General features: G+C 45.4%; 46 protein-coding genes and 1 pseudogene (1 of these 47 running past the window's edge). 14 read left to right on the top strand and 33 right to left on the bottom strand.

The features are described from left to right. The 4 genes from ABIC84_RS08825 to ABIC84_RS08810 form a co-directional block, all read right to left on the bottom strand. Positions 1-7, bottom strand: the beginning of a protein-coding gene (locus ABIC84_RS08825) for a DinB family protein (protein ID WP_429263364.1). Its footprint begins 446 nt before the window's first position; only the first 7 of its 453 coding nucleotides appear in the window; its start codon is at positions 5-7; its stop codon lies off the left edge, out of view. A gap of 855 nt (positions 8-862) precedes the next feature. Beyond that, positions 863-4,309: an RHS repeat domain-containing protein gene (locus ABIC84_RS08820; RefSeq protein WP_429263363.1), complete on the bottom strand. Its 3,447-nt coding sequence runs from the start codon at positions 4,307-4,309 to the stop codon at positions 863-865. A gap of 136 nt (positions 4,310-4,445) precedes the next feature. Beyond that, positions 4,446-8,030, bottom strand: a complete 3,585-nt coding sequence (locus tag ABIC84_RS08815) for a hypothetical protein (RefSeq protein WP_429263362.1) — start codon at positions 8,028-8,030, stop codon at positions 4,446-4,448. 240 nt (positions 8,031-8,270) lie between these two features. Beyond that, the gene (locus ABIC84_RS08810) at positions 8,271-9,248 is read right to left on the bottom strand and encodes a hypothetical protein (RefSeq protein ID WP_429263361.1); all 978 of its coding nucleotides are present in this window, start codon (positions 9,246-9,248) and stop codon (positions 8,271-8,273) included. A gap of 1,031 nt (positions 9,249-10,279) precedes the next feature. On the opposite strand from ABIC84_RS08810, the gene ABIC84_RS08805 reads away from it, so the two are divergent. Next, positions 10,280-10,432, top strand: a complete 153-nt coding sequence (locus ABIC84_RS08805; protein ID WP_429263557.1) for a GNAT family N-acetyltransferase — start codon at positions 10,280-10,282, stop codon at positions 10,430-10,432. Between the two features lie 24 nt (positions 10,433-10,456). Here the strand turns inward: ABIC84_RS08805 and ABIC84_RS08800 are convergent, their stop codons facing one another. The 9 genes from ABIC84_RS08800 to ABIC84_RS08760 form a co-directional block, all read right to left on the bottom strand. Next, positions 10,457-11,485 carry a hypothetical protein gene (locus ABIC84_RS08800; RefSeq protein WP_429263360.1) on the bottom strand — a complete coding sequence of 343 codons (1,029 nt, stop codon included), beginning with the start codon at positions 11,483-11,485 and terminating at the stop codon, positions 10,457-10,459. A gap of 4 nt (positions 11,486-11,489) precedes the next feature. Beyond that, on the bottom strand, positions 11,490-12,557 hold the full coding sequence (locus ABIC84_RS08795; RefSeq protein WP_429263359.1) for a hypothetical protein: 1,068 nt from the start codon (positions 12,555-12,557) through the stop codon (positions 11,490-11,492). A 1,160-nt stretch (positions 12,558-13,717) separates the two neighbouring features. After that, positions 13,718-14,245, bottom strand: coding sequence for a hypothetical protein (locus tag ABIC84_RS08790; protein ID WP_429263358.1), 528 nt, complete (start codon positions 14,243-14,245; stop codon positions 13,718-13,720). A gap of 1 nt (position 14,246) precedes the next feature. Further along, positions 14,247-15,461, bottom strand: a complete 1,215-nt coding sequence (locus ABIC84_RS08785) for a hypothetical protein (protein WP_429263357.1) — start codon at positions 15,459-15,461, stop codon at positions 14,247-14,249. Between the two features lie 4 nt (positions 15,462-15,465). Continuing rightward, complete coding sequence (locus ABIC84_RS08780; protein ID WP_429263356.1) at positions 15,466-17,331, bottom strand: type II secretion system protein GspD; 1,866 nt, start codon at positions 17,329-17,331, stop codon at positions 15,466-15,468. Positions 17,332-17,591: 260 nt separating this feature from the next. Continuing rightward, complete coding sequence (locus ABIC84_RS08775; protein ID WP_429263355.1) at positions 17,592-18,677, bottom strand: hypothetical protein; 1,086 nt, start codon at positions 18,675-18,677, stop codon at positions 17,592-17,594. 4 nt (positions 18,678-18,681) lie between these two features. Next, positions 18,682-20,112 (bottom strand): GspE/PulE family protein, encoded by a 1,431-nt coding sequence (locus tag ABIC84_RS08770; RefSeq protein ID WP_429263354.1) that lies wholly within the window; start codon positions 20,110-20,112, stop codon positions 18,682-18,684. Further along, the gene (locus ABIC84_RS08765; RefSeq protein ID WP_429263353.1) at positions 20,112-20,621 is read right to left on the bottom strand and encodes a hypothetical protein; all 510 of its coding nucleotides are present in this window, start codon (positions 20,619-20,621) and stop codon (positions 20,112-20,114) included. Before ABIC84_RS08765 ends, ABIC84_RS08770 begins: the two co-directional genes overlap by 1 nt. A 19-nt stretch (positions 20,622-20,640) precedes the next feature. Continuing rightward, positions 20,641-21,066 (bottom strand): type IV pilin protein, encoded by a 426-nt coding sequence (locus ABIC84_RS08760; RefSeq protein WP_429263352.1) that lies wholly within the window; start codon positions 21,064-21,066, stop codon positions 20,641-20,643. A gap of 242 nt (positions 21,067-21,308) precedes the next feature. Here ABIC84_RS08760 and ABIC84_RS08755 point away from each other — a divergent pair, with 242 nt between their 5' ends. From ABIC84_RS08755 to ABIC84_RS08725, 7 genes are read left to right on the top strand one after another with little or no spacing between them, the layout of a single operon-like run. Next, positions 21,309-22,268: a hypothetical protein gene (locus tag ABIC84_RS08755; RefSeq protein WP_429263351.1), complete on the top strand. Its 960-nt coding sequence runs from the start codon at positions 21,309-21,311 to the stop codon at positions 22,266-22,268. Positions 22,269-22,276: 8 nt separating this feature from the next. Beyond that, a complete protein-coding gene (locus ABIC84_RS08750) occupies positions 22,277-22,780 on the top strand; it encodes a hypothetical protein (protein ID WP_429263350.1) in 504 nt (167 codons plus the stop codon). Next, entirely contained in the window at positions 22,777-23,376 is a 600-nt protein-coding gene (locus ABIC84_RS08745) for a toxin-antitoxin system YwqK family antitoxin (protein WP_429263349.1), read from the top strand. The genes ABIC84_RS08750 and ABIC84_RS08745 overlap by 4 nt, the downstream gene beginning before the upstream one ends. A gap of 1 nt (position 23,377) precedes the next feature. Beyond that, positions 23,378-24,646 carry a hypothetical protein gene (locus ABIC84_RS08740; RefSeq protein ID WP_429263348.1) on the top strand — a complete coding sequence of 423 codons (1,269 nt, stop codon included), beginning with the start codon at positions 23,378-23,380 and terminating at the stop codon, positions 24,644-24,646. After that, positions 24,628-24,996, top strand: a complete 369-nt coding sequence (locus ABIC84_RS08735) for a hypothetical protein (RefSeq protein WP_429263347.1) — start codon at positions 24,628-24,630, stop codon at positions 24,994-24,996. The genes ABIC84_RS08740 and ABIC84_RS08735 overlap by 19 nt, the downstream gene beginning before the upstream one ends. Beyond that, positions 24,986-25,483, top strand: coding sequence for a PulJ/GspJ family protein (locus ABIC84_RS08730; protein WP_429263346.1), 498 nt, complete (start codon positions 24,986-24,988; stop codon positions 25,481-25,483). The genes ABIC84_RS08735 and ABIC84_RS08730 overlap by 11 nt, the downstream gene beginning before the upstream one ends. Next, positions 25,483-26,631 (top strand): type II secretion system F family protein, encoded by a 1,149-nt coding sequence (locus tag ABIC84_RS08725; protein ID WP_429263345.1) that lies wholly within the window; start codon positions 25,483-25,485, stop codon positions 26,629-26,631. Before ABIC84_RS08730 ends, ABIC84_RS08725 begins: the two co-directional genes overlap by 1 nt. A 336-nt stretch (positions 26,632-26,967) precedes the next feature. Here ABIC84_RS08725 and ABIC84_RS08720 read toward each other — a convergent pair. From ABIC84_RS08720 to ABIC84_RS08655, 14 genes and pseudogenes are all read right to left on the bottom strand, one after another. Then, positions 26,968-27,300: pseudogene (locus ABIC84_RS08720) on the bottom strand (IS982 family transposase); the annotation flags it as partial. 340 nt (positions 27,301-27,640) lie between these two features. Further along, the gene (locus tag ABIC84_RS08715) at positions 27,641-28,138 is read right to left on the bottom strand and encodes a hypothetical protein (RefSeq protein ID WP_429263344.1); all 498 of its coding nucleotides are present in this window, start codon (positions 28,136-28,138) and stop codon (positions 27,641-27,643) included. 200 nt (positions 28,139-28,338) lie between these two features. Further along, the gene (locus ABIC84_RS08710; RefSeq protein ID WP_429263343.1) at positions 28,339-28,821 is read right to left on the bottom strand and encodes a hypothetical protein; all 483 of its coding nucleotides are present in this window, start codon (positions 28,819-28,821) and stop codon (positions 28,339-28,341) included. Between the two features lie 11 nt (positions 28,822-28,832). Beyond that, positions 28,833-28,985, bottom strand: coding sequence for a hypothetical protein (locus tag ABIC84_RS08705; protein ID WP_429263342.1), 153 nt, complete (start codon positions 28,983-28,985; stop codon positions 28,833-28,835). Between the two features lie 23 nt (positions 28,986-29,008). Further along, positions 29,009-29,371, bottom strand: coding sequence for a hypothetical protein (locus ABIC84_RS08700; protein ID WP_429263341.1), 363 nt, complete (start codon positions 29,369-29,371; stop codon positions 29,009-29,011). Between the two features lie 2 nt (positions 29,372-29,373). Continuing rightward, entirely contained in the window at positions 29,374-29,940 is a 567-nt protein-coding gene (locus ABIC84_RS08695) for an RHS repeat-associated core domain-containing protein (protein ID WP_429263340.1), read from the bottom strand. Positions 29,941-30,074: 134 nt separating this feature from the next. Further along, complete coding sequence (locus ABIC84_RS08690; RefSeq protein WP_429263339.1) at positions 30,075-30,407, bottom strand: hypothetical protein; 333 nt, start codon at positions 30,405-30,407, stop codon at positions 30,075-30,077. Further along, the gene (locus tag ABIC84_RS08685; protein WP_429263338.1) at positions 30,404-34,297 is read right to left on the bottom strand and encodes a DUF6443 domain-containing protein; all 3,894 of its coding nucleotides are present in this window, start codon (positions 34,295-34,297) and stop codon (positions 30,404-30,406) included. Before ABIC84_RS08685 ends, ABIC84_RS08690 begins: the two co-directional genes overlap by 4 nt. Continuing rightward, a complete protein-coding gene (locus ABIC84_RS08680; RefSeq protein WP_429263337.1) occupies positions 34,297-35,730 on the bottom strand; it encodes a PKD domain-containing protein in 1,434 nt (477 codons plus the stop codon). The genes ABIC84_RS08685 and ABIC84_RS08680 overlap by 1 nt, the downstream gene beginning before the upstream one ends. An 8-nt stretch (positions 35,731-35,738) precedes the next feature. Next, positions 35,739-38,210 (bottom strand): hypothetical protein, encoded by a 2,472-nt coding sequence (locus ABIC84_RS08675; RefSeq protein ID WP_429263336.1) that lies wholly within the window; start codon positions 38,208-38,210, stop codon positions 35,739-35,741. A gap of 144 nt (positions 38,211-38,354) precedes the next feature. Further along, positions 38,355-39,131 carry a hypothetical protein gene (locus ABIC84_RS08670; protein WP_429263335.1) on the bottom strand — a complete coding sequence of 259 codons (777 nt, stop codon included), beginning with the start codon at positions 39,129-39,131 and terminating at the stop codon, positions 38,355-38,357. Further along, the gene (locus tag ABIC84_RS08665; RefSeq protein WP_429263334.1) at positions 39,128-40,030 is read right to left on the bottom strand and encodes a hypothetical protein; all 903 of its coding nucleotides are present in this window, start codon (positions 40,028-40,030) and stop codon (positions 39,128-39,130) included. Before ABIC84_RS08665 ends, ABIC84_RS08670 begins: the two co-directional genes overlap by 4 nt. Before the next feature lie 4 nt (positions 40,031-40,034). Beyond that, entirely contained in the window at positions 40,035-40,823 is a 789-nt protein-coding gene (locus ABIC84_RS08660) for a hypothetical protein (protein ID WP_429263333.1), read from the bottom strand. A gap of 1,814 nt (positions 40,824-42,637) precedes the next feature. Further along, positions 42,638-42,898: a helix-turn-helix domain-containing protein gene (locus ABIC84_RS08655; protein WP_373614513.1), complete on the bottom strand. Its 261-nt coding sequence runs from the start codon at positions 42,896-42,898 to the stop codon at positions 42,638-42,640. A gap of 104 nt (positions 42,899-43,002) precedes the next feature. Here ABIC84_RS08655 and ABIC84_RS08650 point away from each other — a divergent pair, with 104 nt between their 5' ends. After that, positions 43,003-43,242 (top strand): hypothetical protein, encoded by a 240-nt coding sequence (locus ABIC84_RS08650; protein ID WP_429263332.1) that lies wholly within the window; start codon positions 43,003-43,005, stop codon positions 43,240-43,242. Here ABIC84_RS08650 and ABIC84_RS08645 read toward each other — a convergent pair. Further along, positions 43,184-44,350, bottom strand: a complete 1,167-nt coding sequence (locus tag ABIC84_RS08645) for a hypothetical protein (protein WP_429263331.1) — start codon at positions 44,348-44,350, stop codon at positions 43,184-43,186. The two genes, ABIC84_RS08650 and ABIC84_RS08645, sit on opposite strands and share 59 nt — an antisense overlap. Before the next feature lie 292 nt (positions 44,351-44,642). Here ABIC84_RS08645 and ABIC84_RS08640 point away from each other — a divergent pair, with 292 nt between their 5' ends. After that, on the top strand, positions 44,643-45,644 hold the full coding sequence (locus ABIC84_RS08640; protein WP_429263330.1) for a sensor histidine kinase: 1,002 nt from the start codon (positions 44,643-44,645) through the stop codon (positions 45,642-45,644). Beyond that, the gene (locus ABIC84_RS08635) at positions 45,641-46,366 is read left to right on the top strand and encodes a LytR/AlgR family response regulator transcription factor (RefSeq protein ID WP_429263329.1); all 726 of its coding nucleotides are present in this window, start codon (positions 45,641-45,643) and stop codon (positions 46,364-46,366) included. Before ABIC84_RS08640 ends, ABIC84_RS08635 begins: the two co-directional genes overlap by 4 nt. Before the next feature lie 2 nt (positions 46,367-46,368). Here ABIC84_RS08635 and ABIC84_RS08630 read toward each other — a convergent pair whose 3' ends face one another. Further along, positions 46,369-49,392 (bottom strand): lantibiotic dehydratase, encoded by a 3,024-nt coding sequence (locus ABIC84_RS08630; RefSeq protein WP_429263328.1) that lies wholly within the window; start codon positions 49,390-49,392, stop codon positions 46,369-46,371. Between the two features lie 89 nt (positions 49,393-49,481). On the opposite strand from ABIC84_RS08630, the gene ABIC84_RS08625 reads away from it, so the two are divergent. Then, a complete protein-coding gene (locus ABIC84_RS08625; protein ID WP_429263327.1) occupies positions 49,482-49,913 on the top strand; it encodes a MauE/DoxX family redox-associated membrane protein in 432 nt (143 codons plus the stop codon). Between the two features lie 111 nt (positions 49,914-50,024). Further along, on the top strand, positions 50,025-50,264 hold the full coding sequence (locus tag ABIC84_RS08620; protein WP_429263326.1) for a hypothetical protein: 240 nt from the start codon (positions 50,025-50,027) through the stop codon (positions 50,262-50,264). 51 nt (positions 50,265-50,315) lie between these two features. Here the strand turns inward: ABIC84_RS08620 and ABIC84_RS08615 are convergent, their stop codons facing one another. The 4 genes from ABIC84_RS08615 to ABIC84_RS08600 form a co-directional block, all read right to left on the bottom strand. Next, on the bottom strand, positions 50,316-51,692 hold the full coding sequence (locus tag ABIC84_RS08615) for a RagB/SusD family nutrient uptake outer membrane protein (protein WP_429263325.1): 1,377 nt from the start codon (positions 51,690-51,692) through the stop codon (positions 50,316-50,318). 34 nt (positions 51,693-51,726) lie between these two features. Further along, positions 51,727-54,942: a SusC/RagA family TonB-linked outer membrane protein gene (locus ABIC84_RS08610; RefSeq protein ID WP_429263324.1), complete on the bottom strand. Its 3,216-nt coding sequence runs from the start codon at positions 54,940-54,942 to the stop codon at positions 51,727-51,729. 27 nt (positions 54,943-54,969) lie between these two features. Further along, entirely contained in the window at positions 54,970-56,295 is a 1,326-nt protein-coding gene (locus ABIC84_RS08605; protein ID WP_429263323.1) for a TlpA family protein disulfide reductase, read from the bottom strand. A 114-nt stretch (positions 56,296-56,409) separates the two neighbouring features. Then, on the bottom strand, positions 56,410-56,778 hold the full coding sequence (locus ABIC84_RS08600) for a hypothetical protein (RefSeq protein ID WP_429263322.1): 369 nt from the start codon (positions 56,776-56,778) through the stop codon (positions 56,410-56,412). A gap of 337 nt (positions 56,779-57,115) precedes the next feature. On the opposite strand from ABIC84_RS08600, the gene ABIC84_RS08595 reads away from it, so the two are divergent. Beyond that, a complete protein-coding gene (locus ABIC84_RS08595) occupies positions 57,116-57,499 on the top strand; it encodes a helix-turn-helix domain-containing protein (protein WP_373614527.1) in 384 nt (127 codons plus the stop codon). The last annotated feature ends 172 nt before the right edge of the window (positions 57,500-57,671 follow it).

The following is a 57,671-nucleotide window of genomic DNA, read 5'->3' as shown; positions in this document are numbered from 1 at the left end:
TAAGCATATTTTTGTTTTTTTTACAAGGTAGCGATAGCAACCGGTATCAACAAGCGGGATTGCAGTTATCGGGTTCTCTGGCGTATTAATGTGGTGATCGAGGGATGCGATGCATTGTCTGTTATTCTATCGCTCCATATAGTGATTATCTCAAGAGGTAGCGTCGGTTATCCACAATTACTCAAACCATAAAAAAAGTTGTTACAGTCACAAGACACAACAACGGCTACCCGCGGAACACCAACGAAGGCGGTAAGCCGAAGCATCCGAACGACCTCAATTATATCAGGAATTTTAGCATGACCTTCGGACATTTACCGGCTAAAACTTTCCGACCAAATAACAAAAATTTAATGATCAACCAATGGAAAATTCTTGATATGCTTTTCAAGATCAAACGGGTTGATTGCGGGCTCATTTAGTTTGATAACGTAATTGCTGTCAATGTCAAATTGAATAACCTTATTATCATTAGTGCTACCCGTGCCGAGGTGTTTTTTTAGTTGGGTAAAATAGCTACTATCTATTCGCTTTTGGTAGACAATTTCGGATCCATCATAACAAAGGAACACGTTCGATCTGTATAGGAAAAAACTTGAAGGGTATTCTCCTAATTCATCTTTATTTAAAAGTTTGTATATCGATATCCTAACCCAGCGATCTCGTCTTGATACAATTACCTTAAACAGGTTATTAGAACTTTTCTCTAAGTCATAAGAGGTATTGAGGCTTTTTTTGATTATCGGACTCGAAAAAATCAATTTAGATAGATGTTCGTTATTTGATGATTTCATTTCACAAGCGATATTACACGCTGATAAAACAATAATAACTCCTGATATTAATTTCAACTTAATTTTTGTCATTTTGATAGTAATTTAATGTTAGGAATAATAAGGAGCTTGCCTTTTAATAAGTTCATAGTGGAGCCTATTTCGTTATAGGTATTATTCTTAGCATCTGTAGGAGATACTCCATAAACGGTTTCTGGTCCAATTACTAACCCAGGAATCTTAAGTTTTCTGTACAAACTCATATCCGTACCACTCGGTTGCTCGTCGTTTAATTGCGCACGTGTACCTGGGTGGAGATGTATATCGGCTATTGGATGCAAGGTTATCCCCTCGAAATCAACTGTTAATGATGATCCTTCCCCTGTACGTTTATATACATCAGTGGCACCCGACGCATTGTCGTTTTGAAATTTTTCTCCATTCCATTTTTTTCCACTGGTTGGTAAAACCGCTACACCTTCTTTAGCTATCCATGCAAACGACTCCATTTCTTCTTTCCAATGTTGCCCAACATTACCGTTGTTCCACATAAATTGATACGCTTTAGTTTCATTTTTAAACAAGACTGCGCCATTTTTATAATAAGTAGCGTCCTTGGTTTTAAATTCCGTTCCAACGTATTTTCCTCCCGGCGAAACTTTATTCACATTATTTTGATTTTTAACCGATGCGTCATACTTCATGTTGCCAAACTTATCTTTATACCAATCAAAAGGCCCCATCCCATCCGGATCAACAAACCGTATCGGATTATCGAACCCATAATTATAAGGAGACCACCGTCGCATCTTTTCTGCTAATGGATCCACGCTCGTCCACCTCGCGATCACCGGGTCATAAAACCGTGCGCCATAATCGTATTGTTTGTTGAGCACTTGCTGCTCTTCTTTACCATTGTAAAGGTATCTATTTTCATTACCAATAACCGATACCGCGGCACGTAAGCCAAAAGCGTAGTAAGCATCCTGCTGAATAATCCTTGAGAATCCCTGGTATTCATCGATAGATCCCCATACGTTGCCCTGTTCATCAGCCAGGTCGTAAATATATTTATATTGCCCCCCGTTTGGTACGGCGCGGCCTTTAGGGGTTTGAACAAAGCTGATGCTTCCATTAACATAAACAATTCCGTCTATATATTCATAAACAACGTTCCCGCTTGGGTTATAAATCGTATTTCTTAGTTTCTGAGCGTCAGCGGTGTAAACATAATCTGATTTTAGTGTAGAACCGGCTTTTACAGTGCTCGGTAAATCCAGCCGGTTATACTCCAGAGACAGGCCGCTCCCGTCGGTGGTGGCATTTCCGTTTTGATCGTAATCGTAGGCCCTGCTGAAGTTTGTTCCGGTGATAGAAGCTATCTGGTTACTTAATCCGCTATTCTTATAGGTATAGGTAAGCGTCCCATAATCCACACCCGTTCTTGCAAGCGTGAGAATGTTACCATTTTTATCATAAGTAAGTGTTTCATTGCGCGCATTTTGATAGCTTATGGCACTGGTTAACCGGTTCAGCTTATCGTACACAAACGATTTACTGTCATATGCTGAACCCAACGACACATTTTTAGAATTCAGGTTGCCATTGTATTGAGGTCCATATTCAGTACCATAACCAATATTGTGTTGTGACGAGTAGGTAAACTTTGGAAGATTTCGCGCTGTATAATAACTGTTGATGGTTTCAATAAATGATCCGCCGTTATTTACCGAATGCAATTTGTCGAAATTTAAATGCCAGAGATCCGAATACTTCAACTGGGATAACAAGGTACGTGTGCCCCCGTTGATGGTTTCCCAGGTGTTGATCAATTTACCGGTATGTCCGTATTCAAACTCTACCAAAGAGGAGAATGCCTGTACATTGTTTACTTTATGCACGCGCAACGTGGTTAAAACCGCTCCCGTGAAATCATAGGTGTTTGTATAATCATCGTAATTCCCCGTATTCGGCGTACCGCCGCCTTTATAATGCTGTTTGAAGTTGCGGATTACGTTGCCTTTTTTGTCGTAATAAGTTACGTGCCACAACATATTTGTTGTACCAAAAATAGCTGTTTTAGTGCCTGTTAGCAGTCCCCTGGTCATTCCAATATCACCACTGATCGGATATGGATTGCCTCCCGGAAACTGATAGCTATCATAATAATTTATGGTTAAATTAGTAATACCGGAAGTGGGATAGGTAGCAGAGGTATATCCGGTTCCTGTTGCCGCAGAATATATCCTGTCTTCGAACTGAGCGGCCACGGCATTGGCGGCCAATTGAATATTGGCTCTCGTATCGTTAAGGAAGCAGGTGCCCGTAAGTATCACCCTTCCCTGTCCGTCGTATTTGGTCACTGACCATTGCTTATCGGGGATCATTGCCCTTTGCCGTCCGTCTTGGGTCAAAATAACCTGGTCCAAATCATTAAATACAAAATATTCCCGGTCCTTACCCGGAAGCTTCTTTTCTATCAACCGATGGCGTCCATCGTACATATACTGGTAGCAAAGGTTATCAAGCACAGTTTGTGAAATGGCCGTGGTATTGTCGGGTTCTGCTTTGGGTGGTAAAACAAAAATCAGATCACCAAAATCGTCATATACGTAATAAGTTGAGTATTTTTCGACGTTGGTTCCATTGCTCATGTATTGCCTGCGCAAAATAAGACGGCCATCTTTGTCATGGTACTCCCTGGTTATTCCGGATTCTCCGTCTGCGGGAGTCCAGTTTTCATCCTTGATAGTCGTTTCTACAATTTGCAGGCTTCCGTAAACAGCATTATTGTTAACGCGGTTTAAAGTGCGGGCACCGGTTGCCAGGTCGATATTGGCTGTATAAAGCGCCACATCTGCCCCCGAGTTATAGCTAGTTTTTATGGTATGACCGCTGTTATAGTAGTCACCCGTCAACTGCCCTTCAGGCCCGTAAGCGAAACCTTGTTCAACTACCCGGGCATCTTCCGAATCTTCTATCCTGGTTTTAGCAAAAGGATATGTGTTTGATTGTATACCAAAGTCGGGCTGAGATACCTTTTGATGAAAATAATAGGTTTCGGCTACTGCATTGTCACGAAAAACGCCATGATTATCTGTACTGAAAAGGGTAGTATAGGGTATAAACTTGACAGGTTGCTGGCCTGCATAATTATAGAGATAGGTCTGAACAATATCATTATACTTTGGTGTTGCTTTTAAGGCTACCGTTTGTTCCGGCCGCCCCATCGCGTCCAGATATTCGATCGTAGTACTCAATTCAGATGCGTCATAATTTGTCGAAAAGTTCGAAACACCTTCTTTGCGGGCATTGTAGGTTTGAATATAGTTATGATTGGCACTCGGACTTTGCACGGTCGTTGAAAATATCACGGCCTCGAAACTAACGCCGGCAGGAACCGAAAATCCATCTTTCAGGGTAATACTAACCGGATCGACATACTTACCGGAATAACCGGAGCCAGCCAGTTCAATCTGCGCCATTAAATTCGAACAGAACAGGCAAAAAAAGGATAACAAGACTATTTTCTTCATGTCGTGATGTAATTAGGTCCAGGGTTTGAAATAATTTCAAAAGCATTTGGTTATTTATCGCCAACATACGGACGTGCGCCATTTGGCAATTGATCTTTATTTTTTAATAAATTGATCTGATAAGTTCGCAGCAGTTTCAATTCTTAAAGTTATACATTGTTCTCGTCAGGATGTTACCGTCCATATCCTTCACCTGCCATAAGCGTTGCATCGGATCATATTCGTAGTAAACAGTTCTGCCATTTACGTCAGTAGTGCTGACCATTCCTAAGATCGGGTCATAATTGAACGTTTTTACACTGCTGCTTATCGGGTGCAGACGTAGTTCATCGATGTAACCGGAACCCGAAATACTAAGTGCTGAAGATCCGGTCACTTCGCGTTCATAGTATGTCCATCCGCCGGGGTACGTTCGTTTAACAGATGCCGTACCAATTGTCCCACCGGTAATAACAGGCGTCCCGTTCTTTGACCAGTAGCTTAAGATATAGGTGATTGCAGTATTGAGAGCAGCTTTGCTTATAGCCCCGCCGGAGAGGCTGTATGCATACCGGCCGGTAGGCGAAGCAACGATCCCAACATTAGCCGAATTATACTGCCAATTACCCTTCTCCTCATCTTCAAAGCCGGAAAAGGCGATATCATTGAAGCTGTTATACGTCGGATCATTAAATCTTGGAACAGTAAACTGCGCCAATGGATTGATTCGTTTACTATCCCATAACGTCGTGGTCCTGGCACTGGCAGGTATGGCAGTTTGTTCAAAATTATTGAGCCTGTTTGTTCTTTGCTTAAGCTCGTAACGGCTGTCGTTCAGGCCGGTATAAGCAGAAAAAACAATCGGTTTATTTCCTGTATTCAAAGCATAACTTTCATTATTATATAAAAGGTTTGCCGGGTCAAGGCTATACCGGGTTGCTGAACCGCCCAGAATATATTCGTTAGTACCAATATCCATTATCGATAAGGTTTCGATAGGGGTGCCACCCATTCCTTTACTGATCAACAACGAGGCATCAGCAGGCACCGGGGGTGGGAAATCATTTGGATAGCGCATTCTTACCTTCATGTTCTTACCCATGGAATTGGTTTTTGTAACCATCATTGGCTGCATATGGGTATTGTTGCCATACCAGTAATCTTCCCGGGAGATTTGCATTACCTGCGCGTTACTATTATATTCTTGTTTTTCATGCCAGGATAATTTATAACAATTGGACATCCCGTCCATATTAAGCAACTGGCCATTATATTTATCGGGATAAAAAGTACTCTGTGATTCGGTCTCTAATGCCATATAGAAATAAGCATCAACGGCGACCGGCTTCGCAGGGTCCGGGCTGCAAGAAACATTAATCCATTGTTGTGTAATGCTATCGTAAACCTGGTCGCAATGCTGGAACTTATCCGATGAATTATAATATGCGTATTTGATACCATTAACGCCTCCGAAATAAGCGTTCGTCGCACTGCCCAAACTCGGGGAAGAGTATCGGTCCCAGGTGAAATTTTCAATCGAAGCCTTATCAAAAAAAATACTTCCGTTAACCGTGCTTTTCCGGGTTATATACTTGATGATCTGCTTGGGTTTATCCAGCTTCACGTCATATTTAACACCAGGATTAATGTACCCGGTAGGAATCGCCATAGCCTCGGCATCTCCCTGAATATAATCCTGGATAATGTCACGGGATGGCGGCTCAAAAAAATACTGGGTCTTATATTGGTTTGTTGTCAACTCCGCGCCGATTGTATCTTTGATCACATACTCGGCCACAGATCCGTACGTGGCATAGCTTCCCCCTGAGTACGTCATATCATTTACCGGATGCGATAACAGCGACAAATCCTGCACCTGCAAAGGTGTCGCTGTACCCAGGGCGTCATTATATTCATAGAGCACATTTGTTGTCAGGGCAGTTAAAGGGTAATTGACCATGCCAATCCCGGACTCCAGGTCCGTGGACGTTTCGGATGTTCCCATTCCGTATTTATATATCTTCTTTAAAAGCGTTTTTCCTGACAGGTTGTCCTTATGGAGGATTGACTTTATTCTCAGCCCTCCGCCCGTACGTGTCTCTGAAGTATTGGCGGTTAACGAGGTCCATTTGGTATGTCGAAATGTATGAGGCTCATACTCATACTCGATTCGCTCACCAGTGGGGGTAATAACACTTGAAAGTGTGCCTTTGACCGCTTCATTAAAGACAAATTCCCGGTCAGCAAAAGGCATATCGTTTGTACCCATACCAAACAGCAACTGAGCTTCCCTGCTTTTTTTGGGTATCCCTGTAGCAGTTTGACCACTAGAACCGAGAATGGGGTAATGCTTTTTGGTTTGCAGGCAAAGCATATTTGCCGGATTCTCTATTAAATGTTGATTGGTGATTTTTCCGTTGTAAAAGCCCCATCGGTCGACGGCATATTCATCCTTGGTCGTATTGGTCGGAATACCGTATTGATCATACCCAACGGGCAAATAATCATTCACATAACCAAATTTCCAGCCATAACTGTAGGCCAGATTGGCATCGTATACTTCGATCTGAGCTAAATAATGTCCGGCAATGTATTGGCCGCTCGGTTTTTTGCTGCCATACGTAAAAATAAAAGTTTTTAACACGGAGAAGTTACCCCCGCCGTTGTCCTTCATTACTTCCATCTTTTGCAAGGCATAACCGTTATTATTGTACGGCTGTGGCGCTTCATAAGTGAAGCTTACTTTTCCTCCCGGAAAATTGATTTGAGCCAGCCTTTTCTCCGTCACGCTTTCCATTGTTTGCGTGAGCATTGGCTCCCGTGTATGAAATGAATTGGTTTTCGTGAACGGATAGTTGTTCGTATAAACATCCCTTGACACGGGTACCGTCATCAACGTCGATATTTTTCCTGCGGGCTGAGGGGGATTAGCGAAATAATCGAATGTAACCTTCTGTTTATGATGAGCTGATGATATGGCAATAACGGGTTGCTCGTAATCGTAATCGGGATAGGGCTGCACCCATCTATCGTCATAAGCATAATCAGGCCCTTGTTTAGAATGGAAACTCCTTTTGCTAATCGAACGCCTTGCGGCGGAGCCAAAGTTGTAATACAGGCCGTCACCAAACGTCAAACCATCATCAGTGAACTTCATTAACGGATTGTAAGGATAAGTAAGCTGAACTCCTGTCGGACGCATCATGCTTCCGCTGCCGGAAGGGGTGGATATGGCATAAGCATCCCAGGCTCCATCCGTCTTACCTTCTATCGCATTATACAGGAAAGCGCGGTGCGTGCTGTTGTTAACAGGGTCCAGAGCTCCCCCTATCGCGGCGCTTGGCATCGGGTTTCCGCCTGTCAAATAATTCATACCTTCGGAACCGTTATCCGGCCGTCCATTAATCTGAGCAACCATTCCCCCCCCCGCATTGAGTTCCCAACCCATTCCGACTACACTGGGTCGCTGGCCCGGCTTAATTCCTAATGCACTGTAATTTATCGAAATAGGTACCCGAATATCATTTACCCGGATCTCATAAAGCGTGATCCCGACTTTTAAGGTTCCGGAATTGTATTCGACATTATCATATCCTGCTGCATTAAACAATTTGCCGGTCTGCGGTGCGTCACCTATTGCACTGGCTCCGCGCTTTGGTAAGGAAACCTGGGCGTAAGATTGGTTGACCGACACTAAGAGTAAGAAAAACAGGATAATTGGCTGGGATTTTTTAATTTTCATAGAGGTGATAAGTTGGTACAAGATGGACTTAATAGGTGATTAAAACTAACCAGGCTTAATTCCAGAAATTAACGCAAAATGATGTCAGGATCTGCAGCGGTCCAATGACCTTGCCAAGACCCAAACAGAAGAAGTATGATAAATAATAGGTCAGCTTTTACATAATATGAAGATTAATGCGTGATGCGCGGCTAGTTCTGTTGACAAAGAGATACTTGGCATTCATTATTATGACAAAATTTACTTTTGATTGGGTTTGGTTTGCTTAAGCTCTGGCTTTGTTTGTTTCATTTCATCGATCTGCTCCTGGAGCGAAGCCAAAAGCTTGTCTTTTTGCTTGTCCTGCTGGTCTTTTTCTATCAGATACAGCGTCAGCTCTTCCACTTTCTTCATCAGGAGTTTATTCATCTCGCTAACATCAAGGCCATTTTTAATCATTTCTTTCTCCGACGGTACCTCAGGCAAGTGCTGGTGTCGGGCGATATACGCTTTGATGTCAGCCAGTGATGGCAATTGATAATCCTTTTTAAAGACATAATCCCCCCAACCATTGAGATCGATCTGCACCGATTTGGAATGTATCGTGCCATTAACGTCCAGCTTGTTTGCAGGGTTGGCTATACCGATCCCGACGTTTCCGCCAGTAATAGCCAAAGGATAAATTCCGCCAGTTATTGGCGAAGAAGGCATCGTTCCTCCCCAGGAAGGGATATATGCGCCGGTACCATCATAATGAGCTGTGACAGAACTACCGCCATTCCTGTTTGCAATATTGAACACCAGGTAAACAACCGAATTATCTGAATTAAAAACATAACGAAAGTTACTCATCACCACAGCGTAGTTATAATACGTGTTACTCAAAATAGAAAGCGAACTGTTATAGTCATAGTGGGTCGCATTTGCCAGGAGCACCACTGTCTGCACCCTGTTCGCTGCCTCAAAACTGAGCGTATATGTCCCTTTAATACGGTTTCCACTGGCAATCACATACGTACCGTCGGCAGGAACGGATATGATCTGGGTATCATTCACGTTGATGCCTTTTACAGAGATAGCTCCGTTCACATCAAGGGTAGTCGCGGGAGCCGTTGTTCCGATCCCCACATTGCCACTGTTGTTATTGTAAATAGTCGTGCCGCTTGTAGTCCATTGCTGTGCAAAAAGATAGTTTGATATAAAAACAAACAGTGTTGTGATTAAGGTTAGCCTTTTCATGAGTTTAGTTAGAATTATTGTATTGTTCCTGGTAAGTGATAATCAGTGTTAAGCGTCAGACCAAAGCTTTGACTTGCCTAGTGGGGCAAAAATTGTCTCGTGGTGTTTAAAGGGCGCCGCTGCGGCATCCTTATGAGATTCAACAATAGTTATACCTGATCGTGAATTGATGAAAGCTATTTTTGTAAATGCAGTTGCGCAACTGTACCAGATGCTCTTTTTTAAAGAAAGTAGATCCTTGATTAATGGCCGCAATTGAACAAAAATCAGGATTGCAAAGGAAGATTAATGCAGATTTCATGTGACAGGTAAGGTTATTTCAAAATTCCATACAATGATATATAATTATGTTTACCAATCAAAGGTATTATCGAAAATTATGCTATTTTCAGGCTCGCGTGTTTCTTTATAAAGAACAGGCCGGATGGCTGGTCGTTCAGGGTGGAGCACCGGATACGGTTTGCAAATTTTTACCTATCGCGATGCTTTTGATAAACGGTTTTTCCGGGCGAGCTATCGTGGAATAAATTTAATATGCAGCCTTCTTCTTTAAGAAGTCAAACCAGGAGAGATATCTGTGTTGAAAGATATGATCAACAGGCTAAAACACATTAGATATTAAATCCTTAAATACTTAGTATACTTGAATCAACAATTAGAGTTATTGCGTGAATTGTAGAGTGCCGACAAAAGTCAATAATAAAGCACTGGCAGTCAATATTATATAGAAGGGAATATTCTGAGCCCTCTTTGCCCAGCTATATGCCGCATCGTTTTACAGTTTGGAACGGTCTCGGAAGAATGCAAAAGGGTGACGCGATCTATTCCTTTGTTCTCAAAGACAATAGAGATCACTACCGCCGATTTATCCTCAGTAGCTGGCGACTATCCTACTGTAGTAAAAAATGCCCAGGCAACAAATCACGCCATCCGTTATATCAACGGCCCCCTCACCGTAACCCGGCCGTTAAAGAGTCCGAGGAGCTTCAAAAGGTTAAGCAACCTAAAGAGCCATGGCTTACCTATGATTCATTGGTGTAGACCCGGCATATCAACACCGCGGTACAGGCAGCCAGCTATTGACAAACCTCCTCGCCCATGCCCCAAAAAACGTTCCGGGCGTACTGGAAACCTCAGCATTACAAAACCTACCCTGGTATGAACGCTTTCATTTCGATATCTAACCGTTTTCGTTCTAGGCCGCTGCTTTAGTTTTTTTTAGCGATCACATGTCCTTCCTTATCCTTGTATTCTACTATCGAATCGAAACAGCCGCATCCCGCCAAAGCGCTCAAGGATTTTTCTATGCGCTTCAGACGCTCCCCCGACAGTTCATTTATCTTTTCCTGATCTGCAAGTTTTCTTTGTTGTTCGGTTATGATCTTTTCCTTGTCAATCAGGTATAACGTCAATTCTTCAATTTTTTTTAACAGCAATTTGTTCATCTCACCCAGGTTCAAACCGTCTTTGGCAATCTCCTGCTCAGAAGGGATTTCAGGCAAATGCTGGTTTTGGTCGATGTAAGCTTGTACTTCCGTCAAGGATGGGAGATGATGGCCTGGCTTGAAAACATAATCGGGCCAGTTGACGATTTCTACTTTGATCTGTTTGGCACGGATATTTCCGTTCACCGAGAGCGCCTCCCTTGGTGTATTGGTTCCAATGCCAACATTGCCGCTGATATACAGTTTATCCGGCGATGACCAGGCCGGCGCATCGTACCCGATTCCTACACCTGTTCCGTTAACCTGCAGTACCTTTCCGTTTTCCGTACTGCTCAGGTCGATGAATCGAAAATTACTGGCATAGGCCGGGGTGCCCCAAGTTCCCTGATAAAACATTTTCAGTGCGGTCGTCTGATTTACGTCGTACTGGTTGAAAATATGCAACCTTGCACCGGGCGAAGTAACACCGACACCGATGGCCCCCGCAAAATACCCCTGACCGTCGGCCCTGACGCTAAAGTTTGTGATTCCGTTGGCAATGCCATCGAAATAGTAATTGGCTGCATTATTGTTATTGTCGGTTATGGCGCGGAATATGCCTCCTGAATAATAATACCCAGTTCCCAACTGATGTCCGACAAAAAAAGACTGCCCTACCGTTGTCTGGGCGACAATCTTGGTATTACTATTCAATACATCGTTGACATCTACAGTTAAGGTTTTAGTTTGTGCAGTAACCGCCCCGGATGCAAGTAAGCTCGCCGTTAATAAAAAAAGAAATTTAAGTTTCATAAGGTTAATTAGGCTTTGCTGGTGAATTGATCTGTTTTTGAAGTTGGCCAACCTCGGATTTTAACTCAATAAGATACAAAGTCAATTCCTCGACCTTTTTCATTAGCAGCTTGTTCATCTCACCGACATCAAGTCCATTCTTGACCATCTCCCGTTCTGAAGGAACTTCCGGCAAATGCTGGTTTTGGTCGATATAAGCTTTAACTTCTGATAATGGTCGCAATCGATAACTCTTTTTAAACACATAATCATTCCATCCATTCAGGTCTATTAATACCGACTTGGCGTGTATGATGCCATTTACTGACAGTTTCTGATCAGGATTAAGCGTTCCGACTCCAACGTTCCCGGATCCGTCAATGACAATGTCATTTCCATAATACCATTGGGCACCGGTACCCAGCTTATCAAACATTCGCCTGGTCCCTAAAATCATTTTCCCGGTGGCATTACCGTTCCCGGTATTTCCTGCAACGGTTATTATCCTCCCTTGTCCCCAGGAGTTGGTCCCATCGGTATTCGCCGGAATAACAAATTCCAGTTGGGCACCTAAAGTCGCAGATCTTCCACCTGTATTGGCCTGAATGGCCAGATCATTATTACTGACACTAATACTGTTTCCGCCGTCTACCGACACGCCGCTCCCAACTAAATGTAAACGTGCTAATGGACCGGAAGTGCCAATACCCACATTGCCATTGTAGGCCCAGGTCATTACGTGTTGATCCGGGATGTCATTTTGATTGCTGCTACCATTGATGAACAAATCAAGCTGTGATCCCCAAAAACTGGGACCTCCGTGACCTATCCTAAATTCCGCGCTTTCATTATAAGAATACCCGGATGTCCCCAGCCTGGAAAGTTTAAAAACAGATTTCGCCGGCGCTAAAACTCCGGCCGGCTTACTTGTTGACGGCTCCGCTATATGTAGATTGCTTGCCGGAGCGGATGTACCAATGCCTATAGCATTGCTGGTTGAGGTAATTGTATTCGTTCCGTTTGTGGTCCATTGGGCAAAAAGACAGTTCGATATAAAAACGAACAGTGTTGTGATTAAGGTTAGCCTTTTCATGAGTTTAGTTAGAATATTGTATTGTCCCTGGTAATTGATAATCAGTGTTAAGCGTCAGACCAAAGCTTTGACCTGCCTAGTGGGGCAAAAATTGTTTCTCGTGGTGTTTAAAGGGTGCCGCTGTGGCATCCTTATGAGATTCAACAATAGTTATACCTGATCGTGAATTGATGAAAACTATTTTTGTAAATGCTGTTGCGCAACTGTACCAGATGCTCTTTTTTAAGGAAAGTAGATCCTTGATTGATGACCGCAATTGAATAAAAATCGGGATTGCAGAGGAAGATTAATGCAAATTTCATGTGACAGGTAAGGTTATTTCAAAATTTCATACAATGATATATAATCATATTTAACAATCAAAGTTCTTATCGAAAATTTATGCTGTTTTCAGGCTCGCGCGTTTATTTATAAAGCAAAGGCAGGATAGCTGGTGGTTCAGGGTGAAGCACCGGATATGTTTGCAAATTTTTACCCGTCGCTATGCTTTTGATAAACGGTTTTTCCGGGGTGGGCTATCGTGGAATAAATTTAATATCCAGCCACCTCATCTTTAAATAGCCAAACCAGGAAAGGTCTCTGTGTTGAAAGACATAATCAATAGGCTAAAACACATCAGATATGATGTTCGACCAAGGATCGCCGATGGCTTATTACACCTTTCGTTCGACTACTACGCATATATCCAGCAGCAACCTAACTTGCGGCGGCCTGGCTTGCAGCACCAGTTTTACTGTGCAGGTTCCCAACAAAGTGCAACCTTCAACTGGACATCTTATGTTGACCGGAGCATGCCCACGGCTGATTTTTCTCAAATCCACACTTATTTGCAATATCAGGGTTACAAAATCCTGGTTTACGAGGTAAATTGAATAAACCAGAGCATATTGACCCCTATCGACCGTTTAATCTGACCACATTCTATTATTGTAATCAAACACTTAGGAATGCAAACGAAATTGGTGAAGCGGGGTCAACCAAAATGGTTTTTCCAAACAAACGTGTGTTATATACTACAACAAGTTGTCCACAAACCAGCCGGTTTGACTTGACCACCTTCCATAATTGTAATCAAATAGTTAGGTATGTAACGAATCGGTTAAAAGGTCAACTAAAAATGGTTTGTGAAATGAACTATTAAACTTTAGTTATATAGTAACCTACTTTACGATAACTTCAAAAAGCACGTCCAGTAATATTATCCTGCTGTCGGAGGTTCCCTCATTTCTTGTTGGCGCCCGAAGCGAACAAGAACGGATCCTACCCGTCCCGTTTGCTTGCTGTAACTGGTTCAGCAATTTCAACAGTGAAAAATAATCGCCTGAAAAGGTCAGTTTTTGAAGGATATATTTTTCGGTATGATAGTTTTTATCCTGTAAGGGCGCGCTCACAAATTTGACGTTATTTTTTTCTGCCAGGAAGGCGATGGTATTGATCGCGCTGCTCCTGTACGTCAGCGTGTCTGCACGGTACAGACTGATGATCCTGTCCAGATTAGCATTTTTCCGGTCCGTATACCCGGGTTGCTCAGTCGCATTGTTTTGTTGTGCGAGTTGCTCCCGGAGTTGTTTATTCAGGCTTTTGGCATGGAGCGTATGCTTGAAGGCCAGGCCATAGCCTGCAGCAGCCAGCAAGACTGTCCCCAGGACCAGCAGATAAACTTTTTTAAAAGGCCAGTATCTCAGCATATCAATAGGTTAGCGTTATCGTGAATATAGCTGTGTTGAGTTCATTGTTGAAGTTGTAGCTTTCCAGTTCCACGTTTTTTGCCCATTTCTTTGATTTCAGCCGGGCTGCCCATTCATTGACCGGTATGATCTGCGCCGACTCCCCGCGGATTAATATCTTCCGTTCCCGGAATTTTATTCCACCAAATCCATGGTCAGCAGCGGCATCGACCGGATTGATGCTGATCTCTTTCAACGTAATCTCGGGTGGCATCATTGCCGCCGCCTGATCAATTAAACTGCTTTTATTAATCCCGCCGTCCCAGCCAAGCTCTTTCAACAACGATTCTTTCTGCCTGATTTCGTCATTCAAGGCTTGTTGATCCGTACTTGTCCTGGCCGAATTGCTTACTTCGGCTGCAAGCCTGGTATTTTCAGCATTCAGCCCTGAAAGCCACACAAAATTGCCCAGCAGCAAAACAAAGAAAACCAGCAGGATGGCCATACCGTTTACCTTAAATTTTCTGTCATTGATCAGTCTGTCAAATGCCGATCCCAGAACGGGTACATCTGCCTTAACTGCGTCAAGTTTACCCGACAGCAGCAACTGAAAAGCAGCCGCGTATGGCAGCAGCAGTTGTTGGTCCAGCGCTTCGCTTTCTACTTTAATGGTATAAGGTGCCTGGAATTCTTCATGAAAACTGACCTTTTCCCAGTTTTTGTCTGCCGATCTTGCAATTTTTATACCTGCAAATAAGATTTCTTCATTATAGATATTCAATTGCGGCAGGATATGTGCTATTGGAAAAGGCCCAAGGCTCAGCATAAGCGGGGAAAGCCCCTGCTCCGAAATAGCTTCCAACCATTTGTCGGCCTCTGTTTTGCGGATCACGGACACAAAAGAATGCTCGCCGGAAGGAAAATGCTGTACGTAAAAATCATCTATGGATGCGTTAGGCAATACGGAGGAGAAGTTCGAAGGGGTAATGTCCTCTATCCTCTCCAGTTGTTTATACAGCACCCCCCTGCCCGAGATATTAACACTGAGAGGTATTCCCGCCTTGACCTGTTTTTTTATTTCCGGCAAGCTTACCCCTGTAAGTTTGTTGTCAAAGGAAAGGTTTTTACCATCCAGTGAAAGCTGGCAGCAATTAACTGTGGCGCTGCCATCTTTGCTAATAACAATACCCAGTCCTGCTGCCTCCTTGATTCCGTAAAAGCGATCCAACACTGCCATATACCTATCTGATAATGGTCGATTTAATAAACAATACGCTTACTACTTTTGATTTGGTTTTAGTCCTGCTGCTGAAGATCCATTTTAATACCGGGATCCTCGACAGAATAGGAATACCTGAGCCGCTTTCATCACTCTCCGTCCTTTCAATGCCGCCCAGTACAATGGTGTCTTCACTATGTACACGCAAGCTGGTCTCGAACTTGCTGATCGACTGGGGCGGCGGTGAGCCATCTGTTGGAATAGAGGTGAAATCAGAAATATTGACGCTGATGCCAAGCGTAACCTCATCATTGCCCGACACGAGCGGTTTGATCCCAATCGACAGGTCGGCATTCACCGCCTCGTACACATTGGAAAAGATGGATTGCGTCGCCGTCGTTGTGATCACATTCTGGGTTGTATTTTTATAATATCTTTTACTGCCGATGCTCATTTTAGCGGTATGCCCGTTCAGGGCGACCAGCTTGGGTACTGAACGAACATCGACGTTATTGCTTTCCTCCAGCGCTTTCAGGCTGATATAAAAATTGGGAGTTACCCGGCCCAGGTTGATAGAGCTGTTTTTACTCAGGCTGCTCAGGAAGCTGTTGATCGATTTCGCCCCAAACGTATAGTCCAGGCCGGAAAGTACCGTTCCCCCTGTTTTTACACTATCGGAAACACCGGCGGAGATCCCGGTGGATATGGTATTGGATTTATGAATATCGATCAATGTCACCTCCACCAACACGCTTGGCACCAAAACATCCAGCTGCTTGACAAAAGCTTCTACCTCGTTGATTTGAGCGTCCGACCCCGATACGAGCAGGGTGTTCTGTTCACGAAATTCTTTGATCTCCAGGCCTCGTTTCCAGTCAGACGGGATCATCATCATCACCGTATCGATCGCGCGGTTCTGCAGGTGGATCGCCCGGTAAGACCTTAAACCCTCCTGTTTGCGGTCACCGATAATATAAATCCCTCCTTCGGCATGGAAAGTGTACTCTGTACTTTTAAACAGGAGGTTGAGGAAAGTATCATAACTTACGTCCGTTACATGCAGCGTAATATTTCCTTTGATCTCCGAGTAGATCGAATAGCTTTTGCCCGTTTCCTGCGAGGCCTGTTTAACCATGTCGTTAATTGGCGCGTTGACCGCATCAGCGGAGATCAGCTTTTGTCCGTTTACTATTCTCACGTACAAACCTGTCGCGCCCCCGGTAGCAGCGCCAGCCGGCCGGAAATTTTTACGGACCGACGTATTTCTATCGCCATTGACATATAGTTCCTCGTTCTCCCCAAGCGGTTGAAAAAGGTAAAAGCCATCTGCAGTCTTGACCATTTTTAATTCATTAGTGTAGGCCAGCTTTTCCAACGCTCCTTCAAACGGCGCGCCGGCAATAAAGGCCGTAACCAGCTTACCCTGTAATGAGCCCGGCACGATCACGTTTTTGCCGGAGACCTGGCTGATCTTTTTGGCTACCGCGGGCAGACTGTCATTCTGTAATTCAAGCGATAAGGTGTTATCAGTCTTGTTATACTTAGCGTTGATATCCTTTACCGGCGGCTTTACAAAACGATTGGGGTCCTGAAAGGGGGTCACGTAAATAATCGTTCCCACTACCGAAATATCCAGGTTATACTTTTGCGCCAGCAACATGAGTATATTGGCTGCTGTCGCATTGTTAAATGTATCGTAAACGATTACCGTCAGCGCCGGGTCAACGCTGATATTCAATTCATTGGCACGTGCCAATGAATTCAGGTATTCCCGGATCGAAACCCCGCTAACCCGCAGTTGTACACGCTGGCTCAGGCCAGGCACCTTGCCTGCCAGGTCATCCAATTTCTGATGGATCCCCTGGATGCGTTCCGTTTCCTGAGCCATAGTTGGGCTCAGGCACCCGGCAGCAACGATAAAAAATAAAAAAAGTAAAAATCTTTTCCCCATATCTCCTTTATAATTAAATAACAGCGGCCGGCATAATACATTCCGGTAATTTCCGTTTTTCATCGATGGTATCTTCGTTGGACTTTGAATTCCCCCACTCTTAACAATTCCATTTGTGCATTCAATATCTCTCCGGTTAGTACCATCACACCCCTTCAATCTTAAAACTTATTTATCCTGTTGTTTAGCATCAGCTCTTACCTGATGATGGTCGGTTTAATGAATAGTAGGGTAATAATGCCAGATTTTGGTTTCGGTAACCCCATAAAGACCCATTTGTAGGACGGATCATGTGTTGGGGTATCTCTGCTTTCCAACTGTCCGAGCCCACCCAAAACAATAATATCGCCACTGTGAAACGGTAAATTGGCCTCGGACTTGCTGATCACAGGTTTGCCGGGAGACTCCCCCGGATTTTCAATGGAGTCAGAAATAGTCACGCTGATGCCAAGGTTTAATTCCTCATCATTTGGGGTATTTAGTTTAAGCTCGACTGTCAATTGATTATCTACCATTTCGTAAGCTTTCGGGGAGACAGCTTTTGAAGCCGTCACAGTGGGTATGACATATTGTTTTTTCCGGTAATAGTTTTTACTGCCGAGGCTGAGCTTCGCCGGCTTTCCGTTGCTTGTACTTAATTTAGGCAATGTGCCCGCTTCAATTCTATGATGACCATCAAGCGCTATAAGTTTATCAAAAAAAGCCGGCGCTAACTGCCCAAGGTTAATAAAGGCATTTTTGTTCAGCCTGTCCAGTAAAGTATCTATACTTTTTGAAGTTAAGATAGGATCCGCCCCCCCGGATAAGATAGCTCCGGTTTTGCCGTTACCTGGAATGCCGGCGATCTTCCGGGGGCTATAAACGTCCATTTTGACTAATTCGAACATCACTTTTGGTTCCGGACCGTTATTGTTTTTAACGATTGCCGGCATTTTACTGAAGCTTCTTCCTGTCCCGCAATCAGATTTACTGCTCTGATCCCGGAATGCCGAGTCCCCTTTTCCAATTGCCGGAATAGTTTTCATCGACATAGGACTTTTTACCTGTTGCCGTTTATTGGCCCGAAATTTATTTAAATCATACCGTGCGCTCTCCTCACCCAAACAACCGGATTTACTGACGAATATTTCCAGTCTTTTTTTTAATGTCGTCAGCATATCGATTGTCCTGTCTGTTCCCGGACTGATACCCGCTGAAGCACCCTTTTCTTTGCATAAAACCGGATTATCGGCTCCAATGGCGATCATTAGAGCGATAAAAATTGAAATTCTTTTAGTCATCATATCGTTAATAATTAAATAACAGCGGGTAAATCTCATCAATTGAAGTATGTCCCTCGCTGAATACCTGAAATGCATTTTCTGCCAGTGTATGGATGCCGCGGTCCGTCAGTAGCCGGTGGATATTAGCATTTCCTCTCTTAATCTCTTCGGCCAGCTCAAGATCGATCGGGATTACTTCATAAATCGCTTTTCTTCCTTTATAGCCTGTATAGTAACACCGTTCACAGCCATGCGGCTTGTAATGATGTGCTACATCACGTGAAGGCCGGTATTGGCGCGGATACATCGAGTTGTCAAAATCATGCAGCGTTTTGCAATGCGGGCACAATAGCCTGATCAAACGTTGCGCTGCCGTGGTGCTTAATGTGTTCGCCACCAAAAAAGGCGGTATCCCCATATCGATCAGGCGCGACACCGTTCCCCAGGCTGAATTGGTATGGATAGTTGACAATACCAGGTGACCGGTCAGTGCCGCCCTGATCGCCATATTGGCGGTCTCCGGGTCCCTGATCTCGCCGACCATGATCACATCCGGGTCCTGCCGCAGGAACGTGCGCAACGCAGCCGCGAAACCCAGCCCAATTGATTCTTTCAACTGCACCTGGTTGATCCCCTCCAGTGTATATTCCACCGGATCTTCAATGGTCAGGATATTCCGGGTTTCTTTATTCAATAACTTTAAGGTCGCATACAATGTGGTTGTCTTTCCTGAACCTGTAGGCCCGCTGATCAGTAGGATACCATTGGGGCGCTTTACACCCTGCAGGTAATTTTCCAGGTCAAAACCCGAAAAACCAAGGCTGTTCAGATCAATATCTGTCGCATCATTGTTTAACAACCTCAACACTACCTTTTCACCGTATAAAGTTGGCAATACGGAAACACGGATATCAAACTGGCTATCCCCGCTTTTAAAGTTGATCCTGCCGTCCTGTGGAAGCCGCTTTTCGGCAATGTCCAGATTGGCGTAGATCTTGATTTTGTTGATCAGTGCCGGGTAATCATCATTTTTAAGCAGGTAACGCTCTACCATCATGCCATCAATCCGGATCCTAACCCGGCATTTATGCTCATACCGTTCAATATGGATATCGCTGCTCTTCAGATTTTTCGCTTCTGCAATCAGGTTTTCGAGAAAATCATCGGCATGGTTGCTCAATTGCAGTTGGGTGGTACCCTCTACAGCGTTATCCCGCAGGTAATACTTGGAAAGCAGCCTGGCGATTATACCGGCCTCAATCGGCTCCAGCAACACCTCTTTACCCAACAGCACCTCCAGTTCGGCAGCGAGGCTATCACCTTCCGCTCCTGCTTCACAATACAATTCCATTCGGAGGTCGGTACCGTTTTTTGGAAGAACACGGTAATGCCAGGCCTGCTCCTTTGTGAGCAGATGGACATTTTCGGTCGTTAATAAAATTTCTTTAATTTCCATTAGTAAAACATAGAATACCACAGCCAGAAATCGTCCGTTACATTTACATGAAAGCAAAACCAGTCACCGACCAAAATAAAAAGTAAAAACACAGCATGAAATCCTGCGAGCGGAATGAACCGGTCCGCTTTCCCGGAAATCAAACGCCATACACCCCAGCAAAACAATACCGCTATAAGACTCGTCACATAGAAGAAAACAAAGTTCAATGCAGATAAATAAAATGCTATGGAAATTAAGAACAAGATATCTCCCCAGCCCAGGAGTCGCTCAGTGATATTAATGAACTGTTTCTTTCGGAGCGAATAATACGCGCTCAGAATAATGAGCTGTAAAGCGATAAAGTCAAGATTACAAAGTACAGGCCACCAATAGTCCGTCATGTTTCCGACCCGGAAACTATTCAGTCCAATGAACGTCAAAGCTAAAACAGGCATCCAAAACCAATATACCGACCGGCTCTTAAAATCCTGCACTGCCAAAGCGCCAAGCACCGTCAGGATGATCAATTTTAAAACCAGCGACACCTCAATCCGGGGTTACTTCTTTCAGGTTCTTGTCCTGGTCAATTTCCCAAACATTAAAAGTACCGTTACCGTTAAAATCAACGACTGCCGTAGCTTTGGCTGTAAAGCCGGTGTTAGTGGCGTTGGTGATCTCGATCCGGTAATTAGCTTTGGCATCCTTTCCCTCCGTACTCAGTTTTTCCTGGATAAAACCCAGTTCGGTAAGATCTTTGGAATATTTGGAGTGCTCGTAGAAATAATTTTTTTCTAATACCTGTAAATGATTGAGCTGTAATTTGGCCTCAGTACTTTTGGCTTTTGTAATTAAAGGAAGCAGGTTGGGCAATACCAGTAAAACCAATATCCCGATGATTACCAAAACGACGAGGATCTCGGTAAGCGTGTACGCGGCAAGGCGCTTTTGTGATTTTAATTTAGGTAACTTCATTATCAAATTTCAGCACTAAGCTAACAAATATTTATTTTGATGCAAATGTTCTCCTTTAATAATATTTGATTTTCAGCTGGTTAAAGTTTATTTATTGCGTGTTAAAATGAAGAATATTATTCATCACGAACAAGTTACCCCCGTATAAGCATCTATCGTTTCCCGTTGCACAGAAAAGCCTGCTAACCTTGGGTTCAAAATCATTGTATGCCTTTTCACGAATTATTTTTAATTTAGTCGAAATGAAACTTAGACCAGCACAGATCCAGTTTACCTTGTTTGCCCTGTTGATATGTTCCCTGTCAGCCTGCAAGGATTTTATCGAACCGAACATCAGCAGGCGGCCGGTAACGCTCAAGGCGCCTTCCGATAAATACCAGAGCACGAACTATAATATTAATTTTTGGTGGGATGAAGTGGAAGATGCGCTCTCCTATCGCCTGCAGGTTGTGACACCAGGCTTTGACACCATAGGCGGCCTGGTTGCTGATACGTTGGTTAAAGGGAACCGCTTTACGTTAACGCTTGATCCCGGAGAATATCAATGGCGGGTAAGGGCAGAGAACGGCAGCTCGCAAACAGAATTCAGTACGCCCAACCACCTTACTGTCATTCCTTCTTCACTTGCGGCCCAAACGGTGATCCTCAGCTCGCCTGCCAACAATACGGCCACTAATCAAAGCAACGTAACTTTTAAATGGGCTTCATTGTTCAGTGCTGTGAACTACCACATCCAGGCGGATACCAATAATTTCGCTGATCCCAGCCACATTCTTATTGACCTGACCATCCCGGGCCAGCAGTATACTTATAAATTTCCGAAAGACCAGACTTATCAATGGCGGGTGCGGGCAGAGAACGCTACGGAACAATCAAAATGGTCTGTTGTTAATAATATCAGCTTCGATGCCACCGCCCCTGCCGGCGTAACGCTTTCCTCACCGCAAAACAACGCGGTAGTCAGCAAACCGGTCAGCCTGCAATGGACGAAATCCGCGACGGCATCCAACTATAAACTATATGTATACAAGGCAGACTCGACCACCTTGTACAGCACGGCGTTTCCTGCTTTGCTGAATACCAATACTTACAGCTTTACCCTGGGTTCGTCAGGAGAAAGGATCTACTGGCAGGTTACCGCGCTCGATGCAGCCGGCAATGAAAGTACTCCTTCCGCCCTGCAAAGTTTTGTACTGCAATAACAGGCGTTATGAAAAATAAAAAATTCACATACCTGCTTGGCGCCGCCGTACTGATCGTCTGGGGGCTGATCCTCTACCGCGTTTTCGGCGCAATGGGGGATAATGAACCGGATGAGCCGGCGATGTCCGGCCCGGTAAAAAAAGAAGCCTATAATGACTATGCCATTCCCCCGGACACCACGCACTTACTGCTGAACTACAGGGATCCATTCGGCATCGTAGCAGCCAAAGATACCATTAGCCATAAGCATAGTTCTTCAGGGCCGGCGCAGACAGGACTACATCCGGCTGTACCCGCTATGAACTGGGATTTTATCCGGTATGTGGGCTATGTCAGGAACCCTGATTCCAAAAAACTCGTAGCCATGGTACACCTGAACGGAACCGAGCTGATGATGAGCGAAGGCGAATCGAGCGGCAGCCTGAAACTTATCAAAAACCTGCGGGATTCGATCAGGATCAACTACCAGGGCAAAATCAAATTCATCCCCCTTAAGCCAGCAACGCCATGAGGAAATTACTTTTATTCATTCTTATTCTGTCGTCCAGCGGCGCTATGGCCCAAATGCCGGATTACGGGCTTTATAATATTCATATCAGCGATTCAGCGAAAATCATCCGTACCCAGGTAAAACCGGTTTCAGGTACAGTTTTTACGCGGCCCGGGCTTTTATATTACTGGTTTGGCAGTAACACCATCCATGAACAGCAAGGCGGCTTCAGCGGTAAACTGCTCAACGGCAGTTACGAAGAATCCGACAGGAACCATCATTTGATCATGCAGGGAGGATTTAAAGCCGGCCTTAAAGATGGCGTTTGGAAAACCTGGAATGAAGGCGGCAGGCTTGGCAGTATTATTACGTGGGATGAAGGCGTAAAAACAGGCAAATTCGCTTACTATGATGCAGGCGGTAACGAAACACAATCCGGTAGCTATGATCATGATTTACTGCACGGCAAGATCACGTACCATACCGGCACCGACTCAGTTAAAACCATCCAGTATAAAAACGGGAAAATAGTACCGGCGAAAAACGGTAGTTTCCTGAAAAGGATCCATATTTTCAAAAAGAAAGCAGCCGGAGCTCCGCAACCCAAGACACCCTGACATGCTCAAAGCCTCCGCGCTGTATATGGTTATTGTGATCACTTTAGTTATTGGCGTGATCTGTTCCGCGCTTATCGTAGCTGCATACCTGTATAAATCCCAGTATCAGGCAAAGTTCCGAACCGACCAGTTGCGGAACAACCTGAGCTCCGGTATTACTATTTTAATTCATAGTAAGGACAGTATTTACAAGGACGGCCATACGTTCAGTCTTTTCAATGACGATGCGGATTCGGTAAGCTTAAAAAAAACAGATTGGGGAGCTTTCGACGTGTGCGCTGCAAGCGCATTTATTAAGAGGGATACGCTTTATAAGGTTTTCTCATTAGCAAACCAAATCGATTCAGTCAAATGGGGAGCGTTATACCTTATTGATGAGGACCGTCCCGTTTCCGTCAGCGGGAATACGGTTATTCGGGGGAACGTTTTTATTCCCAAGGCAGGTATAAGAACAGCTTATGTAGATAACCAGGCTTATACCGGAGATCAGCATATTGTTAACGGCAAAACCTTTGACAGCGAAAGAAAGCTGCCGCCGCTTTCAGCAGCCAGGCTGGAGCAGCTAAAAAAGCAATTGTCGGTTTCTCCGCCCCTGAACAATCTTCCTGCGGGAATCGACAGCATTGCCCGGTCTTTTCTGGAACCAACGCTCAGTTACAGCTTTGGGAAAACGGCAAAAACCATAAGCCACGTGAGCCTCAAAGGCAACATCATTTTATATTCCGACACCACCCTGGTCATTGACAGCACTGCCCGTCTGAACAATGTACTGGTGTTTGCCAGGGGCATAGTCATCAAGAGTGGTTTTCGGGGCAACTGCCAGCTCTTTGCCACGGATTCTATTAGTGTAGAACGAGATTGCAAATTCAGTTACCCGTCCTGTTTCGGCATACTTCGCTTTACTACAGGTAACACAGTGGGGCTCCCGGCTAAATTAGATATCGGGGACCGGGCTGATTGTGAAGCTTTGATTTTTAGTTACCAGAAAGACGATAAACAACTGCCGCCGGTTATTTCACTGGGCAAAAAGGTCAGGGTACTGGGCCAGGTTTATTCCATGGGGATCTTAAACCTGCGGGCCGGAACAACAATAGACGGCAGTGTATTCACCAAACGTTTTTTATACCAGAGTGAATTCACCAGGTACGAAAATTACCTGATCAATGTCAGCCTGAACTCCCGGGCACTTTCTCCCTATTACCTGAGCAGTGATCTTACGCCCGTTGCCGGGAGACCAAAAAAAATCTTACAATGGCTGGAAGCAAACTGAGAAACAGGCATGGCGTCAGGGGCTCTACCATACTGGAAGTGATCATCTCGATGATCATCATCATTGTGGTGTTCGGTATCGCCATGATGATCTTTACCAATGTAAACCGCTTATCGCTTTCTGCCAAAAAGCTGAAAGCGCAGGCCATATTACAGCACACGTTGCTTCAGGCCGAACAGGCAAAAGATCATACCGATCAAACAATCACCGTTGACGATATGACCATCAAACAGGAAATAACACCATTTGAAAACGAGCCCGGGCTATCGGTCATTACACTGACCGCTTTTGATCCTAATCATGAACAGGTAGCCAGGCTAAAAAAAGTGATCATGAACCATGAGGAATAAAAACAGGCTCCCGGCTTTCACGATCATGGAGCTTACTGTCGCCATGCTCATTTCGGCCATTGTGATCGGCCTGATGTACAGTGCTTACGCCATCATCAGCCATTCATACCTCTCTTTTGTTGACCGCAATAATAACAGCGGCATGCTCGCCTCGCTTGACCAACGCCTGAACCGGGATATCGATAAAGCTGAAATGATATACAGGGATAGCAATACCGTGACCATGACCAGCCATATCGATACCGTTATTTACCGTTTCCAGGCCAACCGGGTGATCCGCCAAAAGCTGCTTGTTGACACGTTTAAAGTAAGTACTGAAAGTTTTATCACCTCATTTGAATCTGTTCCTGTTGAGGGCAATCCGGCTGAGGGGGAGAAAAAGAAAATTGACGACCTGCAAATCGTACTATTGACAGAAGGGCAGAAAATTCCGTATCATTACCATAAAACATACAGTTCCGTTAACCTATTCCAGCCTATAAACTGATGCCATCCATTGACCTGAGCAGGTACGAACCAAAAAAAGCGCCAAAACCTCCTAAGCAGAGCAGCGAAAGCAGCCTGTCGGCTTTGCTCAATAAAGACATCAGTTTCGGCAGTAAGGAACTGAGTGATAAAAAGAAAGAAGCCTTATACCTGGAACTCAGCTCCTTATTGCTGGCGGGTATCAACCTCAAAAGCAGCTTTGAGCTCATCACTGCCGACCAGGAAAAAGAAAAGGATAAGCAGTTGTTCAGCACCATACAGGAAGCTGTATTGAAGGGGATGCCCTTTTCACAGGCGCTGGAGCAAACCGGCAAATTCTCGCTTTACGAAGTGTACAGTTTGCAAATCGGCGAAGAGACCGGCAAACTGACCGAAGTGCTCGGCGACCTGGCAAAATTCTATCAGAACAAGATCAAACAACGCCGGAAAATCGTTTCGGCACTCACCTACCCATGTGTGGTATTAAGCACTTCTTTAGGTGCGGTGTTCTTTATGCTGAAATTCGTGGTACCGATGTTCGGAGATGTATTTAAACGTTTTGGTGGTCAGCTGCCCTGGATCACGGAAAAGATCATCAGCGTATCGCAGACTATGGAGAATAACTTTTATGGTTTTGTGATGGTGATAGCGATCATTGCAGGCTTAATCTGGTACAGCCGCAAAACCGAACGTTACCGGCAGTATATCTCTGCTTTGGTACTGCGCCTCCCGCTGGCTGGCAACATTGTCCAAAAGATTTACCTCGCCCGTTTTTGCAATTCCATGCGCCTGCTGATCAACGCCCGTTTGCCCCTGTTGAGGGCCATTGCATTGAGCCGGCAAATGATCGGCTACTATCCTATCGAATCCTCCCTGCAAAAAGTGGAAGACGACATCATGAAAGGCAAATCCCTGCACCAAAGCTTGCAGCAGTTTAAAATTTACCCGGCTAAAATGATCCAGTTGTTGAAAGTCGGGGAAGAAACCAATCAACTGGATTATTTCTTTGCCAAAATCTCGGAACAGTACATCGATGAAGTGGAATATAAAACCTCTACGATCAGCAGCATGATGGAACCGCTGATCATCATTTTTTTAGGCTTGATCGTAGGTGTGATCCTCATAGCCATGTACCTGCCGATGTTCCAGATGAGTAATAGTTTTCAGTAATAGATTATGTGTCCAATACTGACCAAAAAGCTAACAGCCAGAAAATCAGGGTTACTTAAAGAATTACCGGATGTGTCATTTTCAATATTTGTCAGAATTTGTCACAACTTTACAAAAAACGGTTAAGCAGTCCTAAGTGACCTAAGCGGCGTTAGCTCAACGCAAAAATCAATGCACCGTTCAATGTTGTTTTCCAGTAACATCTGACTAACAAAAGTCGTAAAACAGGGCCAATTATCCAAAAATATGCACAAGAGAAATTAACATAACTTATTAACAATGAGTGATTTTCCGTCATAAGCTATCGGGAGTTGTCGCTATTTTATCCCTATTCCCCGCCACAGGAAATGAATCCAGCATATAACTCATCTCACAAGTGACCTGATTAAAGTAATACCCCATCTGCATGAATAGGTGTAAATCAGTTCATTCAAGGTATGAAGTCTACGGTTAAACCTACTTTTTTCAAGCATTGCAGGGATGAAACCTGTCATCTTCATAAATTGCCTGGACTTATCCCATGACCTCCAAAATGTAAAGAACTCATAATTGAAGTAGTGATAATTTCACTATCGCTAACTTTCCTGCGGCTATCTTCAAAATGCCCGCTGGTTTCAACAAATCATCTATAAAACAAGATATTCCTATAATTTTATCCCGAGTTAACATCTTCAAGTTTACTTTTTGTGTGGTAACTCAAAGTTATCCTTACTTGCTCACTCTTTCTTATTTTTCTATAACCCGCAACTTGGGTTAATTAACCGTCTTCTTTTAAATCAAAAGGCTTCGGAAAGCATTCTGTGAAGTCGCCTGTCGGCTCTCCGTTTACAGACTGCCCCACGCTCAAACTCGCAGTGGATTGCAGATTTGCTACAAGGTATCAATAACTGATAGTGCCTTTACAATAAAACCCCGGATGCTGGTTTCATCCGGGATCTGCATTTTTATTTCTTTGCATATTTACCACAAAGCACAGTCTTGCGGCAGCGGGGGGCTGCCACAGGGAAACTCAAATATAAATCGTAGAATAAATTGATCTTTTAATTTCGATCTGGGTACCCCCTAACATAGATAGCGCTTCCTCTATACTTGGCTCAATGATTGAAGTTATGATGAATTTCTTTCCATCTTTAGTAAATAACTCAGCATGATAATACATCTCAGCTGTCTGATATGGAAAGCTTCCTTTTTCCATACCCGCGGACTTATATAATTTGATACCTTTCAAATCTTCGATATTATATGAGTAGGATTTACCAGTTTTATATTTGAAGAAAATTGCGTGATCCTTTATTTCAACAATTTGTCTCTTTGTTACAAAAAAGTACTCTATTAATAAATAAATTGTCGGGAGTACAGGTATACAGAGAATAATTATAAAACCTGGTAAAAGAGATTGATCATACCCTCCAGCATAAAAAAAACCCACCGTCAAAATTACCGATACAACAATAATAACCCTGATAAGAGGCCTTAACATTTTCATCCAACTTAATTTAAATAGCATATTACAAATGTTGTAAATTAATCCTATTCATCATCTGCATTTTTATTACTTTGCATATTTACCACAAAGCACAGCCCTGCGTCAGCGGCGTTCAATCAGTTGGTATTGAATCGCTATGCCCAGTACCTATTGGTGTTGTACGGCACAGGACACTATATTAAATGCAAAAAAGCCCGAAATATCGGTCCGGGCCTTGATTATTATTTTGATGCTTTTGTTTTAGTATATAGTTCAAGTTTAGTGATAATTTCATTAGCGAAACGCGTATTGATTCTTTCTTTCTCTTCAGAATTCAATTCGCTTTCAAGTAGCCATTTACCATGAGCATCTCCATTATAAATTGCTCTCAATCCAATACCGACTTTACGGGGATTTGCCAGCATTGCAGAATCACCTATGAAAGTCACATAATACATTTCTTCTGGTGGGGATTTAAAATAAAATATTTTGCTTTCTAAGAAATCATACCCTGCTTTTGACCATCCGTCAAAAGCTTTCCATTTACCGGGTATCTTGTATTCCGGATGTTTGGCGTACAAGCTATCAATGGCTTTTTCTAAGTTTTGCTTTGAAACAGGAAAGTCTACTTCCTTTCCAATTCCTCCAATTGTGCCACATGTCATTAATAGAACAGATGCGGCCAAGTACAAACTCGTTTTGACAAAAAAAATCTTTTGGTTCATCTTAATAAATTTTATAATCCGGGAAATTCACTCGCCGGCATTGCTTTGGCCGCCTGACTTACTCCAAAAACAACTGTTTTTGGAAATGCAGCAATGCCGATCCCTATTGCTACAGTTCCCGCTTCAAGCCTTTCTTTTGGGGTAGCGCCATTAGTCCAATCCAAATTCAGTTTTAATTCGTAACCTACTATGTGTAATCTGCGTTAATCGCCCTTGTGTCAAAAAATACCCCGCCGGCTCCCTTAATACCAATCTTATCATAGGCTTTATCATGCGTAAATGCCGCTATATCTGCTCTATCGCTTGGAGCCTTTTTATAATTCCACCCACCGTTATAGGATTTCGGATTCCATGGCCCTGTATAATTTGACCAAAAAAGATTATGACCCAAGGTTTTTGGATCGACATCGTTTCCAGCATCCCTAAGAATAGACCTCGGCTGATTTCCCGAATACATATTTGCAATCAAAGGATCGCCCAAAGCGCCAGGCTCTCCCCACCAGGAAGGCAATTTATTGTTTCGGAAAGCCGAGATATTAACCTCTGGCAAACTTACAATGTTTGGATGTAAAAGATTGAAATCTCAGCGGCGTTATAAAGCGCAGTTTTGCCATCGGCAGTAACTGGGATTCCCTCGCTTCCACTAGCCCCACCTCCGGAAGAAGAACCAGACCCTCCGGCTGAAGAACCGGCCCCACCTCCAACACTCATCAATTCTTCAACAATTCCTCCAGGAGCGTAATCTCCTTCGCCAAAAAAAGTGCTGTTATCCCAAATCCCCCACATCGCGGCAAATGCACGCTTGAAATCCCTTCTACTTATTCCCGGGCCAAAAGTCATCTGTCCCTGGTAATATACAACATTAGATAAAGGCAGCGCATAACTTCCCTTCGGGTCATTCATCATCACCGGGTTGTTATTGGCATATTGATAAACACTCATGGATTCCGTTGTCTCCGCCATCGGATCTACGGCAATGAAGCGGCCTAAGGCAGCTTCATTGTTGCAGTTCAGCGTCTGGTAATAATCCGGAGCATTGCTGTAATCATTCTGCCATTCGCTGCCGCCGTTATACAGGTTTTTGTTAGGTAAGGTTAGGGTTATGGTTGCTACCGTCATACCCATTCCGTAGTAACTGTTCTCCTGTGTAATTTCAGCACTCCCCTGCTGGACTCGTGCAGAACACGCGTATCAGCAGGGGAAGTTATTCAATCTCGCTTTGTCATAAAAGGCTGAGTCATAAGCCCAAATGCTTATCTATCGAAATCTATTACTTTTGACCCATTGCGCTTAATCAATCTATATTTAAAAGAGCCTTTTTCCTTAACCAAGGAGTCTCCGACTTCGATTTTATGATCCGTGTCGTAGCCTGCTCCGATATAATAGTCATGTCCATTTATCGTCACCCAAGGAAATTGCTTTATGTCATATCGAATTTCTGTAACCTTGCCTGAAAAATTAAGATTTAAAATCGTAGTATCTATTCTTTCATCGGATTTGAACCAATAAAATATTGTAATACCGAAGATTATTCCAACAGTTAAAATAATCCAGATAAGGTTTTGCTTAAGAAATTTTTGTTTCATGGAAATAAAGACTTTATTTTTTGTAAAAATTGACTTGGAGTTAAGGTATAGCTTTGGCCAACTGAAACTCCGAGTAAAAAAGGACTAAATCCCACGCCCTCATCTACGCCAAACCAGGTTGCGCGCTTTTGATCATCTAACGATCTCCATAGTCCGGCTGCCACAGGGCCGATTCCTAAAGAGATATCCTGTCCATCACCCAATAGCCCATCTAATGTAGCTTTTCTCGCATCCCCATTGTACCAACCTCTTTCCTCGGTAGCAGATATTCCTATGTCAAAGCCGACCCGAAAAGATCCCGAAAGTAAAAGACTGGGCTTCCATGCATCTTTACCTCGCGTAAGCATAGCAAATTTCGCGTTAATATTCCCTCCCACACCAACAACGTCACTCAATGTTCCATTTAGGCCAACTTCGTCGGGTACAATCCAACGTGCAATTCTACTATTCCAGATACGACTAAAGATGTTTTCATCGGGATGGTCATCTCCTGTTAACGAAGCTCCCGGATCTCCCCACCACCATGGCAGTCTATTTAATCTAAAAGCAGATACCGGAACTACCGGAAGCATATTACGGTAAGATGGGCGATCGAGTAAGGCATCTACCTCAGCATCGGTATAATTGTAGCTTTTCCCATTAACTGAAACCTTTGTTGTATTAGCAGCACCCGCTCCTCCGCCTGCGCTACTCGGCGGCGCAAGATATGCAGCATAAAAAGAGCCCACTCTGTAATCGTCATCATTGCTGAATATCTCCTCTCCGATCTCACCCCAAACCGCTCTCCAAGCCTGTTTGAAGCCCTTTCTATCGAAACCCGGCCCGAAAGTTAATTGCCCCTGATAATAAACCGTTCCAACCGCCGCATAATTCCCCTCCGGATCATTCATCATGACCGGGTTGTTATTGGCATACTGGTAAACGCCCATGGATTCAGTTGCTTCTGCCATTGGGTCTGCAGCTATAAACCGCCCTAATGCCGCATCATAATTCCTGTTTAATGTCTGGTAATAGTCAGGGGCATTACCATAGTCGTTCTGCCATTCGCTACCGCCGTTATACAGGTTTTTATTTGGTGATGTAGGCAAGGCCATGGTGCTGGTCATGTTCATACCCATTCCATAATAGCTGTTCTCCTGTCTAACCACCGGTACTCCGGCTGTCGTACTTTCCTCAAAGCTGATCCTGGCATTTCCCTGCTGATCCTTGATGATGTATTCGGGTTTTAAAGAACTGCCCGTGTTGCGTACCCTGCCTTCAGGCATCGGGAAGTAACTTAGGGAACTACCAATATATACAAAACCGTCAATATAATCTGTCGTTGCTACAGGGTTTGTATTATAATACAATTGTTTCCTGATCACCGTGCCGGAGGCATCATAGGTATAGTCAATATGTTGATTGGTACCTGCTGTTACCGTAATCACATTGGTCTTGTTCAGGTCGTTATACGTGATCCCAAGCCCTTTGTAAGGATCTGCAGTCATGTTGCCTACAGCGTCATACGCATAGTTTCCCGTACCGCCTTTGAAACCACCAGCATTACCGCTGGCATCTGCTACGGATGTTAGCTGATTAGGGTTCGCTGTATCATAGGTATACTTGAGGTTATCAATGGTGCTGATCGGCGATCCCCCTGGTGTCGAGCTTTTCCTGGTCAGGGTTTGAATATTGCCGTTACTATCATAAAGCCCTACATTTTCGTCAAAGCCGCCAATGTTGCTTCCAAAAGTGCCCGTGGATGCCGTAGCCCGCTCGGCATAGCTTTCGCCTTTGTAGCGGTTAACGGCATCATAGGTATATTTATATGTCCGTTCAACACTGCTTACCCCACTTCCATCTTTACTCATCCATTTTATGACCGATAGGTTTCCGTTATAGTAAGCAGTATTGCCGATGTTAGCATCCACATTATCGTACAGGAACTGCATCCCGAAAAGATCGTTGCTGTCGTCATTGGTATAACCGCTGCCTGCGCCATTATCCAAACTCAGCTTGCTGTTATTGATACTCAGCAATTCGCCTCTAATGTTGTAACGATAATCTACCGCTTGAAGATAGTTTGTCTGAATTGAAGCGGAAAAAGTAGAGCCCGCCGGAACGGAGAAGTTTTCAGACAACGTAATGCTTTGGGAAGCTACAAATGTATTGGTTCCGCTGTAAGTCGTATTTAAATTAAGTGTTTGCGGTATTGTACCATTATTAACCAAACCCAGATTTTTTTTAATCAATTGCCCAAGCTCATTATACGCATAGGAAGCAATCCTGATAGGCGTGGCATTATTATAACTTTGATCAACACTGTTAATTCGCCGCATCGGGTCATAACCGATAGTGGTTAGAACGCTGGTGGTATTGCCCGCCACTACTTTCGACACTTTGGTTTGAATAGGACTACCAGAAAAATCATATACATTGGTCTTACTGTCGCTCACAGTCGTGGTCAGCTGATTATTGCTTTTTGTTTGTATCGGCCTTCCGTTACTATCGTAAAAAGTGTATGATACCAGCCATGTGCCCGCAGCGATCCCATTGCCGACGGTTGTCTTCCGCGTCATGGTAGGTACCCCCCGGAGCGTTGCTGTGGTTTGAGCGTTTTCAGTGATCAATCCGCCAGGACTGGTATAAGAATAATCATCCGTGCCTGACATATCCATGTCGTAATTATCGAAATAGACATACGTGAGCGGCGTGATATTTGCCGAAGGAAAACTATTATTGGTATAATACCCGGTTGCAGCTGTACTGTTGCGGGTTTCAAACCAGTAGGTATTATAAGTTGCATTAGTTGTCACTGCGGTTTGCATGGCCAATGCAGAGTAGTGACTAGGATCGGTGTAAATACCGCTGCTTACTGGGTGACCCTTTGCATCATATTTGGTATAGTACCATTTATAGCTGGTCGCCATCTGCGCGTCCTGTACAAGAACAGGGCGGTTAAGCGGGTCGTAAATGATATTAACCAGACCTTTAGTGGGTATAAGTTTTTGGTTAACGCGCCCCTGGTTATCATACCAGTACTGGAAGATCAGCTTGTTTACACCGGCTTGCGCCAGGCTATAATTATTAGCTGCAACCATTAGCTCAAGCGCTTTGGGCGGCACTACATAGTTCACCTGGCCGGCGCTGTTATAAATGTAATAGGTATCCTGGTAAACGCCCGTCGTTTCGGTGTATTCCCGTTTAAGGATCAGGTGGCCTGTCAGATCGGTAAACGTTGCTACCTTTTTCTGGTCTTCATCAGTAGCTACTGTAACCGATAATTTTGTAACTGCATAGTACCCGGTTTTCACACCTGCCGCGCTCCATACAATGATATTACCGTCCCCTGAATTATTGGAACGGTAGTTTAAACCCTTGGTGCGCTGTCCTATCTGGTAACCATTTCCTACTTTGCCCGCAAGGATCAGCTTCTGGGAAGGATCATCCGCATAAAACACCTGTAAATAGGGATTGGGATCATCCGCTACCTTATCCCCCAGGCCGTTGCTGTAAAATGCAGCCTGCTCCGTAGTTAATGCGCTTGGATGGTAAGAGCCGGAACTGCCCACCGCTACATAAGGCAGATAGCTGGCAGTTTGCTGGCCTAAGGCGTTGAACGTATAGGGTTGTATGATATCATTTCCGGTAGGACTCGATTTAACTGCAATGGTTTGCAGGGCCTGGCCCAGGCCATCATAATAACTCCTGATCACCTGCCGGTCCGCGGTACCAAGAAGCGGAATGTCCGCATCAGTATATACAGCTTGTTTTTTGATGATATCCTGTTGTACGAATCCGGGTGTTTGTCCGAAAGCTCCGTTATTTAACAGGCAAAGCGTTAATATTGTCAGTAAAATAATGCAAGATCCCCTGTACATTATTCCTTTAAATATGATAAGGTTCTTCATTATTGTGGAAGTGCATTTGCGCAATTAGGTTTGTATATAGAGAAATACAGCGAGCCTGATGTGGTAAGGTTACTGCTCAGGAAAGCATAGGTATTGGTATTATGAACATCGTAGTCGCGGCAGACGTTCAAGTTACCTGATAGATATACACAGCCATATCCGGAATCCGTCGACGAATTGTATTGCGTTCCGCCGCTTAATGTCACGGTTATCGTATAAGTACCCAATGCCAACTGGTAGCCTTCCAATTGTGCCCCGGTCAGGTTTATGGTAGTACTTCCGTTATTGAAGGCAACATTGGTGATATTACCGTTGCTGGTGGTGTAATTGTTGTAATGCAAAATAACATAGGTGGGCGGAGGCGGCGCCGTGGTAATGGTTACGGATGTCGTCACAGTCTGTGTTCCGTAAAGCGGAGACGTTGCCGTTACTGTTATGGTATATGTGCCGGTTGCAGCATAGGTATGGGTTATCCCTCCTGAAGGCGTTGTTGCCGTACCACCGTCGCCAAAGTTCCACTGATACACAACCCCCGTATTGGTGCAGCTTGTATAACCGGACGCTCCCATGGAAATGGGCGAGCCGGTATAAAGATTGTAACCTTGTGCTGTCACCGTTAGCGGCAACGGATTTTGCTGGTCTCCGGGTGTTACATAAGTATTTCTCGACAGCAGATTTTTGTCCTGGTCATAGGTGTACAGTAACCTGCCCCAGATATCGTTGGTATAATAGGTTGATATCCCGTTCGTATTTGTTTTGGATCTTAAAGCAAGGGTGTATGGGTCATAGTTGAAGGTGTTCACTTCGCAGTTCTCGGGATAAAAAAGAATATCATCTATTGCAATATTTACGCTATTCGAGAAGCTTAAGGTAAATGATGACGTCACCCCGGTCATCGGTATGGTAAAAGAATAATATTTCCAGCCACCTGTACCGGTATAGGTTTTAGTAATAGTAGATACACCCGTCAGGTTCATCGTGAGGGTAACGCTGCCCACCGGCGCATTGGCCCAGAACGAAAATATATAATTTACTGCTTGTGCATTCTTCTGCAAAGTTTTGGTAAATGCAACACCGCTATTGATCGCAAAACCATTTCCGCTATGACCACCATTAGTAATATAAGAGCCTCCTCCCCAATCGAAATTAGTCCCCTGAATCATCGGGACATCAAAGTCCATAAAACCCACTTCATTAGTAGCTGCATTGGAGAAAGTCGCCTCAACTGCGTTGGTAGTGTAATTGGTCACTGTAGTACTCACATGTTTATGCGCATCATTTACGGTAGCCAGGTTCCCGAAATAGTCGTACGTAACATAGTTTGTTGCTGGTACATACCCTCCATAGAATACAGGGGTACCTGCATTGATCTGGTATGGCGTAAAGGCGGCATCACCATCTGCTGAGAAAAACTTAAGCGACTGCGCCGGCATATAACTGGTTACCCCACCGATGGAAAAAGCCCCGAAACGGGTAAGCGAAGCCGATACCGTTTTGGTAGTCCGCCCGTGGTAACCTGCTGATAGGTTTCAACCGGCATATTGATATTAAGAATTTTGAGATTGCTGATCGCCACGACATCAGGATTAGTACCTGACGTAGTAAAATCTTTGAGGTACTTGATATTGTTGGTCAGTACACTGCCGTCGCTGTTCGTGGTGCTTTGCTGGATCAGCTTATGCTGAGTAGAATTATACGCATAAGTAACTGAAGATGTCTTAAAGGTTGAGGAACCGGGGCTGTCATATACCAGGCTGGTTTGCGTGCCCAGCAATTCACCAGTGGAGGTGTAAATACCGTATTTGCTGTAGGCTTTGACGGTCAGGCTGCCGTTGATATTGTTATCAATTTCAAGTGCCGGAATAACAACCGGTGTGGCAGTTCGCTGGTACGTATAGGAAGTCTCGCTGGCTTTAGTTTGGTCCTCGTCAAATGTGGTCACTTTCACAGGAAGGCCCCTTTCAAAATCATAGTTGCCGTTCGGCGCGAAAGGATAAGAACCGGTATAGTTTTTAACCGGCCCGTAGCTGGATGCACAGTTCGTCCGTCCCGCATAATTCATGGTCGGAGTCCATTCGGTTGCGCATGAGGCACAAGCAGGGGCGGCGCTGTTATCCCAGTTCATCGCGGGCAGATAAAACTGGGTCAATTTAGAACCGGCCCCGCTTTGTATTTCATACACATATTCATACATGATAGAATGGCTTTCCGCCGAAAGGTCTGTTTCCGAACGGATAGTAGAATAATTCCAGTAGTCGTTTCCTGTGGCTGTTCCCGAATATGGTGTAGTAAAAGCAAACTGGGGAAGCGTTACCGGCTTACCGCTGGAAGGGGCATTAATCAGTAATGAGGTTTTATACTTATAGTTACGCACCATCGTAGTCGCTGAAGTCACCGCGGAATCCGTGATTGACTTAACCCTGATCCCTCCACCCTGAATGGTGGTGTTTGACGGCACGTCGAGGTAATCATTCGGTTCATATTGAATCGTGGTATTTCCTCCCGCCGCATAATAGATCTTGTTCAATGAGCCCGCATTGATATTGCTGGCATTCACGCTACGGCTGTTGCCGGTCAGCGCATTGGTATAATCGGCTCCGACTGTCGAAGACACGTTGACCGCGTAACGGGCATAGTTACTATTGGCTGGATTGACTATTAAAGCAGGCAACAAACCTGTACTGATACCGTTGTAATACCCCCAGTAATCGACTTTCGTGGTGGTTGAATCACCGAGCGTTGTATTATAGTTATTGTTTGATATTAGGGTTTCGCCGCTATATCCAAATTTATAATTGAATGGTGAGCTGCAGCCGCTGATATAGACATTGCGGAGAAATGCCCTGGTGAAATTGGTTCCGGATGAAGTAACATATGAATAATTAAACGTATAGACTTTAGGCCCCATGGTAACGTTATTGATCACCATTTGACCGGTCGCCCACTGGTTCCAGCTGAAAGTGAGAACCGGAAAAGGATCTCCCGTAAATAATTCAGAAATCACGTTAATGGTTTGCGGGGTTATCGTACGTACGATATTGTATTGCGCAATCTTGGTAGTACTTCCGCTTGCCCCACCTGTATATAAAACAATAGGATCAGAACCACTCCTGGGTTGACCGGTGTTGTAAGAAATTCCGACACCATTGCCATTAATGTCTGTTACACTGGTCAGGTGCCAGTTATCATTGAAGTTGATCCCGTTTACAAACTGATTGTAAGTGTTTTTAAAATAGTTAATCGTGGCACCGGCAGCGATCACCGCTTTCATGGTAACCAACTCGGGTGAAGAAAAGACATATTTAATGCCCTGATCGTTGACGATGGTGAATCCGGTGATTGCGCCTGTGGTCGCGTTATAGGAAGGGGTAACAACAATGTCCTGGTATTCAACGGGCCGGAAGCCGGGCAGGTTTTGGTCCCACACGAGCTGGCAGGAAAGCCCTGGTGCACTCACGTTAAAAATATCCGGCTCTGTATCGGAATTAGAGGCGAAATTGGTAGTCAGGTAGTTGATATCCGTAGTTTCATTGGCACAGGTTGTGCCGTTATTAACCGGTGCAAAACTATTGATCTTGCTTTGATTGGTATTATAGATCCAACCCGTCATCGTGGCGTTGGAATTGTCTTTTTTGCAATCATCGGGCAAACCACGCAACTGCCGGCTTACCTGTCCGCCTGTTTCGACCGACCATCCGATTCCTGCATTCATTTCCACATCTTTAGGCTTAACACCACCACCGTAATACACCAGATTTACGGAAATTGATACTCCGCCGCGTTTGACAACTTCGAGCGGGATAACGGCGCTGGCGGAGCCATTTAAAGTATTGACATCAACAATACTTTTTGGGGCGAATAGCTGTATCGTGCCTGAGAGCATACAGCACGCAAACAGTAGAAACTGCTTCATTTTTATGAAAGGTTTAATTGTAAAAGTTTAAGAAATTAAATTATAGATACCAGAGTTCCGGCAGTTAACTGTTTAAATCAAAAAATAATAGATAAAAGTGTTTCATGGTTACATTGATGAAGTTCAATTTACTGATCAGGATATTTATCGATTAGTTTTTAATAGGGGCAAAAGGCTTTCAAGTCGCTTCAGACGCTCTTCAGAAACCTTATTTATTAACTCCTGATCGGACAGCTTTTTTTGCTGTTCTTTAATGATTTGGTCTTTTTCGATCAGGTACAAAGTCAGTTCTTCTACTTTTTTAAGTAGAAGCTTATTCATCTCCCCAAGGTTCAGCCCCTCTTTGGCAATTTCCTCCGCTGAAGGAATTTCGGGCAGGTGCTGGTTCTGATCGATGTAAGATTTGACTTCCGTTAAAGAAGGGAGCTGATAGGCTGGCTTGAAAACATAATCAGGCCACTGCGAATTAAGCTTGACAGTGACGGATGTCGCAATTGCTCCGCCGTTGACCGCCAGTTTATACCCTGTAGGCATTGTTTGGGTGCCAATAGCAACGCCTCCACTAGTTACATGTAAGCCGCCACCGATAACTTCTACATAGCTTTTGCCAAAATTAGAGCCCGGATCTAGCAGGATGCCGGTATCCCAGGCAATTGCTATCTGCTGATAGTTTGGCGATGTCCAGGAACCAGTAGTTTTATAAATTCCATAGCGCAATGGAGCTCCAGAAAACCATGTCAAACCGCTGTTGCCCGTATCGCCGGAAACGTCCTTAAAACTTAAGTTCGCATTTGGCGTAGAGGTGCCAATCCCTATATTACCGCTATTGTAATAAATATTATTACCGCTGGTGTTCCATTGTGCATGAGCTATAATTGAGGAGGTGAGTAATAATGTTAGTGATAAGAAGGTCTTTTTCATTTTTGAGTTGTTTTATTTTGATTCATGTTTTCCAATTGAGCGACGCGTTTCTGAAGCTCTTCCAATTGTTTGTCTTTCCGCTTGTCCTGCTGGTCTTTTTCAATTAGATACAAAGTCAACTCCTCTACTTTCTTCATCAGCAGCCTGTTCATTTCTCCCAGGTTCAGGCCATTTTTGGCTATTTCCTGTTCGGAGGGTATTTCTGGTAAATGCTGGTTTTGATCGATGTATGCCTTAACTTCCGTTAAAGACGGGAGTTGATAGGTTGGCTTGAAAACATAGTCCGGCCAGTTGCTCTTTAGCATAACAGTAAATGAGGTAGCAATCGCACTACCATTTACCGCAAATTTGTATCCCGTAGGCATGGTTTGCGTACCGATAGAAAGGCCATCGTTAAAAACCGAGTTTCCATTCACCGCAATCCCATTCGCCCCCACCTTTACTGCGAATCCAACGCCAACCACAGGGTCAACATAGCTGCCGAGGTAATAGTGGGATTCGCCGGATGCAGTAATGCCGCCTGCAACATCGAGCTTCGTTTGAGGAGCTACTGTTCCGATGCCGACATTTCCGGCATTATCGATTCGCATTTGTTCTGTGAAGCTATCGGAAGCCAATGAATATTTACCAAAACTAATGTGGTTGATACCCGAGGCTACGCCAAACACCCTGAATTCAGAATTTGCCTGTCCAAGACCGCTGGCTTCAGTTCCTGCATCATAAATAAATAATTTTTTATTAGTAGTGGACGGGCCGAGCGATAGTTGCGCAGCGGTACTGCTAACTCCAATACCAACCGAATTGGTTGTTGATGTTACCGTACCACTGGTGTTCCATTGAGCTTTGGCCAAACTTGTTAGATTGATGAACCCTAACAGGATTAAATATTTTTTATACATGATATTAGTGCTTTTTATTACGTTTCTTAAATGCAGTCTCCATTCTTCTCATCTTGCCATTCAGCACCTTGATGGATTTGTCCTGCGCGATTATATAAAGGGTCAATTCTTCCACCTTCTTCAAAAGAAGCCTGTTTGCCTCACTTACATCAAGCCCAGCCTTAACCATCTCAGCCTCCGAAGGGACTTCGGGTAAATGCTGGTGCTGGTCGATGTAGGTTTTTACCTTGTTTAAATCCGGTAGCTTGTAATCTTTTCTGAACACATAATCTGACCAGTCATTCAGGTCTATTAAAACAGATTTGGAATGTATTGTGCCGTTCACATCCAGTTTGTTCAACGGATTAGCAATCCCAATCCCCAAATTGCCGTTATTTGCTAAGGTCATCGCAACGCCCGTCCCGGAAACCGGGCTTCCGCTCGTTCCGCTGTTGTAAACAGAGAACGCGATACTTCCATTAGCACCCATGTACATTTGGGAAGCATAGCCATTTAAAATATATTTATTAGCACCTCCATCCCAGTATACATTTTGCATAATCCCAACCTGTGGAGATACGTTATAGTCCTGGATCATTAACTCGCCCACCTGCATAGACGACGTGTAGCCAGACCATTGAGGGGTGGGTAGAGCACTTCCTTTGACGGACAAAATTGCACCAGGGGTCGTTGTTCCGATCCCGACGTTCCCGGTATTGTTGTTGTAAATGTTCGCCCCGTTAGTGTTCCATTGGGCGTGAGCAATAATTGTAGAAAAGAATATAAACGTTAATGATAATAAGGTCTTTTTCATTTTGATGCGACTTTTACTTTTGATGTATTGTTTTCCAACGCTGTTATGCGTTATTGCATTCCTTCCAGCAACTTGTTCATCTCGCCTACATTCAACCCATCTTTTAAAACTTCCTGTTCTGAAGGAATTTCCGGTAAATGTTGGTTTTTGTCGATATGCGCCTTGACTTCAGCTAAGGGTCGAAGTTGATAGGTTGACTTGAAGACATAGTCTGACGAGGTGCTCTTTTTGAGCAAAAAGATAGTTCGATATGGAAACGAACAAGATTGTGATAAAGGTTAGTTTTTTCATCTGATTAAATATTGATTGGTTGGTGTTGTCTTGAAAATGAAAGCCGGCACGTTCGATGGGATACTATTACGTACTTGTAAGGTTTTGCAGCCGCTGAATACTGTCACATCTATAGAGGAATGTCGTCTACTTCGGGTTAGTGCCGCCTATTATTTTGATGAAGTGTGCGTATTGATTCCGTCTTGACACAGATTAGCTTAGGCAACACCGTTTCCGATTTATCGCCATCTATTCACTGAGCGTAACTGGTACTAAAACAAAGAAAAGGGAAGGAAAAAAGTGTCATTTTTGCATTCATGATAAGGCTAATAGTTAAGTGCGGGCAAATAGCAATTTGCGAAATGCCGTATTATAATACCTTGCAATATACGTACTCTATATGAAAAATCAAGAGGCGTTTAAAAAAAGACAGCGTAAACGCAATTTGAGACGCGGCAAGCACGATGGAAGAAATACAAGATAAATTGCAATCGGTATTGATGTCGTTTATCACGTTCAGCCATATGTGAGCAGATTTGTATGATCTTCACGCTTTGCGAAGACCTTGTGTGAAAAATGGGGTAAGCGTTGCCGTGCAATCGCTGCTATATCCTTTAAACTGACTGCATTGACGTAATTACTTTTCTTAAATTGGAACCAGATAGTAATTGAATTAATTCTTTTTTTAGGGTTTAAATGGGTTAAGGCCATTGACAGTTCGATCTTAATTGACAAACATTAAAAGTTAATTCATCTATCATTTTTCAAATCTATTTCCGATCATACTTCTATATTACACAGATTACTTCCCACCCTTTTCTCACTGTTTTTGCTTTCTAAAAGCCCGTTCCTTTGCCTGTAAAAAAACCCATCTTTAACACAAGTAAAATGGAACAAATAAAAATCAGGAACCCTCAAAACGCTTTTAGCCAACCGGGAAATAAAATTACCGGTATTGAACTAAACCGGCAAAACGATTATACCTGTTAACTGGCTAAAGACGGAATTGCTCATTCGTTTGACGCACCCTATTTAATATCCGGCACTCCGGAAGACAATAATAGCCGGCTGATCCATATCAGTGTTGTTCCACAATATTTTGACCAGTTAATCAAGCCCTTAATTGCATTCCTGAAACCTTTAGGAGTTTACTTTGCGATCCCTGCCAATAAAGAAGCACATAGCATCATACTCGACGGACGGGCCGGCTTTGCGTTAACCGGAAAGGTCATCACAATCATCGCAAATGCTCCCGAAGAAGCAAAACTTATCGTTAATCAATTATGCACAATGATAAAAGAGATCATTGGACCGGCAATGCCATGCGCTTATCACCTCACTCCCGTTATCGCCGTCAGCTATGGCCGGCACTTTGAACAACCTTCCCTTAATTAAGTTTCCGAAGGAAAGGTTTTCGTTAAAACACCAAAGCAATAAATCTGTATAAAAAAAGGAGAGTCAACCAACTCTCCTTTTTTGCGGCAATCATTATCTGTTAACTGCCTCATCCTATAAAGAACTCCGGGTTGATGCTCTTTTGTGTCTTATGTCTCTTCGTAGCCTTCGCCATAAAATATAGATTCGTTGATTTGCAGCAACTTCAGCAGTTTATGCAAAGTGCCGATATTCAGATTTTTGCCTTTTTCATAATCACCATACTGGGACCGGTTAAGATCGTGTGCGTACGAAAACTTATCGTAGTCGCTGAAGCCTCGAAGCTTTCTGAAATGCTTCAGACGCCGGCCTACTTTTTTATAGTATTCCGACTGATCTTCGTCGATTAGCTTTTTCCTTCCCGCGCACATAGGGCAAAGAAACCGAAATACCTGTTTTAATCTTACCTATTATATTATACCTATTATAATAGGCATAATATAAATTATACTTAAATTGCGGTTCATATCCAGCTATGGAAGATCAGCAGGTTTTACAACAATCACTCGAAGTCCTGGGGCTCAGTCACCGATTCGTCGTTACTTCAAAAGAAATGGGATGTCGGACAATGGCTGAGATCATTGAATGCGGACTGCCGGCATTGCAACAAAAAAAAGAGTTTGATTATCACTGGCTTGCTGAATTGAGCGAATATCTTAGCGACAAAGGATTGTTACACTTATTACAGCCGCTACCGGGAAGTAAGAAAGTTTAATAAATTCGGCCATCTGTAGCAGGAGGTCCATTACTTTTTTCGCGGTATTTTGGGTGATACTGTATAACTCTTTACTTAAACTATCCGGGGATATATTTTCTTGTTTGATGGTACTGTAATTAAACGCGGCAGATTTAAATATCTGGGTAAGATTGGAAGTGGCATAAATACCGGCTTCAAAAAAAACGTGGATCAGACAAGCTAATTGCGGAACAGAAAGCCGCAGGCCGATTTTCCCCGGCCAGGCATCAGGAATACTGACTTTGTTTTTCTCCAATACAGCTTCCATTAACACCGCTTCTTCTGTCATCCAGCCTTTTAACATCACTAATATAGGCGCTAAGTTTTGATCATAAATATAACGGAGAGAGCTTCCGTTAAGCTGAATTTCTGCGGCTTTTTGCTTGAGCACTTGAATACGTTCCGGTTCAGAAAAGACAGCCAGTTCGGCCTTAGTCCTATTTTTCAGGTAGACAAAAAAATCAAGATGATTAAAATTCAGATGGATCAGTAGTTCTGAAATGCTCTGGTTTATACCTTCCTTACTGGACATTTTTAGCTTAACAGCTAGTTCATTCAGTAGTTTATTGACAAAGATAAATTCACCTAAAGATAAACAACCGGCAATTATTGCGTCCCGTATGCCGGAGAAGTATTTCTTAAGACATTTGCGGAGTGCGTCATCAACGGGAAATCTGTTAAGCACATTTTTGATTGAACTTTGCTGTTCTTTTATATCGGAAAATTTAAACGACAGGTAAGCAGCAGGCAACAGTCTTTCCCAATCGAGGTACTTTTTAAAGAACAGCAGCAGATGGTCCATCAGGGCCAGCAGTTGCGAAATCTCAGTCTCTGTTAGCTGGGAGTTGCTTAATAAATCACGTAGAAGATCGAAGTGGTAGTTAAAATAACGACCTAACGCACCGTCGGTGGCATCGGAAAATACCGCATCGGCCCAACCTTCGCGCACCTGCTCACAGAGTTGGCTGAAACATAAAAAATCAGGGCCCGCGGAATTCCCTGAACTGCAATCTGAGATGGAAGTTGCGCTTGAAGGCAACTTTGTACTTTCCATCACTGATACCAATTCATTTTTGAGCGGGCCCATAGCATTGCTTTTTTTAAGAAATTAGTGCGTCGTTGTAAGTACAGTCGTGCAAGTCGTTGTCGGATCACTGGCTGTAGATGTTTCCAATCCATTACTGATTCCTTTGCTAGTGTAACTGTAGAACTTCACCACGCCTTTTTTAGGCAACTTGTTTTTATTTGTTTTCATATTATATTTTTTTCTATATTACAATAATATCACAGCGGTCGCAATTCGCTACGCAAACGGCAGTATTAGGCATGTAAACGTTAAACCAGGTCGGGGAACGGCACGCTTCAAACCAATTATTTCAATGCGTAAAATCATCGTCCATATAACTGGCTGGCTAGTTTTCGCCGTCTACGAGCAGGCCTTCGTTTGGTTTTTAAATAACAAATCAGGGCTTTCATTTTCTTACCTCTATTATTTCCTTTGCAACATCGGTTTGTTTTATATGTATATTTACATATTAAATAAGACGAGTCGCGGGCCTCGCAGACGACGATATACTGAACGCTTTATTTCGGTCCTCGGAGCGGTTGTATTCTTCCTCCTATTGAAATCCGCCGGGGAATATTTTTTTGATGCTGCAAAAGCTCACATCAACAATCCAGCACTGTTCCGTAAGTACATCATATTGGATCTTTTTCGAAACGTTTACTTTTTGGGGCTCGGCACCTTATACTGGTCAGCAAGCAGTTTTTCACGCCTTGAAAAAGAGGCCGCAGAAACGACGATACAATTAGGTAATACCCGAAACGCTTTGTTACAACAGCGAATCAATCCGCACCTGGTCTTTAATGCACTTAACTTTGTCTATTACAGCGTTTATAAACATTCGGAAAAAGCCGCCGATGTTATCTACCGGCTTATTGAGATACTCCGCTTCAGCATGTCTGCGTCTCAATTAGATATTAAAGTAGCGTTAGGCCATGAAGTGGAGCAGATCAACAATCTGATCATGATCAACCGGGCAAGATTTGACTATCCGCTCAATATCCGGTTCGACTATAAAAGTGACACTAAAACATATTCCATCATACCTTTTGTCCTGCTCACGCTGACCGAAAATATTTTCAAACATGGTGTTCTGAAAGATGAAGACATTTTTATCAGTCTGTCCGTGACGGCGTCGGGATACCTGACCTTTGAAACAAGGAACAAAAAGTCTTACCAGGAAAATGCATATCTGAAAGAAGGCACCGGCCTGCGCAACACACGGTTACGGTTAGCATACGCTTATCCCTCCCACCGACTGCACATTGACGACACGCTGCCAAACTTTTTTCAACTTTCTTTACAAATTCAATTATGAACATCTCCATTTTTATAGTCGATGACGAGTATCATGCCGTAGAGCAACTCAAAGGATACGTTCTGAATACACCCGGTCTGATATTGGCCGGAACATCCGGTGACCCGTTAGAGGCCCTGGAAAGAATACCCGCCATAAAGCCTGAAGTAACATTCCTCGATATTGGCATGCCCGTCATGAACGGTTTAACACTGGCCAAACTGATCCGCAATCTTACCAGAATTGTTTTTACCACCTCTTACAGGGAATACGGCCCCGAATCTTATGACTTAAAGGCCGATGATTATCTGCTCAAGCCGATCACTTTTGAGCGTTTTCTAGAATGCATCCACAGCATCCGAACCGACGCGATATCCGAAACCATGTCAACCAATAACAGCTTTTCCTTTTTTGTAAAGACCGCAGCAAAAGGCAAACTGCAAAGGATTACCGCTGAGGATATTTTGGTTATTGAAGGAGACGGCAATTACGTAAAAATATACCTTTCAGGACAAGTCATCTCTGCTTATCTTACCCTTCGCGAAATCATGGAGAAATTACCCCACAACATGTTCCTGAGAATACACCGGTCCTTTATTATTAACCCCGCCAGGATAAAGTCTATTGAAGCCGGCCAAGTGTTCCTGGAACAGGATCATATCGTACCTATCGGCCGTGATTACAAAAAGGCCTTTTTGCAAAACCTCAGCGATCCTGTGTTTTCAAGTTATCGGGAACAGTGATATCATTTGATGCCATCCCGTTTTCGTACCACCAGGGAAGATACGTATTTCCGGAGACAAAAGTAAACGAGTCCTTCCTGCTGCCGTTGCCGGAAAGAAAAGAAACGGTTAAGATGCATATGTACAAGATCTGCCAGCAACCGTTCCTGCCGTGCCTGTTCCCAATTTTTACACAATTTTCTGAAATGCTGCAGCATCTGCAACATCTGTCCGGTTCCGGCCACCGAAAATTCACCTTCTAACGTTCCGTCTTCCAGCATGCGGGCAAGATCTCTGGCGAGTTGTCTGTATTTGCCGTCCATCCCGACCAACAGTGTTTTATCTGCGTCAAACTCACGGCGAAACCCGGCATCCGCAACCGTGAGAAAGGTTTCAAACTGCTTTAGATCCTGGAAGAATGCCCCGCACATTCTATAAACCAAAATTATCGGCAGGAGCTCATCTGCTCTGGCATCCAGGTGCTCTTTCATTCCGAGATAGTTAATCACCCACTCGCTTGAAGCAAAGAAAAATGCCTCCACCTCTCCGATTATTTCAGGGCCGTAGCGTTCCAGTTCACGGATATAGGTTTCTGTACGAAGTTCCTTTACCATCGGGCTGTATATTTCTTTGGAGAAACCGTCATGAAATGCGGAAAGTAGACGGCCGGTATTTTCGGCATTTACTTTAAACCTCAGCCGGATGTGATGATCCGGGTCATAGTAACGGACAAAAAACCATTGATCGATAATAGCTTCATTTTTACGGATGACGGGAACCACAACCCCTGTCAATAACTGATCAGCGCTCCTTTCTGTACACGCCATCCGTATATAGAGCCACCCGCTGCCCGGCATAAACCGCCGTTGCGGCAGTTTCATACGAACTGGGTAGCCTGGTGATAATCCGCTGTATACAGGCAGAGGATTAAGCATTACAGCGATGCTTTGCGCGGCGAATGAATCCGATCCGTCCGAAACCGCTGCACCTGGGTGCAGAAATTCATGCAGCACTGTTCTGCCGGCTCCGCGGAGACAATCCAGAAAAAAAACAGCTTCTGAATCATTGACCAGATCGAAGACCAATTGCTGGTCCGTTCCTCCAAAAGAGACAAAAGCCGGAATCCCCCTTTCCTGCCGAAACTGGTGTAACCGGCCAAGGGAAACCGGCTTATCCGAAAGGAACCTGATATCCTCGCCGCTCAATGTCCATTTTGCTAATGAAAAAATACAGCGCCGGAATTCAACCCGCGGGTAAAACGGCAATCCGGGAAAAAGCTTCTCCGGGTCGAAATTAAAATTTACCTGCAGCCCCTGAAATTGAAGATGGGCAAGCAGCCGGAAAACAGGTGTTTCATTATGATGATAGTTATAGGCAGTCGGTAGCCGGGGGATTAAGCGCTTTCCCAGGGACACCGATTCCAGGATAAGCTCATCCCCCTGAACAGACAGCAGGAGATCTGCTGGAAGCACTATCCCGGCTCCTTCAGCCACCGGATAACCAGATAACGCTATGACGTGATCGTATATTTGCACCCTTCTGTTGATGTTATCCACATGCTCATGGGATAAATGGTGTAGTTCAGCGAACAAAATATCCGGATTCGCATTTTTTTCTGCCAGGGCGATTTGCCTGCAAAAAGCACCCAACTCGTCCGAAAAAACCGAAAACCGACCAGTTAGCGCGGTAGCACTTGCTCCTCCGATATTATCCAGCACTAATTGGTCTCCTGCCCTGCTGTATAATACCGACAGGGAGGGCGGCAGCTTTAGGTGTCTTTCTTCAGCGCTGTCCGGGAAGCTCAAATCTTCTTCTCGAAGAACCACTTTATCCCATTCCCCCCTTTTCCTGTCCCGTAACCATATCCTGAGAAAAAGTTGCCTTACCGCATCCCAATCATGACTGATAACAGACTTGTTACTTGCAGGAAAGCTCAAACCTGCGAGCAAACCGTTACCCTCTGCATGATTATGGAGGCCGTCGTAACTAATCCCGGTATCCGGGTCCAGCGCCTCCAATAATGGCACCCGCCTGCCTTCAAAGCGGCGCTTAAATGCGGTTATAAAATCCTGCATCGCAGGCGGATTAAACGGCCGAACGAGCTTTGCCAGAAACCCGATAGCCTGCCCGAGTTCGTGCTGCTGCCAATCCCCGATACCGCCCGCTTTCAGGGCCCGCCCCACACCCGCGTAGAACAGGTCTGCACCGCCGTTTATCCCGGAGACCATATTCAATTCACGCAACTTCGCCGCACGCTCCGCAATAGCCGGCGCCGCCGGTATAACGACTGATCTTTGCTCCTCCCAAAATTTCGCAGCCGGCTCGGGATCGGTTCCGTTTCTGTCATTCAACTCCTTCTCAAGCAATGACCCGTCAAATTCGGAGAGCAACACCTGCTCATCGATCAGAAAAGCAACATAAGTTACCGCATCGTCAGCGCTGCATCCCGAACGTTCCTTAAGCAAGGTGACCAGTTCGGAACGCTTAAGGGGACCCCTGGCCGACCGCTTTATCAGGTAATTATTCAGAGGCTCCGCCGCTATTCCCTGCATGGAAAAGTCAAGTTTCCCATTTGCGCCCGCCCGGGAGACGGTGTACCGCCAGAAATTTCCCTGCCGGTACAATGACGGGTTACTGTAGATCATGAAATCCGCGGAGCTTTCTTTTAATACAGCATTTCTCGCCTGCAACCATTTCCAGGAAGGCAATACATGAAGAACAGCCTTTTTTTCAAGTACAAGCTTGTCCATGGCTGACCAACCGGCCATTGTACATGACGCAAATGCGCCAAAAGGAGTACAACGAAAAGACATGCGGTTATAATACTTATACAGCGTAAACCGCTCCTTCTCCGATAAAAGGTTGTAATCAAAACCTTTCTTTTCCAATTCCCGGTGATAAACAGGACTGGCCAGCCAGACCGCATCCCGGAAAGCGGGATCGCTGAGCACCCGGAATACTTTCCCCAGGTCATAATTTTCAAAACTATAGAACGGTACCCGTAAAAATACCCGGTCAAAAAAATTATAATACTCAATTACAGCCATATACACTATCAAAAAAGGGTATGCTACCCGTTTACCACTGTTTTACTATTTCGGTCGTCCCGTACTTTGTTCCCAACAATCACCGGAACATGAAAACGACTCAATCCTTTATCATTTCGCTGCTGATCATGCTATTTATCTACGCAGCCTTAAGTAAACTGCTAACCTTTTCAGACTTCAGGCAGCAGTTATACAATCAAAACTTCTCACACAGTTTTGCGGCGTCATTAACTTACTGCCTGCCCGTCGCCGAAATCGTAACCGCGGGCCTTCTTTCCTTTAAGCGGACAGTACTGACCGGGCTATTTCTCTCGGCAATACTGCTTGTTGCCTTCACGGGTTACATTTCCCTGGTCATGCTGCATTACTGGGACCGCGTGCCCTGCTCCTGCGGCGGTATCCTGAACCACATGTCCTGGACAGCACACCTCATTTTCAACTGGTTCTTCCTTATCCTAAACCTGATGGCCATATACTTCCATTACGCTGAAAGAAAACCACCAGCCTTATTAACTGACTGATCCAAACAGGGGAAAGCCGAAAACCTGCGAAAAGAGTAGGCAACCATTCATCAACCAAAGTTTTTCTGAGCGTTTTTTGATCCAATAAAGCGTTCCCACATCATGAAAGGCATGAAATTGAACCTCGCCGCCATCGCGGTATTATTAGGAACAGGCGCTGCATTTGCCACATCTGCTAAACCGGCCAATGTGAAATGGGGCCTGAACGGCAGCACTTACATCCAGGTGACTGGCGCTTACACTTGTGATCCGGGATCAACCGTTTGTACCCGCACCTATCCTGCCGGCCAAAACCCGAACACCAACCCAAATGGTTACATTTCACAGGAAACCGGGGTATTTGCCCAATAAATCCCGCCTGATCCGTTCTGCAACCGGCCTCGCGCCGGTTGTTTTTTGTTTTTATCTTTCGTTCTGCTCGATATCATTCGCCAGCAACTCCTGCTGCGGGATCGGGAACACGTATCGTTTGTCCCCCGGTGCCAGTGTATAGGATTTACCCGCTACTGTCCGGCTGAGCGTCGTGGCGAACGCGGGATCTTTGTTCAGCCGCCGGAGATCGCTCCAGCGTATGCCGCGAAACACAAGCTCCTTTCGCCGTTCGAGGAGTACTTTTTTTAAAAGTTCGTCATTGCTGCTCACGGTTACATCCTGATAGGTTCCTGTACGCCACCTTGATTTCAGCAGGGTGTTCAGCTCTGCCAGGGCATCACCCGTTTTCCCCAACCGTGCGAGGCTTTCGGCGCGGATGAGGTAAAGCTCGTCGACCGCGAGCCCGCCGAACAGCTGCAGCCGGAACCCGGTGTAGCGACCTTTGAAATAGGTATTTGGCCCGCTGCCGGCGAAGAAAACCGGCCTGCGCAGGTCGTCTGCAGCATAAAGGATATATAATTCGGGAGCTACCGTTGTCCTTGTCGAGGAGCTGAACCCATAGCTGATCAGTTTATCATAAAAGATCACTTCCGGGTTATCCGCGGCGGGGATATAAGGAAAAGGATTGGCGACGAGCGTATCCAGTCCGTTATAGTCGGTCAGCTTATGATTTTGGCTCAGCGCCGCTGTCGCGTAGGACGCTGCCTGGTTGTAATCCCCCATGCTGAGCATGACCCTGGCCAGCAGGGCCTCGGCCGCTGTTTTGGAGGGGCGGTTCTTATAAGCGACCTGGCCCGGCAGGAGCTGGTCCGCTTCGGTCAGGTCATGGATCACCTGGTCGTATACCTGCTTCAGGTTACCCCGGCCAGCCTTCACGTTGACATCGGCGGTCAGCCTGAGCGGAACACCGGGAAGGGTTACTGCTGAAGCAGGATCGTAGGCAGCTGCAAAGAGCTGCACCAGGTTATAAAAGGCAAAGGCCCGGTGAAACAGCGCGCTTCCTCTTGCCGTATTCCAGCTTTCCTGTTCTGCGGCCGCAGGTTTCAGGGCCGCGAGGCCATCCAACACGATATTCGCGTAGAATACCTGCTGGTAGGGAATATTCCAGTCCGGGCAGGGCTGTCCTTCATAGATATCTGCCGTCCATATATAGCTGTTTTTTTGTAATTCCGAGGTCAGCGCGGTAAAACCTGCGTCACCGGTCCGGTAATCGTCCGAGCCGATCTCCTGCAGGGCGGGACTGGTATTGAACACAGTCATATTATCCATCAGTGCTGTAAAATCAGCGTATGTCTGCGGTACCAGGACGGACTTATCGGGTACTTTCTTCAAATAGCCGTTCTGGCAGGCATACGCCAGGCAGGTTGCAGCCAGTAAGGCGATCTGTAAAATGGGATGTATTTTCATATACTTGCTGTTAATCAGTTTTATTTTCCTCGCTTCAAAAATCTCCCCGCAGCCCCAGTGCTACCGTGCGCACCGGGGGATAATCGGCCGATGGGTAATCCGGGTCGAACCTGGTTTTGGTGGCCTTCCAGATGATACCGATATTGTTGGCATACAGGTAGACCTGCAACCTGCTGAAAGGCAATCCCCGGTTGGCGGAACGGTTGAATTCATACGCCAGGCTGATATCCTGCAGGCGGATGTTATCCGCTTTTTCCACGGTTGCCGAGGAGTAGTTGTAGAAACTGTCCCGGGCATTGTCGATCGACGCCGGCAGCGAAGGGACGGTCGTATGGCGCTCATCACCGGGCTGCTGCCAGCGTTCGGCATACCGTCCCTCGTAATACCCGGTACCGTTCAGTACACTGGCATAGAAAATACCGCGCTGGCGGAAGTAATAACCGAAACGATAACTGATGTTGGCGGACAGGGAAAAGTTTTTGTAGCTAAACGTGTTCCGGAACGCGCCGAAAACAACAGGCCGGGCAGGTCCGTTATAAAGCAGGCTGTCCGGTCTGGCCGCCGCCAGTATACCGCTGTAATCTTTACTGGGCTGACCGTTCAGGTACCCCCGCGGATCACCTGTTTGAGGGTCCAGGCCCGCAAAACGGTAGCTGTATACCGCGTAGAACGGCCGTCCCGCCAGCGGGAATACCTCATTGTCTGCCAAGCTGGTATAAGAACCAGCATCCTGTTTCAGCGCGTAATCAACTACTTTATCCGTTACGTAACTGAACAGTAAACTGCTCTGCCATTGGAGGACCCCGGTCAGGTTCCTGGAATTGAGGGTGATATCGATCCCGTGCCCCCGGGTGTTCGCGGTGTTGCCCCTGAAAGTCGTGATACCGGTCGAAGGGGCGTAGGGAATATCGCCGATCAGGTCGAGGCCGCGCTTGAAATAGGGCTCGATAGTTCCGCTCAGGCGGTTGCCCAAACTGGCAAAATCAATGCCTGCATTGATCACCCTGACCCGCTCCCAGCGCAGTTCCGGGTTGGGCGGGTTGATCACTTCAGCGTAGGTCGTATTGATGGGGTTCCCCGTCAGGTATTGTGCCGTGGTATAGGCGGATATCGATTTATTGACATTGCCGTTATAGCCATAGGTCAGGCGTAATTTGAGACTGGGCAGCCAGTTGACCTGGTAGAAGGTTTCCTTACTGATGTTCCAGCTGAGCCCGGCGGAATACAGCGGAACGCCCTGCTGGTTCGCTTTCACGCCGAATAGGTTGCTCCGGTCAAGCCTGCCGCTGCCCGAAACGGTATAACGGTCGAGGTACGTGTAGGCGGCATTCGCATAATAGGACAGGTTGCGGTCAGTCAGGTCAGCAAAACTGTTATCGTAAGGCACGGTGCTGAGGTAACCGGGTATGGCATACTGGGGATAATTGCCGGTATAATCCACCGGGAGGGCGGTCGCGTGGGTATCGTCATAACCATACGAACGGTTGCTGCCGGAAAGGGTATGAAATTGCCGGAGTTCATAGCCACCGATCGCGGTCAGGCTGTGTTTCTCCCCCCACTGCCTGTTGAAGCTGAGCTGGGCACGAAAGTCCCCGGTCGTTGCGCTGATGTTCCCGACGTCGAGGATCCCGCCCATCGGGATGGCGTAGGTCAGCCCGCCGGCACCGTCCGCCTGCGTAAAATTATTGATCAGGTTACGGGTATAATAACTGGCCAGGCTTTGCAATTGTCTTTTGTCGGTGATGGACCTGCCGTACTGGTATAATACCGCGGCGGTTAAGTACGGCCTGATCTTGTACGAAAGGGCGATGTTGATCCGGTAGTCTGCCGCTTTGTTCCGGCTGTCCCCTGTTCGCATTTCCGCCAGCGGGCTGTAGCTCCAGTCGAGCAGGCCCTGTTGCCGGGCACCGGCAATGAAGCTTTCCCGGTAATCGTGCGTGATGGCCAGTGGATTGCCCGAAACGTCGGCAAGCCGGGCGTAGGGATACAGGGAGGCACCGTTCCCGGTGTTCAGCCCGATCAGGCCGGTGCCCGGATTGTCCAGCACGGTATTGGATTGCGTGTAATAAAAGCCGGTGCTGATCTCCAGCTTCTTTTTCAGGAGGGACAAAGTTTGCCCCGCATTAAAGGTGTAGCGCTCATAACCGTTCCGGACAAGGTTTTCACGGTTATGGTCGTAACCCGCGGAAAGGTTGAAGCGCTGCCTATCGGTCCCTCCGGTCAGGTTCAATGCGTATTGCCGGGTGAAGCTCTTCCGGTAAAAGTATTGATTGAAGTCGTCGCGCACATCGTGCGCGGTCAGCTCCCGGATCTGCCGGTCGGCTTCCGATGCGGAGATCCGCCCGTCCCGGCCTGCGATCAGTATTTCGGCTACGGGTGTAATAGCGGGGTTGTTGTACCCCGTTTCTGCCTGCTCATAAAATCCCGATGCAAACAATTGCCTTTCCATGGCGGCAAAATCCGCTGAAGACATCCTCAGCTGGTAAAACAAATCGGGCTTCTCCCCCACGGTGGCGGCTGCATTGAACCCGATCTTCAGGGCCTGGTTATACTTCCCTTTTTTGGTGGTGATCACGATCACGCCGTTCCCGGCGCGGGAGCCCCAGATCGAAGCAGCCGCGGCGTCTTTAAGGACGGAGATGCTTTCGACGTCGTTCGGGTTGATGTCATTGATATCGCCGTCGAAAGGAAAATTATCCAGCACGACCAGCGGGTTCGCATTCCCGTAAATGGTATTCTGCCCGCGGATACTGATCAGGTTGGCGCCTGCGGACTTTCCTTTGTTGAACAGCAACCCGGGGGTTACATCTTCCAGCCTGTCAAGGATACCGGTACTGATCCTGCGGTTCAGCAGCTTGTTGTCCAGCTGTACAAAGGAACCTGTTGCCCTTTCGGCGGGCACCTGCTGGTAACCGGTGGATACGACCACCTCCGGGATGGCTTCGGCTGCCGGTTCCAGGAAAACTTCGATGGGATCCGCGTTCGGGGGGACTGGTATTTCCCGGCTGCGAAACCCGACAAAGGAGACCGTTAATACACCTTGTCCTTTAGGGGCTGCCAGCCTGAACCGGCCGAGGCTGTCGGTCAGGACACCCCCGGTGCTTTCTTTGAGATGTACCGTCGCACCGTGCAGGGGCAGGCGGGTTTCCGCCGAACGGACGGTCCCGGTGACCCGGTTGTCCTGGGCTTGTGTGACCATGGCCCGGACCAGGCAAAGCAAGAATAAATAGGTTCGTATCAATGGCTTCATGAGGAATGATTTAGTGGTAAAAAGCGGTTAATGGCCCGGGGATCCGGCATCACGGATGACGAGCATGCTGATCTCTGCCGGTTTCTTTTCAAAACGCAGGCCGTAGGCCGCCAGGGCCCGGTTCACATCGTTCAGGTCGTTCATCCTGGCGCTGAGCCTGATATCCGCCATTTCCTGATAACCGGTCTGGTCGACCAGGGGATAGGGATAGCCCTGCATGGCGATCTTCATTCGGCTCAGGAACACGTAGAGGTAGCAGCTTTCAAAATCGCAGCTGAACCCGTCGATGGCAGCCGATGGGGCGCCGCCGGAGGTATGCAGCCGGTCCCGGTTGTCTGTACGTACCAGTACCAGGCAGGTCACTTTCCTTTTTTCTACATGCGCTTCATAAGCGTTGAAATAGCTCTGCAGCTGTCCGCGCATGAGCCGGTAGGCTTCTTTTTTTTCTTTTTCGGGCAGCAGCAGTTCATAGCAATAGCCATGGCCCGCTTTCAGCCAGTCGAGGTATGCCCTGCCCCGGATGGCCGGTGGCAGCAGGGTGGTGGTATCCGCTACCTCCACCAGCGTTTCTTTCTGTTCCTTCTGGTAGGCCAGCCGGAACAGATCGGTGATCGTCTGGTTGCGCGTGGTGATCCTCCTGGCGGGCTCACCGGAATCCAGGTCTACATCCTTGTAGATGCCTGAACCAATGCCTTCGATATAAAGGGAGAGGCTGGCCTGCATCAGGGTGTTTGCGGCAGGTGCACCGGAGCCGAACAGGGGCCGGGTATGGTCATAAACGGTTATGCTATCCCGCTTTAAAGGCATCGGCGCATCCTGCAAGGCCAGCATCGCCCTGATGCGGACGGCTGTTATTTCGCGGTCGTCAGTAATGGCTTTGACGATGCCGTCGGTGCCGATCCATACGAAATGCGGCAGGCTCTGGTGCGGAAAGAGCGCGGCGAGCTTTTTGTCGCCGGTGATGATCGGGCCCTGCGCCCCGCGGCCTGTGGCGGCCCGGCGCTTGTCCAGAAACATCCGGACTTCCGCTTCGTCCTCGTAGGCTACCGGCAAAAACTGCAGTTTTCCCCGGAAAATCTCCTGCAGGGAATCGAGCCTGGGCATGACGGAAACGCAGGGCGCGCACCAGGTCGCCCAGAAATCCAATATCAGCAGTTTACCTTTAAAAGCCGACAGATCTTTCCCCGATAAACCGGCACCATTGATTACACCGGACAGTGCCACCGGCGGTACTTTATCCCCTATTTTCAGCGGAACTACCGTGCCGGCACCCGCATTTATAGCTGTATTTTCCTGCGCACCTGCTCCGAAAAAAAAGCAAAGCAAGGCCAGGAAGCAAAAAAATCGCTTCATTTTAAATCACATTAAAGAATAATTATTGAACCAGAACAACCCTGCAGCTGCCGGGAATACTAACCCGAGGCATGCACGCCGGCATCATTGTTGCCGCCTGTCCCCCGCTCCTGCTTAACCAGCATCGCTTCTCCCGCAGATGACACAGCGGCCGCTTGTTTTAATTTGCAGATTGTAGATACCGTTGACCAGGCTAATCAGGCCATCGAAAAGAATGGCCACATCCTGGATGTCGGGCAGTTCCTTGTCCGTTGTGGACCCCGATGCCAGGGCAAACCCGCGAAAGGCCTCCCACAGCCCTACCCTCACTTCTTCAGGATCAAAACTTTCAAAAAATACACGGACCGCCTGCTCCGGCGTCCGCACACCCATATCTTTCAGATCCACTACTACAGCACCCATATACGACCAGAAAATAAACCATAAACTAACGACATAACCCATCCCTTCCGATGAAAAACCAGTGGTTTCACGGTCAGGCAAAATGAAAGAAAACGGCAGCCGGTTTTAATTAACTATTAACGGAGCTGCCTTTTTCAGTATTTACGTAGGGCTTTTAATGATCGTTGCATGAAGATTCTTGGAGAGATTCGAAGCTTCAATTTCGCGAAGTTGCAAATGCCATCTGCGATATAATCGATTTGTCCTGAAATGACAAATTTCAACAGACGAAAAAAAACTATATTTCACATTAGTAGTCATTTGCATATGAGTACTAAAATACAGTATAAATTATAAAAAAATAATAATTACGAGTTGACTTGTACCGTTTTTTGGTTGACTTTTAATATCTTTACCAATATTTGAAATCAATTTTACCATGGAACACAGTGATCAAACTAAACATCTCGGTTATAAGATATCAATGATTAGATCATTGAGAGGAATAAAGCAAGAAGCATTGGCATTGGAAGTAGGTATTAGTCAGCAAGAAGTTTCTCAAATAGAACAAACTGGACATGTAGACGCCGAAATCCTTAATAAAATAGCCATTGCACTGCGAGTTAGCCCTGATGCAATTGAAAGCTTTGATGATAATTTAGCAATTTATACGATCAACAATAATGTAGAGAATAATACATTTGCTGATTCTTCAATCGCGATCCAGCAAGAATTCAATCCAATCGAAAAAATTATCGAATTGTATGAACGACTACTTGCAAGTGAAAAAGAAAAGGCTAAGCTGATCGAAACTAAATTATAAAATTAGTTATGGAAATAATATCCAATACAATTACTATTCATAAAGGCAGGAAGATAGAGCGAGTACGGAAACTGCGTGGTGCGCCCGTAAAGGCGCTTTGATAAATATACTTTAGCAAGTATTGGGCATGTGTTCCAAAGCCCATCATCAACCGACCTATCCTTGAGGGAAA

The sequence above is a fragment of the Mucilaginibacter sp. 3215 genome, from assembly GCF_050433785.1.
Taxonomy (GTDB): Bacteria; Bacteroidota; Bacteroidia; order Sphingobacteriales; family Sphingobacteriaceae; genus Mucilaginibacter.
The sequence above is the reverse complement of the archived record's forward strand: the minus strand, read 5'-3'. Positions and strand labels throughout refer to the sequence as shown.

Excerpts from the sequence above, each read along its gene's own strand:
- ABIC84_RS08820 (WP_429263363.1), bottom strand. The coding sequence starts at position 4,309 with ATGAAGAAAATAGTCTTGTTATCCTTTTTTTGCCTGTTCTGTTCGAAT.
- ABIC84_RS08815 (WP_429263362.1), bottom strand. The coding sequence starts at position 8,030 with ATGAAAATTAAAAAATCCCAGCCAATTATCCTGTTTTTCTTACTCTTA.
- ABIC84_RS08810 (WP_429263361.1), bottom strand. The coding sequence starts at position 9,248 with ATGAAAAGGCTAACCTTAATCACAACACTGTTTGTTTTTATATCAAAC.
- ABIC84_RS08800 (WP_429263360.1), bottom strand. The coding sequence starts at position 11,485 with ATGAAACTTAAATTTCTTTTTTTATTAACGGCGAGCTTACTTGCATCC.
- ABIC84_RS08795 (WP_429263359.1), bottom strand. The coding sequence starts at position 12,557 with ATGAAAAGGCTAACCTTAATCACAACACTGTTCGTTTTTATATCGAAC.
- ABIC84_RS08790 (WP_429263358.1), bottom strand. The coding sequence starts at position 14,245 with ATGCTGAGATACTGGCCTTTTAAAAAAGTTTATCTGCTGGTCCTGGGG.
- ABIC84_RS08785 (WP_429263357.1), bottom strand. The coding sequence starts at position 15,461 with ATGGCAGTGTTGGATCGCTTTTACGGAATCAAGGAGGCAGCAGGACTG.
- ABIC84_RS08780 (WP_429263356.1), bottom strand. The coding sequence starts at position 17,331 with ATGGCTCAGGAAACGGAACGCATCCAGGGGATCCATCAGAAATTGGAT.
- ABIC84_RS08775 (WP_429263355.1), bottom strand. The coding sequence starts at position 18,677 with ATGATGACTAAAAGAATTTCAATTTTTATCGCTCTAATGATCGCCATT.
- ABIC84_RS08770 (WP_429263354.1), bottom strand. The coding sequence starts at position 20,112 with ATGGAAATTAAAGAAATTTTATTAACGACCGAAAATGTCCATCTGCTC.
- ABIC84_RS08760 (WP_429263352.1), bottom strand. The coding sequence starts at position 21,066 with ATGAAGTTACCTAAATTAAAATCACAAAAGCGCCTTGCCGCGTACACG.
- ABIC84_RS08755 (WP_429263351.1), top strand. The coding sequence starts at position 21,309 with ATGAAACTTAGACCAGCACAGATCCAGTTTACCTTGTTTGCCCTGTTG.
- ABIC84_RS08750 (WP_429263350.1), top strand. The coding sequence starts at position 22,277 with ATGAAAAATAAAAAATTCACATACCTGCTTGGCGCCGCCGTACTGATC.
- ABIC84_RS08745 (WP_429263349.1), top strand. The coding sequence starts at position 22,777 with ATGAGGAAATTACTTTTATTCATTCTTATTCTGTCGTCCAGCGGCGCT.
- ABIC84_RS08740 (WP_429263348.1), top strand. The coding sequence starts at position 23,378 with ATGCTCAAAGCCTCCGCGCTGTATATGGTTATTGTGATCACTTTAGTT.
- ABIC84_RS08735 (WP_429263347.1), top strand. The coding sequence starts at position 24,628 with ATGGCTGGAAGCAAACTGAGAAACAGGCATGGCGTCAGGGGCTCTACC.
- ABIC84_RS08730 (WP_429263346.1), top strand. The coding sequence starts at position 24,986 with ATGAGGAATAAAAACAGGCTCCCGGCTTTCACGATCATGGAGCTTACT.
- ABIC84_RS08725 (WP_429263345.1), top strand. The coding sequence starts at position 25,483 with ATGCCATCCATTGACCTGAGCAGGTACGAACCAAAAAAAGCGCCAAAA.
- ABIC84_RS08715 (WP_429263344.1), bottom strand. The coding sequence starts at position 28,138 with ATGCTATTTAAATTAAGTTGGATGAAAATGTTAAGGCCTCTTATCAGG.
- ABIC84_RS08710 (WP_429263343.1), bottom strand. The coding sequence starts at position 28,821 with ATGAACCAAAAGATTTTTTTTGTCAAAACGAGTTTGTACTTGGCCGCA.
- ABIC84_RS08695 (WP_429263340.1), bottom strand. The coding sequence starts at position 29,940 with ATGACGGTAGCAACCATAACCCTAACCTTACCTAACAAAAACCTGTAT.
- ABIC84_RS08690 (WP_429263339.1), bottom strand. The coding sequence starts at position 30,407 with ATGAAACAAAAATTTCTTAAGCAAAACCTTATCTGGATTATTTTAACT.
- ABIC84_RS08685 (WP_429263338.1), bottom strand. The coding sequence starts at position 34,297 with ATGAAGAACCTTATCATATTTAAAGGAATAATGTACAGGGGATCTTGC.
- ABIC84_RS08680 (WP_429263337.1), bottom strand. The coding sequence starts at position 35,730 with ATGCCGGCGCAGTCGCTTAAGTTTTTCTCAGCAGATGGTGATGCCGCC.
- ABIC84_RS08675 (WP_429263336.1), bottom strand. The coding sequence starts at position 38,210 with ATGAAGCAGTTTCTACTGTTTGCGTGCTGTATGCTCTCAGGCACGATA.
- ABIC84_RS08670 (WP_429263335.1), bottom strand. The coding sequence starts at position 39,131 with ATGAAAAAGACCTTCTTATCACTAACATTATTACTCACCTCCTCAATT.
- ABIC84_RS08665 (WP_429263334.1), bottom strand. The coding sequence starts at position 40,030 with ATGTATAAAAAATATTTAATCCTGTTAGGGTTCATCAATCTAACAAGT.
- ABIC84_RS08660 (WP_429263333.1), bottom strand. The coding sequence starts at position 40,823 with ATGAAAAAGACCTTATTATCATTAACGTTTATATTCTTTTCTACAATT.
- ABIC84_RS08655 (WP_373614513.1), bottom strand. The coding sequence starts at position 42,898 with ATGTGCGCGGGAAGGAAAAAGCTAATCGACGAAGATCAGTCGGAATAC.
- ABIC84_RS08650 (WP_429263332.1), top strand. The coding sequence starts at position 43,003 with ATGGAAGATCAGCAGGTTTTACAACAATCACTCGAAGTCCTGGGGCTC.
- ABIC84_RS08645 (WP_429263331.1), bottom strand. The coding sequence starts at position 44,350 with ATGGGCCCGCTCAAAAATGAATTGGTATCAGTGATGGAAAGTACAAAG.
- ABIC84_RS08640 (WP_429263330.1), top strand. The coding sequence starts at position 44,643 with ATGCGTAAAATCATCGTCCATATAACTGGCTGGCTAGTTTTCGCCGTC.
- ABIC84_RS08635 (WP_429263329.1), top strand. The coding sequence starts at position 45,641 with ATGAACATCTCCATTTTTATAGTCGATGACGAGTATCATGCCGTAGAG.
- ABIC84_RS08630 (WP_429263328.1), bottom strand. The coding sequence starts at position 49,392 with ATGGCTGTAATTGAGTATTATAATTTTTTTGACCGGGTATTTTTACGG.
- ABIC84_RS08625 (WP_429263327.1), top strand. The coding sequence starts at position 49,482 with ATGAAAACGACTCAATCCTTTATCATTTCGCTGCTGATCATGCTATTT.
- ABIC84_RS08620 (WP_429263326.1), top strand. The coding sequence starts at position 50,025 with ATGAAATTGAACCTCGCCGCCATCGCGGTATTATTAGGAACAGGCGCT.
- ABIC84_RS08615 (WP_429263325.1), bottom strand. The coding sequence starts at position 51,692 with ATGAAAATACATCCCATTTTACAGATCGCCTTACTGGCTGCAACCTGC.
- ABIC84_RS08610 (WP_429263324.1), bottom strand. The coding sequence starts at position 54,942 with ATGAAGCCATTGATACGAACCTATTTATTCTTGCTTTGCCTGGTCCGG.
- ABIC84_RS08605 (WP_429263323.1), bottom strand. The coding sequence starts at position 56,295 with ATGAAGCGATTTTTTTGCTTCCTGGCCTTGCTTTGCTTTTTTTTCGGA.
- ABIC84_RS08595 (WP_373614527.1), top strand. The coding sequence starts at position 57,116 with ATGGAACACAGTGATCAAACTAAACATCTCGGTTATAAGATATCAATG.